Origin of the sequence: Xanthomonas sp. NCPPB 2866 (genome assembly GCF_041475745.2) — a bacterium.
Taxonomy (GTDB): Bacteria; Pseudomonadota; Gammaproteobacteria; order Xanthomonadales; family Xanthomonadaceae; genus Xanthomonas; species Xanthomonas arboricola.
The window spans coordinates 3,547,883-3,605,553 of sequence record NZ_CM192975.1; the positions used below are offsets into that span (position 1 = coordinate 3,547,883).

The following is a 57,671-nucleotide window of genomic DNA, read 5'->3' on the forward strand; positions in this document are numbered from 1 at the left end:
GTTTTGGAATCCGCCACCCAGACGCCAATCGGGGTGGCGGACGGTACGCGGTTGGCGTGCCGGCCAAAAGGACCCGGTGGGCCTTGCGGCCCCCGCGCACCGCCCGCCATAAAACTGGCCGGCATGCGCCCGCGACGATGCGGGCGATAAAAAAGCGCCGTGCATCGGTCGATGGGCGCTGGTGCGCCTTTTGGTTCGGGACGCCAATCCCGGCCGCCGATTGTGCGGCGACGTTGGCATACTCGCGCCGCCGCTTGGCGCCTGTCAATGCAGAACGTGCAACGCGGCGGCTTCGGCCGCGAAGAAACGCGGCGAAAGCACTGCCCGCGTAGCCAGCAAAACCTGAAACTCCAGCACATCCCGCCGGACGATCGGCCCGGGGCGCTGCGGCTGCGCCCATATGCCACAAGCCCTGGCGGGAGTGGACTGGCGCCGCGGCAAATGCGAATTCACATGCCGCGCCACGTTTCCTATCGTTGTTGGCTCAACGACACGCGAGCGCCATGCCATGACCAACATCGAAAAAGCCGGAACGTTTCTGCTTGGAGACCGCAAGCTCACCCGCATCGGCTACGGCGCAATGCAGCTCGCGGGGCCTGGCGTGTTCGGCCCGCCCAAGGACCGCGACGGTGCGTTGGCGGTGCTGCGCGAAGCCATCGCGCTGGGCGTCAACCATATCGACACCAGCGATTTCTACGGGCCGCACATCACCAATCAGCTGATCCGCGAGGCACTGCATCCCTACCCGCAGGAATTGACCATCGTCACCAAGATCGGCGCCGCGCGCGGCACGGATGGTTCCTGGCTACCTGCCTTCTCGCCGCAGCAACTGGTCGAGGCGGTGCACGACAATCTGCGCAACCTGGGGCTTGAAACGCTGGAGGTGGTCAACCTGCGCGTGATGTTCAAGGCGCAGGAGCCGGCAGAAGGCTCGATCGCCGAGCAACTGGCGGCCTTGATCAAGCTGCAGCGCGATGGCCTGGTGCGGCACATCGGCATCAGCAACGTCACCGCAGCGCAGGTGGCCGAAGCACGCGCCATGACCGACATCGTCTGCGTGCAGAACATGTACAACATCGCGCATCGACACGACGACGAAATCGTCGACACGCTCGCGCGCGACGGCATCGCCTACGTGCCGTTCTTCCCGCTCGGTGGCTTTTCGCCATTGCAATCGTCCACGCTTGCCGCTGTTGCCCAGCGCCTGGCCGCAACCCCGATGCAGGTGGCACTGGCGTGGTTGCTGCAGCGCTCGCCCAACATCTTGCTGATTCCGGGGACCTCGTCGGTGGCGCATCTGCGCGCCAATCTGTTCGCGGCGGAACTCAAACTGCCGGCCGATGCCGTCGAAGAATTGAACAGGATCGCCGCGTAAACGCAGGCGGCTGCCTCCTGGCAAGCAGCGCCTTGCGCTCGGGATCAGTGCGAGCAGCTGAGCGTTGCGGCTGATCGTCAGGCGGGAGCGGACGGCATGCCAGCAACCGCAGTGGATGCGTGGTACACGCCGATTGCGGGCAACCGGCCGCGCCAGCCTTTCTTGGGTGAGCGCGGTCGCTCTATCGCTCGGGCTTAGCGCTCGGGCCTAGCGCCCAGGCTCATCGTTCCACAGCAGCTTGTGCAGCTGCATCTGGAAGCGCACCGGCAGACGATCGGCCACGATCCAGTCGGCCAGCTCCCGCGGCGTCACTTCGCTCTTGCTGGGCGAAAACCACACCGTGCAGCGGCGGTCCAGCGCATGCGCGGCGACAATCTCGCGCGACCATTCGTAATCGGCGCGGCTGCAGATCACGAATTTGATCTGGTCGCGTGCGGTCAGCAGCGGCAGATTCTCCCAGCGGTTGCGCTGTTCCTCGCCGGAGGCGGGCGTCTTGATGTCGACCACGCGCGAGACGCGCGGATCCACGCCCGACACGTCCAATGCGCCGGATGTCTCCAGCGAGACGTCGAAGCCGGCATCGCACAGCTTCTGCAGCAGCACCAGGCAGCGCTTCTGCGCCAACGGCTCGCCGCCGGTCACGCAGACATGGCGCACGCCGTGGCTAGCCACCTCGGCGACGATCGCATCGATGTCATGCCATTCCCCGCCGTGGAAGGCGTAGGCGGTATCGCAGTAATGGCAGCGCAGCGGGCAACCGGTCAGACGCACGAACACGGTCGGCCAGCCGGCGGCCTCGGCTTCGCCCTGCAGGGACAGAAAGATTTCGGTGATCTTCAATCGCGGCAGCGGCGACTGGACGATCTCGCTGGGGACGGCGGCGGCGTTCATTGGCAAAGTATGCGTCACGCCCGAAGGCGCGCACGCGCGGGCTCAGCGCAGTTGCTGGCCGAGACGGATGGACTGCAGACGTTCCTGGGCCACGCGCGCTGCGTCGGAGCCGGGATACTGCGATGCGACCTGCTGCAAGGTCTGCTGGGCCTGATCGTTCTTGCCTTCGCCATACTGCGACAGGCCAAGCTTCAACAGGCCGCCAGAGGCCTTGTCATGCGTGGGATAGCGGCTGACGAGATCGCGGAACTGCGCCTCGGCCAGCTGGAAATTTCGGGTGGCGTAGTAACTCTCGCCCAGCCAGTACAAGGCATTGGGGGTGTAGACGCCGTTTGGATACAGCTCCAGAAAACTCAGGAACAACTGCGAGGCATCGTCGTACTTGCCGTTCTTCAAGGCATCGAAAGCGACGTTGTAGGCAGTGCGCTCCTCGTTGCTGACGGCCAGGGTGCCTGGGTCGCCATGCACGCTGGGCGGCTTCTCGGAAGTTGCCGCCGCTGCAGGCCGCGCGGCCGGAGCCGGGGCGGGTGTGACGCTGCCGGTGGGAGATGGCAATGGCGGGGTTGCGCCACCTGCACCTTCCAGCCGATTCAGGCGTCCGTCCAGGTCCAGATACTGATCCTTGGACTGCTGCTTGAGTTGTTCGTTGTCGTGCTGCAGCTGCTCCACGGTCGCTCGCAAGCCCTGCAGGTCCGAACGCGCCTGCTGCAGCTGGTTGAGGAGATCGTTGTTGGCCTGGCTGTTGGCCTGCTGCTGCTCAAGAACGGCAACACGATCAGCGAGACTGGCTCGCTGCGCGTGTGCCGGCGCGGCGACCACAAGGGCCGCCGCGACGAACAGGGATGTCACTCGAAAGCGCATCGCTTCTTACTGAGCCGTGTACACGATTTCGACGCGACGGTTCTGCGACCAGCAGCTTTCGCTGGTTTCGGTGCAGACCGGACGCTCTTCGCCGTAGCTGACGACGGTCAGCTGGCTGGCGGAACCGCCGGCAGCCTGCAGCGACGACGACACGGCATTGCCGCGACGCTCGCCCAGACCCATGTTGTACTCACGCGAACCGCGCTCGTCGGCATTGCCCTGCAGGGTGATGCGCGAGGAAGGACGGTCACGCAGGTACTTGGCGTGGCACGCCATGATGGCCTGGAATTCCGGCTTCAGGGAGTCCTGATCCAGATCGAAGTAGACGACGCGCTGGCGCAGGCAGGCATCGGTATCCAGGTCGCCCGGGCCGTACAGGCCAGAGGTGGACGGGCCGGTGGGAACGGAGGAACCAGCGGTGGTGTCAGTCGCAGGAGGCGGAGTTTCCTTCACCTTCTTCGAACAACCGGCCAGCACGGCAACGGACAACAGGGAGACAAGCAAGACGCGGGTGGACTTGTTCATGGGATACCTATGGAGGCTCTGGGCCAATGAGTGGTTTAACGCAGCGAAATATTAACATTAATGCGCGGTTCGGTAAGGCCCCCACGAAGGTTCTCTCACATCTCCATCCGCCAGGACCAGGCGCTGGCGGACACGAGCGTCGGCGGACACGGCGTAGAGCACGCCACGACCACCTTCACGTGCGGCGTACAGCACCATGCTGGCGTTCGGCGCAAAGCTCGGCGACTCGTCCAGCGACCCCGGCGAGAGCGTGCTCCAGCTCGGCGAACCCAGGCTGCGGTCCATCATGGCGATGCGGTAGCTGTTGCCGCTGCCCTGTGCCACGGCGATCTTCTTGCCGTCGAACGAGACGCTGGCGGTGGCGTTGTAGTTGCCCTGGAAGGTCACGCGGTTGGCGCTGCCGCCGCTTGCGGCCACCTGGTAGATCTGCGGACGACCGCCGCGGTCGGAGGTGAAGTAAATGCTGCCGCCGTCCGGCGCCCAGGTCGGCTCGGTGTCGATGCCGAAGTGATTGGTCAGCTGGGTCAACTGCTTGCTGCCCAGATCCATGACGTAGATTTCCGGGTTGCCGCTGCGCGACAGTGCCAGCGCCAGGCGGCGGCCGTCCGGCGAGAACGACGGCGCACCGTTGATGCCGCGGAAGCTGGACACCAGCTCACGCGCGCCGGTGGCGATGTCCTGCAGATAGATCGAGGAATTGCCGCGCTCGAAGCTCACATAGGCCAGCTTCTTGCCGTCCGGGCTCCAGTTCGGCGACAGCAGTGGCTCGGCCGAGCGCACGATGGTCTGCGGGTTGTAGCCGTCCGAGTCGGCCACCATCAGCGCATAGCGCATGGCGCCGCCCTTGCCGCTGGCGGTCACATAGGCGATCCGGGTCCAGAACGCGCCACGCACGCCGGTGATCTTTTCGTAGATCGCGTCGGCCATTTGGTGCGAGACATCGCGCATCGCATTGGCACGTGCGGTCATGGCCAGGCCGAGCAGACGCTCGCCCTTGGCCACGTCGAACAGCTCGTACTCGACGCGGTAGGCGCCTTCGCCGGCATCCATCACGCGGCCGACCACAATGTAGTTCTGCTTGAGCGTACGCCAAGTCTGGAACTGCACCTCGGTGCCGCGGGTCGGCTTCTCGACGATCTGCGCAACCGGCAGCGTGCGGAACTGACCGGAACGGTCCAGGTCGGCGCCGACGACGGCAGACACATCGGTCTGCGGCGCAGTGCCGGAGCCCTGGTACGGCATGGGCACGACAGTGATCGGCGTCGCCGAAGCGCTACCGCCGACGATATCGATGGTGAGCCCTTGCTGTTGCGCGAGCGCGCTCAGCGGCAACAATAGGGCGGTCAAGGCAGCTAGCCAACGCAGCGGTTTTTTCATGGACGGCTCGGATCGGGCAGGAAAAGTGTGCAAGGGATACCAATCAGCGAGTGAACATACTCGCAATCGTGAACGAGACAGCGTGAAAATGAAGCGAGTGGTCGCCCACTGGGCATTCCGGCGGCCAGCGAGCGAGCCTGCGTGCGGTGGCGCAGCAATACTCACCCGCCGGAACTGCGCCAGGCAGTCGGCCACATCCCGCAAATCTACCTTCCTACGAGGGGCGCAGCGCAGGTCATGCTGCCGCGCCCCGACCATCCAGGATCAGGGGGATGACTAATCCTGGGGGGTGAACACAAATGTCAGGTTGCGCTGGAACACCGACTCGAACCCACGGTACGGCAATGGCTGCGCGCTCAGCACCGCGGCCTCGATCGAGCGCTGGCCGGCCTCGTCGTAAGGGCAACCCGGCGCCACCTTGGCCTCCATCACGGTGCCACCCGGCAACTGGCGGATGTTGATGCTGCATTTCTGGCCCGGCGGCACCGACGGCGGGCGCACCCACTGCGCCAGCACCTTCTGCTGGATCGCCGCGGCGTACTTGGCCGACAGATCGGTGTTGGTACCGCCCTGCCCTGCGGCCGGCTGCGCGGTGGCGGCGGCAGCCGACGAGGCCTGCTGCGCACGCGCGGCGGCGACCTGGCGCAGTTTCTGCTCGGCCAGCGCGGCTTCCTTGGTGGCCTGTTCGCGCTGGCGGCGGATGTCTGCGATCTTCTTTTCGCGTTCGGCATCGGCGGCAGCCTGCTGCGCGGCGGCCTGCTTCTTCTTGGCGTCGGCCTCTTCCTGCTGCTTGGCCAGGCGCAGTTTCTGCTCGGCCTCTTCCTGGCGTTTACGCTCGGTCAGGTCGATCTGCTCCTGACGGCGCTTGGCCTCTTGTTCCTGCTTGGCCTTTTCCGCCGACAGCGCCAGCGCGTCGACGCGGTCCTGGTCGACCTTGTCCGGCTGCGCGACACGTTCCTGCGCCTGCGCCTGTTGCGGCGTGGGCGCATCCTGCGGACGCGGTTCGGGAATCGGCTGCGGCGGCGGCACGGTGTCTTCCGGCGCCGGTTCGGGCAGCGGTGCCGGCGGTGGCGGTGCCTCTACCGGCGTGGCCTTCAGCGCCTGGCGCGCAACGCGCGCTTCGGCGGCGGACACGTCCAGCGAGGCTTCCATGCTGGGGTCGCCCGCGGCCGGCTCGACCGAGCGTTCGGGCGACCACAGCCAGCCCGCGATGAACACCAGCGCGACCAGCACGTGCACGACCAGGGCCAGCACGACCGGCCGCAGCCAGCCATCCTCGCGGGCCGTCTGAGTGGGGAGTGCGTCAGCGTGCATCGCTGCCTGCAGTGCCGCCGGAGTCGGAGATCAGGCCGACCTTCTCGACCTTGGCCTGCTTGAGCACGTCGATGGCGTCCATGATCTTTTGATACGGCGCGGCACGATCGCCGGCCACGACCACGCGTGCGTCCTTGTCCTGCGCCACGATGGCGGCCAGTTGCGCCTGCAGCGCCGCCACGTCCATCGCCTGCGGCTTGCCCTTGGGCAGCTGCAATGCGAGCTGGCCGTCGGCGGCCACCACCACCACGACCGGATCCTGCTTGCTCTCCAGCGCCTTGGCGCGCGAGCTGGGCAGGTTGACGTCGGTGCTCAGGGTCAGCAGCGGCGCGGTCACCATGAAGATGATCAGCAGCACCAGCATCACGTCGATATACGGCACGACGTTGATGTCGGATTTGAGCTTGCGCTTCTTACGGCGGGAAATACCGGAAATCATCGCGGAACGTTCCTATTGATCCCCCGCACATGGATGTGCGGGCTCTTGCGAGGGACTCGCCCATCCAATCCATCGCACATGCGTGTGCGCGCTGTCGCGAGGGGCTTGCCTGTCCAATCCCTGCGCCACGCCAGACGCGCATGTGCGAACGCCGCACCTGCCACGTCCACGCACCGGGATGTGCGTGCCGTGACGGGGCATTCGCCTGGCTGCCGGCTGTCGCAGGGCACGCGCATTACTCGTCCGCGCCGGCCTGGCGCTGCAGGATCGAGCTGAACTCGTCGGCGAAGGTCTCGTAGCGCACCGACAGCCGTTCCACACGGGTGGTGAAGCGGTTGTAGGCCCACACCGCGGGAATCGCCACGAACAGGCCGATGGCGGTGGCGAACAGTGCTTCGGAAATACCCGGTGCGACCGCAGCGATACCGGCCTGCTCGCCGCTGCTGACCATGTCGTGCATGGTCACCATGATGCCGAACACGGTGCCGACCAGGCCGACGTACGGCGCGGTGGAACCGATGTTGGCCAGCAATTCGAGATTGCGCTCGAGCTGGTCGACTTCACGGGTGAAGGCGGTGCGCATGGCGCGCTGTGCGCCTTCCAGTTGCACCCGCCCGTCCAGCCGGCGGCGGTCGCGCAGCCGCGAGAACTCGCGGAAGCCGCTCTCGAACATCGACTCCAGACCGCCGACGGTGCGGTTACGGTCGGTGGCCGACGCGTAGAGCTTGGCCAGATCGGCGCCGGACCAGAAGCGGTTTTCGAACTCGTCCGCCTCGCGGTTGGCCTGCTTGAAGGCGCGCGCCTTGCGGAAAATGATCACCCAGCTGATAAACGAGCCGATCAGCAGCAGCAGCACGATGATCTTGACCGGGATACTCGCCCGCAGGATCAGATCGACATAGTTGATGCTGCTGTTGTGCGCCACGCTGGCGGTCTGTGCCGCAGCGGCGGCAACGTCCTGCGGTAGTGCTTCCACTACCGTGTCCTGCAGGGCCAGGAGCAATGCAATCGACATCCGTTTGTTCCTCAGTAATCGGATTCTGGGGTTTCTAGAGCTTTCAACACGTCATACAGCGCATCGTCCATCCCGCGCGGGCGGAAGTCGCTGGTGCCGAGTGCGGCAATGCGCACCTCGGCGGTCAGCAGCACTTCGCCCTCGCGACGTACCGACTGCGCAAACAGCAGGCTGGCCCGTTTGCATCGCAGCAGTACCGCCGACACTGACAGCGCGTCGTCGAGCCGGGCCGGCTTGAGGAAATCCAGTTGCATCGAGCGGACCGCGAACACCAGATCGTGCTGCTGGCGCATGCGCTCCTGCCCGTAGCCGAGTGCGCGCATCCACTCCGTGCGCGCCCGTTCCATGAAAGCGACGTAGCGCGCATGGTAGACCACGCCCCCGGCGTCGGTATCTTCCCAGTACACGCGTGTCGGCCAACTGAATACAGGCGGGGATTGGGGAATCGGGAGTCGGGAATCGGCGGTCATGGGCACGGAGTGTTGGTCGAGACGGCCTGGGCGCGCGATGAACGGAGCATCATCAGAACAGCTCTCCCGGCTCGCCGAATCCTGGCGCGCGGTCCCGTGGCGGTTTCAGGCCCAGGTGCATGTAGGCCTTGTGGGTGGCCATGCGGCCGCGCGCGGTGCGGATCAAAAAGCCCTGCTGGATCAGGTAGGGCTCGATCACGTCTTCCAGCGTGCCGCGCTCTTCCGACAGCGAGGCGGCCAGCGACTCCACCCCAACCGGGCCGCCGTCGAAATGATCGACGATGGTGCGCAACATGCGGCGGTCGAGCTCGTCGAAGCCTTCCGGGTCGACCTTGAGCATCTGCATCGCCGCCTGCGCCACCGGCAGGTCGATATGCCCCGCCGCCTTGACCTGGGCAAAGTCGCGCACCCGCCGCAGCAGCCGGTTGGCGATACGCGGGGTGCCGCGCGCACGGCGGGCGATCTCGGCCGCACCCTCGGGCGTGCAGTCGATGCCCAGGATCGCCGCGGAGCGGATCACGATGCGGGTCAGTTCCTGCGGCGAATAGAACTCCAGCCGCTGCACGATGCCGAAGCGGTCGCGCAGCGGCGCGGTCAGCAGGCCGGCACGGGTGGTGGCACCGATCAGGGTGAACGGCGGCAGATCGATCTTGATCGAGCGCGCGGCCGGGCCGTCGCCGATCATGATGTCGATCTGGAAATCTTCCATCGCCGGATACAGCACTTCCTCCACCACCGGCGAGAGGCGATGGATCTCGTCGATGAACAGCACATCGTGCGGCTGCAGGTTGGTCAGCAGCGCGGCCAGATCGCCGGCCTTCTCGATCACCGGGCCGGAGGTCGAGCGCAGGTTCACGCCCAGCTCGTTGGCGATGACATGACTGAGCGTGGTCTTGCCCAGACCGGGCGGCCCGAAGATCAGCACATGGTCCATCGCCTCGCCGCGCGCCTTGGCCGCTTCGATGTAGATCTCCATCTGCTCGCGTACCGGCTGCTGGCCCAGATAATCGGCCAGGCGCTTGGGGCGGATGCTCGCATCGGCGGCATCGTCTTCGCGGGTGGCACTGCTGGCGATGATGCGCTGTTCGGTCATCCCGCCATCTTCGCATGCCGCGTGCGGGCGGCGCAGCATCTAGCAATCAAGATCGGCCTGCCGCAGCACACTGAAGAACGCGTCGAAGCTGGGCGCGCGCCAGGTGGGGACCAGCCCCTCCCAGCGATCGAAATACACCACGTCCGGCTCGCACTGCGGCCCGCGCGCGCGATAGTCCAGGCACAACAGACAGTCGATGTTATGGCTTGACAGCACCAGCACCCGATCCAGGCCGGCGTGCAGGCAGGCCGCCGCGCTGAAGTCGTCGGGGTCTTCGAAGGCAGCGGCCAGATCCAGCAGGCTGCCGATCTTCGCCAGCGGCGACAGATACCGATCCACCAGCACGCATTCCCAATCCACGTAAAGATCGGAGGGAAAGCGGGTCCGCGGCACCCAGCACCAGCCGGTGTCGCCGCCGTCCTGGACACTGTAGAGCTGCTTGAACAACGCCGGCAGGCGCACGCCCAGGCGCGCTTCGGTGGCAGCCAACACAGAGGCGTCCGCAGCGGCCCCGCCTTCGTTCCAGTACCCGACGCCGCTCCAGAACGTGGTCAACGCGGGCGGCTGCGGCTGCCAACGCACCACATCCCCATCGTGCTTGGCCTGCAAGGCGGGCGACCAGTAGTGGACATCGACCAACTGCGACAGCAGAGCGTCCACGTTGGCGAACTCCGCCAGCCTGCGATTATTGCCTGCGTCGACATAGACCACGGTGGGCTCAACATCGGATGCGGAGTAGTCCAGGCACAGCGCGCGGCTGGGCGTGCGGTCATCGGCGGCAATGACGATCAGGCGGCCGTCATCGCTACCGGCAGCCAGACCGGCAAATGCGTCATCGCGGTAGTCCTCGCGAGCGCGCACCTGTGCGAAGGAAAACAATTCCGCACTGCCAAGCAGGCGTGCACGCGGGATCAGCCATTCGGCCTTGAGCCAGTTGTCCGGTTCCTCAAGCGACTGGCCACGCGCCATCTGCACAGCGCCGCCGTCATAGCGTGCATACAGGCTGCGCAGCCACGCCGGCAGACGTACACCGAGCCGCGCTTGCGCCGCTGCGATGGCGGCCTCGCTCGCCGGCACGCGCCCGAGGTTGAGCGCTTCGTCCCAGAAGGTGGCCAGGCTCGGCGAACGACCGTAGATCATCCACTTGAGCGCTGCCATGCTCAGATCTCCACTTGCGCGCCCAGCTCGACCAGGCGATTGCCGGGGATGCGGAAGAAGCCGGTGGCCGGGGCGGCGTTGCGATGCATCAGCGCGAACAGCTTGTCGCGCCAGATCGGCATGCCGCGGTTGGCGCTGGCCACGATGGTCTCGCGGCTGGCGAAGAAGGTGGTGTCCATCGGGTCGAAATGGATGCCGCCCTGGTCGCAGGAACGCATCAGTGCCAGCGGCACGTCCGGCGTTTCCATGAAGCCGAAGCGCACATAGACGCGGTAGAACTCGTCGCCGATCGACTCGATCTGCAGGCGCTTGTCCGCCGGCGCGTACGGGATCGGCAAGGTGTCGACGTTGAGGAAGATGTTGCGCTCGTGCAGCACCTTGTTGTGCTTGAGGTTGTGCATCAGCGCATGCGGCACCACCATCGGGTCGGCGGTGAGGAACACCGCCATGCCCGGCACGCGCGCCGGCGGGGCCAGCATCAGGCCCGGCAGGAAGCTGTCGATGCGGATGCCGTCCTTGCGGATTTCCTCGCGCAGCAGCGCGCGGCCGCGGCGCCAGGTGCGCATCAGGGTGAACACCACGATGCCCAGCGCCAGCGGGAACCAGGCACCCTGCAACAGCTTGGCGCCGTTGGCGATGACGAAGGCCAGCTCGATGAAGAAGAACACCACGCACAGCGGCAGCACCCAGTTGCGCCAGCGCGGCCACAACGAGCGCGCCACCAGCGCCAGCAGCAGGGTATCGATCAGCATGGTCATCGACACCGAGATGCCGTAGGCCACCGCCAGATTGGTGGAACTGCGGAAGATCAGCACCAGCGCGATCACCATCACCATCAGCAGCCAGTTGATGCCGGGCACGTAGATCTGGCCGATGGTGGTGCGCGAGGTGTGCTTGATCAGCATGCGCGGGATGTAGCCCAGCTGCATCGCCTGGCGGGCCACCGAATAGGCGCCGGTGATGACCGCCTGCGACGCGATCACGGCCGCCAGCGTGGCCAGGATGATCATCGGATACAGCGCCCAGCCCGGCACCGCTTCGAAGAACGGGTTCTTCAGTGCGGAGGGGTGATTGAGCACCAGCGCGCCCTGCCCCAGGTAGTTGAGCAGCAGCATCGGCAACACGAAGAAATACCAGCCATGGCGGATCGGCTTGGCGCCGAAGTGGCCCATGTCCGCATACAGCGCTTCACCGCCGGTCACCGCCAGCACCACTGCGCCCAGGATGAACACCCCGTGCCAGCCGTGCTCCATGAAGAAGCGGATCGCCCACCAGGGGTTGAAGGCCTTCATCACTTCCGGCGCGTCGACGATGTTCCAGGCGCCGATTGCCCCCAGCGACAGGAACCACAGGCAGGTGATCGGGCCGAACACCTTGCCGACCTTTTCGGTGCCGAAGCGCTGCACCATGAACACCACCAGCAGCACGATCACGGTGATCGGCACGATGAAGGGATGCAGGCTGGGCGCGGCGATTTCCAGGCCTTCGACCGCGCCCATCACCGAGATGGCCGGGGTGATCACGCCATCGCCGAAGAACAGCGAGGCGCCGAAGATGCCGAGGATGCCGACCACGTACGCCGAGCGCGACCCGCTGCGCAGGGTGCGCTGGGTCAGCGCCATCAAGGCCATGATGCCGCCCTCGCCCTCGTTGTCGGCACGCATGATGATGGTGACGTACTTGAGCGTCACCGTGACCATCAGCGCCCAGAACGCCAGCGACAGCACGCCCAGCACGGTGTCGTGGTCGCTGGTCAGCCCGTAGTGCGGCGAGAACGCCTCCTTGAGGGTGTACAGCGGACTGGTACCGATATCGCCGAAGACGACGCCAATGGCGCCGATGACCAAGGCCATATGGCTATTGGCAGGCGCATGGCCGTGGCCAGCTGCGGAAGTGGGGGTCTGGGACATGAAGTGGGCAGGGTATCGCCAAGTGGCGTGAAGGAGAGGAGGACGGCGCGGCCTAACGCAGCGCGGCCTGGAGGGCCTTGCGAATGACCGTGGCGACTTCGTCGCCTTCTGCCCCGGCCTCGCGTGCCATGCGTGCGGCCTCGGCCGGCTTGTAACCCAGTTGCTGCAAGGCCACCGTGGCCTCGGACACCGCATCCGGGCCGAGCTGGCCGGTGATCGGCGCGCCACTGCTGAAGTCGGCGGCGCGGTCGCGCAGCTCCACCACCATACGCTCGGCGGTCTTCTTGCCGATGCCGGGGATGCGGGTCAGCGCGGTGATGTCGCCGCTGGTGATCAGGCGGGCGAACTCGTCCACGCTGACCCCGGACAGCACCGCCAGCGCGATCTTGGCGCCGATGCCGGTGACCTTCTGCACGTCGCGGAACAGCCGGCGCTCGCCTTCGCGCAGGAATCCGTACAGCGACACGCTGTCTTCCTTCTGCGCGTAGTGGGTGAACAGGATCACGTCGCGGCCGACATCGGGCAGGTCGTAGAAGGTGCTCATCGGCGCCTCCAGCTCATACCCCACCCCACCGACATCGATCACCAGCCACGGCGGCTGCTTGTAGGCCAGCAGCCCGCGCAGGCGGCCGATCATTGGGCACCTCCAAGGAGGTGCCGGGATTGGGCATTGGGGATTGGGGATTGGTTAGTTCCCTCGCGGCCGTTGACGACGGCCGCGTACAGCCCGATCAGCTCAGCGCGGACGGACCTGCCGTTGCCAATCCCCAATCCCGATTCCCGAATCCCGATTCTCATTTCTTGCGGCTCCAGGCCTGTTGGGTATTGACGCCCAGGCGCTGCGCGGTGGCGCGCACGTGGGCGTGAGTGATGGCGACCGCCAGTGCGTCGGCGGCGTCGGCCTGCAGCTTGCCTTTCAGGTTGAGCATGATGCCGACCATGTGCTGCACCTGCACCTTGTCCGCCCCGCCCTTGCCGACCAGCGCCAGCTTGATCTCGGTGGCAGCGTACTCGTGCACCGGCAGATCGCGCAGCACCACTGCGCAGATCGCCGCGCCGCGCGCGTGGCCCAGCTTGAGCGCGGAATCGGCGCTCTTGCCCATGAACACCTTCTCGATCGCCACTTCCTGTGGCCGGTAGGTCTCGATCACCTCGCCCAGCCCGTGCAGCAGGCGCTTGAGCCGCTGCGCGAAGTCGCCCTCGCCCAGCAGCACCAGCGGCGCATGATAGACATGCCGGCTGCGACCGCTCTCGTCGACGTCGATGATGCCGAGCCCGGTGCGCTGGGAGCCGGGATCGATGCCGAGGATGCGGGTCATCGAAACGCCGGGATTGGGGATTCGGGATTCGAGATTAGTGACGCACCTGCAGTGCGGCGATCGCATTGCTGTTGCGAATCCCGAATAACGAATCCCGCCATCCCGGCCATCATCAGGCGCCAAGCGCCGCTTGATCGACGTTCGAATAGACGTCCTGGACATCGTCCAGGTCTTCGAGCATGTCGAGCAGCTTGCGGACCTGCACGGCGGTGTCGCCGTCGACGGCGATGTCGTTTTCGGCGCGGAAGGTGATTTCGGCGTGCGCCGGCTCCAGGCCGGCGGCGGTCAGCGCCTGCTTGACCTGGGCAAAGGCGTCCGGGGCGGTCAGCACGTCGATGGCGCCGTCTTCCGGGTAGACCACCACATCGTCGGCGCCGGCCTCGATCGCCGCGTCGGTGAGGGTGTCTTCGTCGGTGCCGGCGGCAAAGCTCAGCACGCCCAGGCGCTTGAACATGAAGGCCACCGAGCCGTCGGTGCCCATGTTGCCGCCGCACTTGCTGAAGGCATGGCGCACATCGGCCACCGCGCGCACGCGGTTGTCGGTCAGGCAGTCCACGATCACCGCCACGCCGCCGGGGGCGTAGCCCTCGTAGCGCACTTCCTCGTATTCCACGCCTTCCAGCTCGCCGGTGGCTTTCTTGATGGCGCGCTCGATGACGTCCTTGGACATGTTCGCCGATAGACCCTTATCCACCGCCACGCGCAGGCGCGGGTTGTTGGACGGATCGCCACCGCCGCCGCGCGCGGCGACGCTGATCTCGCGAATGATCTTGGTGAACATCTTGCCGCGCTTGGCGTCGGAGGCGTTCTTGCGGCCTTCGATGGAGGGGCCTCTACCCATGGGTGGTTCCAGACTGGCTTGGATGACAGGGCGCGGATTTTACCTGATTGCTCGCCCGCACCGGGGCGGCGGCGTTCAGTGGCGGAACCGGCCCTGGCGCAGGAAGCGCAGCACCTGCTGCGCCGCCTCGGGCGAGCGCAACAGGCCGCTGTGGCTGGCCTGCACCACGCAATGGTCGCGCAGCCCGGGCAGGCGGGTTTCGGCCAGCGCCACGGTGCCGTCCGAGCCGCCGTCCAGCGGCGCCAGCCATCGCCCCACCCCGCGCGCGACGGTGCCGGCGATCTGGCCGATCTCCGCCTCGCCCTCCCATCGCACGACACCGTGCTGCAGCAAGGCCGCGCTACGCCCCAGCGCCCAGCGCCCGCCGCGGCGGGCCAGGCCGCGCGCGGCGGCGCTGCCGCACAACGGCGAGCCCAGACAGACCACGCGGCGCACCGGCAATTCGGGCGCAGCGCGCAGGGCCTGCAGCGCGACCAGCCCGCCCAGGCTGTGGCAGACCAGCAATTGCGCGCCGGTCGCCTGCAGGCGTTCGATCAGCCGTGGCACGGCCCGTTCGGGTCCGCCGAGCACGCTGGCGTAGCCGAACAGCGCCGGCGCCAGGCCCTCGGCACGCAGCCGGCGCGCGAGCGGCAACAGCCAGTGCGCGGTGTTCCAGATGCCGTGCACCAGCAGCACGTCGGCGGTCGCGGCGCTCGCCCGCTCACGCAGGATGCGTTGGGAGTGACCCGGGATGAACGAGGATGCGCCGGACACGGAGGTCATGACCGCGACTTGGCGCCGGCTTCAGGTGAGCGCGGATGTGCGGCGGATCTGCCGCAGGTCGCTTGCGCGCGAATCAACGCCACCCGCGCCGGGCCGGCAGACCGACAACCGATGCGCGTGCCGGCCTGCAGGCGACCGAGTTGGGGATGGTGCCGGTGGCACTCAGCGTGGCCCGGCGCCGGCAATCGTAGTCGCACGCCGCGCCAGCCGGGCATCGGCGCGCCGTTCAATCGGCCGCAACGCGCGGGGTGCGGCGCAGGATGAATTCGCGGTCGAGGATCTTGCCGACCGGGAAATCGTATTCGCCGACCTTTTCGAACCCGTAGCGGGCGTAGAAACGCTGCGCGCCGAAATTCTCCGACCACACGCCGATCCACAGCGTGCGCGGGCCGTCGCGCTCCAGCCAGTCCAGCGTGGTCTCGAACAGGCGGCTGCCCCAACCGCTGTTCTGGTAGTCCTTCAACAGATACAGCCGCTTGAGCTCACCGTCGCCGGGACGCACGTCCTGGTGCGGCAGCCCGCAGGGGCCGGCGGCAGCGTGGCCGACCAGCAGGTTGTCCATCTCCAGCAGCCAGATCGCATAGTCCGGATGCGCCAGCACGATGCGCGCGCGCTCGACCGCATAGGTCTCCTGCAGGAAGCCGTGCAGATCCTCCTGCGGGTAGAGATGCCCGAAGGTTTCGGTAAAGGTCTGCGCAGCCAGCAGCGACAAGGCTTCGGCATCGTCCGGTGTGGCGCGGCGGATGCGGGTCATGCGGGCTTCTCTTGCCGGGTGGACGTGGCAGCTTCGCGCATGCGGTGGTGGGGTCGCAAGCGGGGATTCGGGATTCGGGATTCGGGATTCGGGATTCGGGATTCGGGATTCGGGATTCGGGATTCGGGATTCGGGATTCGGGATTCGGGAATCGGGAATCGGGAATCGGGAATCGGAAGAGCATCCGCGATCCGATCCGCGTTTGCGGGCCGGCGCGGGTGTGGACTGCGCGCAGTGCGTTGTTGAGGGCGAGCGCGGAGCAAGGCCCTGCGTCGCGGCTGCGGCAGGCGCCGCCGGTGTGGGTATCGATCGTTGAGCGGGGGCGCGATGCGCCCGCGGCATCTCTGCACGCGACACGCTGCACGGCGCAGCGTGTCGGCTGCACGGCCACGCTGGGGTGGCCGTGTGGGCGGCAGGTCAGACCTGCTTGGGGCGTACCTGCACGTGCACTTCGGCCAGCTGATCGGCGGCGATCGGCGACGGGGCGTCGGTCATCAGGTCCTGTGCGCCGGTGGTCTTGGGGAACGGGATGACGTCGCGGATGGAGTCGGTGCCTGCCATCAGCGCCGCGATGCGGTCGATGCCGAAGGCGATGCCGCCGTGCGGCGGTGCGCCGTAGTTGAGCGCATCCAGCAGGAAGCCGAACTTGGCGCGCGCTTCCTCGGCGCCGATGCCGAGCAGCTCGAACACCGCGCTCTGCATGTCCGGGCGGTGGATACGGATCGAGCCGCCGCCGATTTCGTTGCCGTTGAGCACCATGTCGTAACCGCGCGACACCGCCGTGCGGGCATTGGCGCGCAGGTCGGCGATGTCGTCCACCGCCGGCGCGGTGAAGGGGTGATGCAGGGCCACGTAGCGCTGCGCCTCCTCGTCCCACTCGAACATCGGGAAATCGGTGACCCACAGCGGCGCCCAGCCATCGGCGATCAGGTTGAAATCCTTGCCGGCCTTCAAACGCAGCGCGCCCATGAAGTCGGACACCTTGTTGTAGCCGCCGGCACCGAAGAACACGATGTCGCCGTTGCCGGCCCCGACGTGCTTGAGCAGCGCAGCGAAGGCGTCTTCGCTAAAGAACTTGGCGATCGGCGAGCTGACTTCGCCACTCTCCGACAGTTTGACGTAGGCCAGGCCCTTGGCGCCGTACTTGGCAGCGTGGGCGGCGTATTCGTCGATCTGTTTGCGCGACAGCGTGGCGCCACCAGGGATGCGCAGCGCGGCCACGCGGCCGTCGGCATCGTTGGCGGCGGCGGTGAACACCGGGAACTCGCTGCTCTTGACCAGTTCGGCCACGTCGACCAGTTCCAGCGCGATGCGCAGGTCCGGCTTGTCCGAGCCATAGCGACGCATCGCCTCGGCCCAGGTCATGCGCGGGAACTGCGCGGCCAGTTCGACGTCCACCACTTCGGCGAAGATGGCGCGGATCATGTCTTCGACGAAATCCTGCACGTCGCGCTCGCGCACGAAGGCGAATTCCATGTCGAGCTGGGTGAATTCCAGCTGGCGGTCGGCGCGCAGCGCTTCGTCGCGGAAGCAACGCGCGATCTGGTAATAGCGGTCGAAGCCGGCCACCATCAGGATCTGCTTGAACAGCTGCGGGCTCTGCGGCAAGGCGTAGAACTCGCCCGGATGCATCCGCGCCGGCACCAGGAAGTCGCGCGCGCCTTCCGGGGTGGCCTTGGTCAGGATCGGGGTTTCGATGTCCTGGAAATCGCGTGCGTCCAGGTGCCGGCGCAGCGCCTGCACCAGCTTGATGCGGGTGCGCTGCATGCGCTGCATTTCCGGACGGCGCAGGTCCAGATAGCGGTACTTCAGGCGCGTCTCCTCGCCCGGGTTCTCGTGCGCGTGGAACGGCAGCGGCGCGGCCTTGTTGAGGATGCTGATGCGGGTGGCGATCACTTCCACCTTGCCGGTGCGCAGCTTGTCGTTGACCGCGTGCCGCGCACGCACCACACCTTCGACCTGCAGCACGTCCTCGTAGCCAAGGCTGGCGGCCACCTTGAACAGCTCGGCACTGGCGTCGTCGCCGGCCACCGGTTCGACCGTCACCTGCACGATGCCTTCGTGGTCGCGCAGGTCGATGAAGCACACCCCGCCCAGGTTGCGGGCCACGTCGGTCCAGCCGGCGAGAGTGACGGTTTGGCCGATCAAGGTCTCGTCGACCAGGCCGCAGAAGTGGGTACGCATCGAAAGCTCCGCTGAAAAACCCGACACAGGACAGCGCCGGAGAGCCGGATATTCTGGGGCCGGCGGGCGGCAGGAGCAAATCGGCGGGCGCTCATGGCCGCTTAAGTCAGGGCCCGGCTGAATAGGCGCCAGACCCTTCCGCACCAAGGACGCCACGATGCTGCGCACCGCCCTGCTGCTCTCCGGCTTCGGCCTGATCACCCTGACCGGCCTGCTGACCAGCGCGCCTGCCGCCGCGCAGGACCGCGGCTGGAACGGCCCCAGCATCACCTGCTCCAGCAACGACAACCGTCGCCGCGAGTGCGATACGCCGTTCCGCGGCCGCGCGGTGCTGGTCGAGAACATCTCCGGCACGCGCTGCATCGAAGGCCGCAATTGGGGCAGCGAGCGCGGCCGCGTCTGGGTCGACAACGGCTGCCGCGCGCGCTTTGTCGATGGCCGCAACGGCGGCGGCTGGGGCGGCACCGGTGGCCCCGGCGGCGGCGGGGTGGCCGGCACGGTGCGCTGCGAGAGCAACGACCAGCGCCAGAAGATCTGCGACACCGGCTGGCGCCGCGCCATGCTGGTGCGCCAGCTGTCCAACACGCCCTGCGTGGAAGGCCGCAACTGGCGCCAGGACGGGGGCCGGATCTGGGTGGACGACGGCTGCCGGGGCGAGTTTGCGCAGGCACGCGGCGGCGGCTGGGACCGGGGTGACGGCGGCTACGGTGGCCGCGACGACCGCCCGCGCAACGATTACGCCATCACCTGCGCCAGCGACGACCGCCGCCTGCGTACCTGCGGCTGGGATGGCCGCTATGGCCGCCCGGTGCTGACCCGCCAGCTGTCCGACACCCGTTGCGAAGAAGGCCGCAGCTGGGGGTACGACGAGCGCCGCGCGACGGTGTGGGTCAACGATGGTTGCCGGGCACGCTTCGAGGCGCGTTGAGGCCGCGGATGGGCGCGCCGCGCGCGGCTGGGCCCAGGGGTTGGAACGTCCGCCCTGCCAGTGGCTGCGGCGCGCTGGTCCGGCTCAGGCGGGGTCGGCCGCGGGCTTGGCAGCGGGCTTGCTCTCGGCGGCGGTTGCCGGCTTGGCATCGCCACCGGCGCTGCTGGTTTCGGTGAGGTTTTTCTTCTTCTCGCCCGCCGACTTGAAGTCGGTCTCGTACCAGCCGCTGCCGGACAGACGGAACGAGGGCGCGGTGATCTGGCGCTTGATCGTGGCCGCCGCGCAGGCCGGACAGGTCTGCGGATCGGGGTCGGCCATCTTCTGCAAGCGGTCGAAGGCGTGACCGCAGGTGGTGCACTGGAAACCGTAGATGGGCATGGCAGGATCAGCTGAAGACGATGCGGGGCGCAGATTCTAGACGGATGCGGGCGGGCAGGTGCAGTGGGCCGTCTGCGACCTTGCACGCGCGCGAACATCTTGCGGGTGAGAGACATCGATTGGTGGTGGTTGCGTCGCACTTGCGCGCCAGGTGCGCTCGCTCGACATCGCCGTTCCAATCGGCAGAAGCACGAGGTCGGAGTGTCGCGCGCGTATCGAAGATCGCAGCCTACGCATCGAGCAGTCATCAAATCGGCGTGACCTCGCGAACCGCGCAGAGAGATGAGGCGACCATCCCGCACGCCACAAACTCGCGCTTTGCATCGGCCTGACCTCACACCTGCCGCTATCGAGAGCTACAGAGCCAGGTCGTTTCGATCAAGCCGCACAACCCGGGCTGCTACACTCGAACACGTGATCGACGCGCCTCTCCCCCCACGAGGACCGCATCCATGTTGCGGCTGACTGCCTTATTGCTGGGCGTTGCCCTGTTGCTAACCGGCAGCGGGCTGCTCGGCACCTTGCTTGCCGTGCGCGGTGGCCAGGCCGGTTTCGATGCGCGTGCGCTGGGCCTGATCATGTCCGGGTATTTCGCCGGCTTCTTTCTCGGCACCTTTTTCGCACCGCCGCTGATTCGGCGCATCGGGCATATCCGCGCGTTCGCCTTTTACGCGGCGCTGGCGGCGATTGCCGTGTTGCTGCATCCGATCTGGTTGAACGCCTGGGGCTGGGGCCTGCTGCGCCTGGTCACCGGCGCGGCACTGGTCGGCCTGTACACGGTGATCGAAAGCTGGCTCAACGCCGAGCCGGACGCGCGTCGGCGCAGTCGGGTGTTCTCGGTGTACATGGCGATCAACCTGTCGGCGTTGGCGCTGGGCCAGATCCTGCTCACTGCAGGCGATGCGGGCGCACCGGCGATGTTCACGCTGACGGCAATCCTGATCTGTGCGGCAGTGATGCCGGTGATGACCACGCGCCTGATTCCGCCCGAAGTGCCGCACGTCTCGCGGCTGCGACTGAAAACGCTGTATGCGTTGGCGCCGGTGGCGACCATCGGCGCGGGACTGTCGGGCCTGGCGATGGGGGCGTTCTGGGGCTTGTTGCCGGTGTACGCCAACCGCATCGGGCTGGATGCCGATGGCGTGGCGATGTTCATGCTCACCGCCATCATCGGCGGCGCGGTGTTGCAGTGGCCGATCGGGCGCATCAGCGATGGCCATGACCGGCGCATCGGCCTGGTCACGATCAGCGTGCTGGCGGCCGGCATTGCGATCGCTGCCGCGGTGCCGATGGTGCAGGCACAGACCCAACTGTTGTTCGTGCTGTTCTTCGTCTACGGCGGGCTGGCGTTCTCGCTGTATCCGTTTGCGGTGGCGCACATGCTCGATTACCTGCCGCGCGAAGATCTGCTCTCCGGCTGCAGCAGCCTGCTGCTGGTGCATGGCGTGGGCGCGGCGATCGGTCCGGCCCTGGCCGGTGGCGCAATGCAGAAATTCGGACCAGCGGCACTGCCGGTGTATTTCGCGGTGATGCTGTTGGCGCTGTCCGGATTTACCCTGACCCGCTTGCTGCGCTTCACGCGCCGCCGCACCCATCCGATCTCCTTCCGCCCGATGCTGCGCACCACGCCATCGGCGCTGGAGTTGATGCCGGAAACACAACAGACCGAAGCACCGCCGCACGCCAAGGGCGGCTGACACCCCTATCTCGCTGTCGTCAGTCGCTGCGCTGCTGATCAGGCGATCTGCGGCGTTGCTGCAGAGGCCCCTTTGCCCGCCCACCATTGCGAGGGGCGCCGCAAGGCGAAGCAGCTGGTGGACGACTTTTTGAATGGATCAGTTGTCAAGCGGTTGATCTGCGGCCTGGCTGCAAGGCCCTTGCCCGCCCACCATCGCAGGACACGCCGCAAGTACGTCCTTGTAGGCTCTTACGCGGCATCCATGCCGCGTAAGGTCCCGCGACGGTGAGCGGACAAGGACCAGTCAAGGTGGTCGGCGTGCATGGTTAAGAGCAGTGCGTGATGCGCGTTGCTCGATAGTGGTGTGCCGCTCGAAACCCGACACACGTTTCGACAAGCGGCTTTTCACGCGGCCACCGACCAAATGTCTGGTGCGGTGTCCTTACCGGTTGCGGGACCCTTGGCGGCATGGATGCCGCCAAGGAGCCTCCATGGACGGATTCACGGCGTGTCCCGCAAGTGGTGAGGGCACCGCGCACTCGACTCACCAGGCTTTTGACCTGAGCACTTGAGTGCATCTACAACAACGCGACGACTCGAAACCGCTTGTCTTGGAGTGAAGACAACGCTGCGGCGCGAAACTCCAGGTGTCTTGCAACCAGCGCGGCCCGGAAACATCCAGACAGCGCTGGATCGCCATCGTCCCGACGTTAGGACTTCCCAAGTCCATCTGGTGATCCCGGCCACACCTTTAGCGCGGTCATCATCACGCAATGCAAGCGCGGCAGTCTTTGCGGACCCTCCCCGCTTGTTGGATTGCAATGGATTCGACGTCCTCCTCGCGCGTGCGCCGTCCGGCCACGCTCGCCTTGTTGCTGGTTCCGCTCACCCTGCCCGCTTATGCGCAACAAGTCCCCGATGGCGCAGCGTCTGGCCCGGCTGCGGCCGAACCGGGCAGCGCTGGCGAACAGGTGTCCACGCTGGATCAGGTTCAGGTGGTCGGCCAGGCGATGACGTATTCCAAGACCAACGTCAGCAAGGAAATGCTGGACCGCCAGTTCGTGCTCGGCAGCGTCAACGATGCGCTCAACGAACTGCCCGGCGTGGTGGTCACCGAGGCCGATGCCTTCGGCTCGTCGGATTGGGGCACCCAGATCAGCATGCGCGGCTTTGTCAGCAACCGCGATACCCAGCAGATCGGCACCACCATCGATGGCGTGCCCAATGGCGGTTCGGCGTATGGCGGCGGCTCCAAGGCCAACCGTTTCATCGACATGCCGGATCTGGAAACGGTGGAAGTCAGCCAGGGCACCGCCGATATCGCCTCGCGCTCCAACGAAGCGCTGGGCGGCACCTTGAACTATCTCACCGGCGAGCCGCTGGAAGAGCAGCGCGTGCGCGTGATCGGCGGCATCGGCGACAACCAGGCACGCAAGTATTACGCGCGCTACGACACCGGCCTGCTCGGCGGCAACACACGCGCCTGGGTCAGCGGCTCGTCCGCACGCAACGACGACTGGATCGACGGCAGCGGCCACACCAGCCGCGATCACCTGGCCGGCAAGTTCGTCAGCGTGTTGGACAAGTGGACGCTCAGCGGCTACGCGTCCTACGACGATGCCGACGAATCCGAATACACCAGCGTGACGCCCGAGCAGTTCGCGCGCGACCCCGAGCACGATCTGTTGACCGGCACGCTCACCGGCATTCCGTACCTGGACCAGAACTACCGCTCCGGCTCGCGTGCGCTGCGCAAGAACACCTTTGGCTACCTGCGTGGCGCCTTCGATGGCGGCAACGGCTTCAAGACCACGCTGACCGGCTATGCGCATCGCATGCAGGGCCGCGGCGACTGGATTCCGCCGTATCTGGTGGATGTCACCAACGATGGCGCCGGCGCGCCGGAATCCGAAGCGCGCGGCGGCAACACCGTGTACGCCGGCAGCGACCTGGGCAAGCTGTATTACCTCACGCCCGGCGGCGCGGCCGCGACCATGCTGGCCGGCTGCGCCGGCAGCGATGCGGTGCCGGCCGAATCCAACCCGGCCTGCTATCCGGCCGGCTCGGTGCCGGTGCAGTCGTATCGGCACAGCCACTACGACAACCACCGCGCCGGCGCGATGGCCGATGTGGAATGGCGCGCCGATCTTGGCGCCATCGACAACACCGTGCGCGCCGGCGCCTGGCTGGAGCGCTACGACCGCAGTGTCACCCGCGACTGGCATCGCCTGCTCAACGTCGGCACCAACATCAGCTTCGATCATCAGCCGTACTGGGTGCAGTTCAAGGACAACTACCAGACCGACGAGCAGATGTATTACGTCGAGGACGTGATGCGCTACGGCGCCTTCGCCTGGCGCGTGGGCGTCAAGCAGTTCTTCGTCGACCAGACCCGCGACCGCCGCATCGGCGATGCGCAGCATGTGGAATCGGATTCGCATTCGGACCCGCTGCTGTCGGCCGGCCTGACCTGGACCACCCCGGTGCAGGGCCTGGAAGCCTTTGCCGGTTACTCGCAGAACTTCGCTGCGATTCCCTCCGGCGTGCTCGGCGAAACCGACCCGGTCGCACTGAGCCGCGTGCAACCGGAAACCGCCGACAACGTCGAACTCGGCCTGCGCCTCAGCCGCTGGCCGTTGACCGGCAGCGTGACCCTGTACGACATCCGCTTCGACAACCGCATCGTCTATGTGCCGGCCAACTTCGTCACCGGCATCGATTACCTGGGCGAAACCGACGGCGTGTACGAGAACTTCGGCGGCGTGCATGCGCGCGGCGTGGAAGCGGCACTGGGCTATGGCTGGGACAACGGATGGCGCATCAACGGTGCCTACACCTACAACAAGGCCGATTACCTGGGCAGCGGCGACGCCGCACGCGATACCGCGCTGGAGATCACCCCGGGCGCGCAGGTGATCGGCCAACCGCGCAACACCCTGGTGATGTCGGCGGACTGGCGCGGCCAGGCGTGGCGCTTCGGTGTGTCCGGGCGCTATCTGGGCAAGCGCTACCTGGATGCCTCCAACCGCGCCGCACTCGATGGCGTGACCACCTTCGATGCCAACCTCGGGGTGGAGCTGTCGCAGCTGTCGTCGCAGCTCAAGGGCCTGCAGCTGGCGCTCAACGTCAGCAACCTCACCGACAAACGCTACCTGGAAGGCGTGGACGGCAGCGACAGTGCCTTTATCGCCGCGCCACGCACGGTCGGGCTGACGTTGACGCTGGATCTCTAGCGTCGGCGGCGTAGGGCCGAGCTGCGCGGGATAGGCTTTGCGATGTACTGGAGCGGATCGGGCTGAAGACACGCCACCCGATCCGCCCCCTGCATCGCCTGCCACGCAGGTGCAAACGGAGAGGATCGGCGGTGTTGCAAGCACGCAAGAGAACACACGCGCTGACGCGTCGGGTACGCTCGACCCGCTCCAGCGCTGACCGGATGGGAGCGCCAACCAGGTGACACGATGATCGACCTTCCCCGCCGCCGCGTTCTGCAGACCGGGCTTGCCAGTGCCGCCGCCGCGCTGCTGCCGCCCAGCATCGCGCGGGCCGCCGCCATCGCGCCGGACCGCCGCACCGGCACACTGGAGGATCTGCAGCATGTGGTGATCCTGATGCAGGAAAACCGCGCCTTCGATCATTACTTCGGCAGCCTGCCCGGCGTGCGCGGGTTCGGCGATCGTTTTCCGATTCCCGCACCGCCGCTACCGGGCGCGCCCGCGCGCACGGTGTGGCTGCAGCCCAGCGAGGACGGCCGCCAATGGCTGACGCCGTTTGCGCTGGATACGGCAGCGCAATTCGGCTTCATGCGCGTGCAAGGCACGCCGCATAGTTGGGTGGATGCGCAACACGCCTGGGATCACGGCCGGCTCGGCCACTGGGCCGCCGCCAAGCACAACCATGCGCTGGGCTATTACCGGCGCGCGGATATTCCGTTCCAGTACGCGCTCGCCGACGCCTTCACCATCTGCGATGCGTACCATGCCTCAATCCAGACCGGCACCAATTCCAATCGCGTGTTCCTGTGGAGCGGCGGCAACGATCCGCAGGCGCGTGCCGGTGGCCCGGTGATCGGCAACTCGCACGACAACTTTGCGGAGCTGGGCGGTTTCGCCGACCCCTACCACTGGACGACCTACGTCGAGCAGCTACAGAACGCCGGCGTGTCCTGGCAGATCTATCAGGACATGCGCGACAACTTCACCGACAACCCGCTGGCGGGCTTTGCGCCGTTCCGGCAGGCCTTCACTGCTGCGCCCGGGCACGATGCGCAACTGCGTGCGCGTGGCGTGAGCACGCGCGGTGTCGAGCAGCTGCGCGCCGATGTGCTGGGCGGGCAACTGCCATCGGTGAGTTTCATCATTGCCGATGCGGCCGGCAGCGAACATCCGGATCCGTCCAGTCCAGCGCAAGGCGCGGCCTACACCGCACGCGTGCTGGATGCGCTCACCGCCGACCCGCAGGTGTGGAGCCGCACCGCATTGCTGTTGATGTTCGACGAGAACGACGGCTTTTTCGATCACATGCCGCCGCCGGCGCCGCCGTCGCCGGACCCACGCGAGGCCGGCGGCTTTGCGGGCGCATCCAGCATTGCCACCGACGACGATTACCACCGCCACCCGGCACCGGGCGAACAGAAGGTGGATCTGCCCGAGCTGCGCGGCCGCCCCTATGGCCTGGGTCCGCGCGTGCCGCTGTACGTGATCTCGCCGTGGAGCCGCGGCGGCTGGGTGGATTCGCAGGTGTACGACCACACGTCGGTATTGCGGCTGCTGGAACGCCGCTTCGGCGTGCCCGCACCGGAGATCACACCGTGGCGGCGCGCAGTCTGTGGCGACCTGGTCAATGCGTTCGATTTCCGCACGGCCGATGCGCGCCCGTTCGCCGCGGCGCTGCCCGATGTCAGCGCGACCGCAGCGCGCGCGGCAGCCCTGCGCGAACACGCACTGCCGCCCTTGCCTGCCGCGTTGCAACCGCCGCAGCAGCCCTTCGGTACACGCCGTTCGCGGGCGCTGCCGTATCGCCAAAGCGTGGAACTGGCCGCGTTGCCCGAGCGTGGCCAGGTGAGGCTGCGCATGTCCAACGCGGGTGCTGCGGTGGTCCTGCATGTCTACGACCGCTTCGATCTTGCGGCGATTCCGCGCCGTTACACCGTAGGGAGCGGCGCAGCAGTGGATGCCACGTGGACCACCGACGACGGCCGCTACGATCTGTGGTTGCTCGGCCCCAACGGATTCCATCGCCACTATCGTGGCGACCTGAGTGCACCGTTGCTGATGACCGAGATCACCCAGGACGCGAACGATCCCGCAGCCGTGTTGTTATCGCTGCGCAATGCCGGCAGCACTCTCGCGCAGGTGGAGCTGCAACCGGCCGCATATTCAGCCGCGCAGCCGCGTGAACGCCTGAGCGTTGCACCCGGCACCACCGAGCAGCGCCGTTGGAAGGCGGCGGCGACTGGCGGCTGGTACGACCTGTGGGTACACCACGACGGCGCAGCCCAGCGTCTGGCCGGACGTATCGAAACCGGCACCGACAGCGTCAGCGATCCAGCCATGGGCGGGCCGGCACGGCTGCAGCAAGACCTGCCTTTGCCGTTCGGCGCACCCGGCTGAGCCTTGCAGCCGGGCCTGCGGTGAGAACGCAGGCTGCTGCGTGCTCAGCATGCTTGCGCACGGTGCCGCTCAGTGCGCGTCGGCCGCATCCAGCATGCCAATCGTTCCCACTCACACGCGACATAACGCGGGAGGCAGCGGGTCGTTGCGCTCACCCCACTATGCTGTCGCGCACCGCGGCCGCCACTGCCTTCAACGCCGCGTCGCGCGCATCGCTGTCGACGCTGGCGCCATTCAAGTACGCGGTGAGCAGCAATGGCGCCTTGCCTGCCGGTGGCCAGATGATGGCGATGTCGTTGCGGGTGTCGGTGCCGTTGCTGCCGGTCTTGTCGCCGATCTTCCAGCCGCGCGGCAGGCCGGCGCGCAGGCAGGTATCGCCGGTGCGGTTGTCGATCATCCAGTCGGTCAGCTGCTTGCGCGAGGCCGGTTGCAGCGCGTTGCCGAGCAGCAGGGTGCGCAAGGTGGCGGCCATTGCCGCCGGCGTGGTGGTGTCGCGCGGGTCGCCAGGGGCAAACCGGTTCATCTCCGGCTCGCGGCGGTCGCTGCGGGTGTGCGCATCGCCGATGCCGCGCAGGAAGGCGGTCAGGCCGGCCGTGTTGCCGACCAGCGGAAACAGCACGTTGGCGGCCGGATTGTCGCTGTAGATCATCGTGGCCCGGCAGAGCTCGGCCACGCTCAGCGACCCGCCGACGTGGCGCTCGGTGACCGGGGCATGCTCGAGCATGTCGGAGGCATGGATCTTGACCCGTTGCGCCAATGTCAGCTCGCCCATGTCCACCCGCTGCAGCACCGCCGCAGCCAATACAAATTTGAAGGTGCTGCACATCGGAAAGCGCTCGTCCTCGCGCTGGCCGAGGCGCCTGCCGGTGGCGCTGTCGAGCAGGCTGATGCCCAGGCGGCCGCCAGTGCGGCGTTCGATCTCCGCCCACTGTGCCCGCAGCACATCGTCCACCTTCATCGCCGGGGTGAGTGCCCCTGCAGGTCTGGAGGCCGCAAGCAGAACGCCCGCGCCGGTTGCGTACAAGAATTGTCGACGGTTCAACATGCAGCAGCCTCCCGGTGAGAGCCCGCAGTATCGGCGCATGCCGGCCACCGGACTATTGCGATGTTTCGATCACTGGCATGAATTGAACTAATCTCTGTGCATGCCCCGGCCCCGTCTTCCGCTCAATGCCCTGCGCGCCTTCGAGGCCGCCGCGCGCCACCAGAACCTGACCCGCGCCGCGAGCGAGCTGTGCGTCAGCCAGGCCGCGCTCAGCCACCAGATCAAGGCGCTGGAACAGCAACTGGGCAGCAGCCTGTTCCACCGCCTGCCGCGCGGCGTGGCGCTCACCGACGAGGGCGCGGCACTGGCGCCGGTGCTCGGCGAGGCCTTCGACCGCATCGCGGCCACCCTGGAGCGCTTTGCCGATGGGCGTTATCGCGAGGTGCTCAGCGTCGGCGTGGTCGGCACCTTCGCCACCGGCTGGCTGCTGCCGCGCGTGGACGCCTTTCATGCGGCGCATCCGGAGATCGAATTGCGCCTTTCCACCCACAACAACCGGGTCGATCTGGCTGGCGAAGGGCTGGATCTGGCGATCCGTTTCGGCGACGGCGACTGGCAGGGCCAGATCGCCCATGCGCTGATGGAGGCGCCGTTTGCGCCGGTGTGCGCGCCCAGCATGGCGCGGGGCCTGCGCACACCGGCCGATCTGGCCCAGCTGCCGTTATTGCGCTCGTACCGTCTGGACGAATGGCCGCAGTGGTTTCGCGCGGCGGGCGTGGCCGAAGTCGCCGCACGCGGGGCGATGTTCGATTCGTCGTTGACGCTGGCCAGCGCGGCGGCCGCCGGTGCCGGCGTGGCGTTGTTGCCGTTGCCGATGTTTCGCCAGGATCTGGATGCCGGGCGCCTGGTCTGCCCGTTCCCGATCCAGATCGACGCCGGACGCTATTGGCTCACCCGGCTGCGCTCGCGCCCGGAAGGCGATGCCGATGCGCGATTGCGCGACTGGCTGACAACGGAGCAACAGCGCTCCGGTTGAGCGAGCCCGACGCTGCGCTCAGCGGCGCGCGGATGCTGCGATCCCCTGCACCGCCACGCGGCGAAACGCCTCGTAGTGCGCCCTGTCGGCGAACCAGTGCGGGGCGAACAGCTCGAACAAGCGGTCGTTGTGATACAGCAGCAGCACCCGCTCGTTCTCGCGGTAGCGGATGTAATCGGACCAGGGCCGGCGCAGTCGCCCGTCTGCCCAGGTGATCTCCAGCCCGGTCTCGTCCCACGCAAAGGTGTAGGTATGCCGCAGCGCGGCCTGCTGCGCGTGCAGGCGTTTGATCTTCCGCGGCAAGCCCCAGACGTGCAACACCACCAGGCCGATCAAGCCGCCGCCTCCGGCACCGATCAGCATCGGGCCGATGATTTCGCCGGCCCCGATCAGTTGCAGCAACCCCGCCCCGATCAACAGCAGGACCACCAGGATCACGATCAACAGCTTGGCCGTCTGTCGCGCATGCAGGCGCTGCGCGGCTAGATGGTCTTCCAGACTGATGGTGGCGCTGATCATGTTGCCTACCTCCCTGTGCTTGGCCCCACGCGCATCGTAACGCCTGCGCGTTACGCGCCTTCGATCAACTCCATCCACGCCGCCTCGGCGGCGGCCAGCTGCTGCGCCGTCGCCTCGCGGTCGCGGCCCAGGACCGCCATCTTGTCGGTGTCGGCATAGTTCGCCGGGTTGGCCAGCTGGCGGTCGAGCTCTGCCAACGCGGCTTCCAGCTCGCCGACGCGCTTTTCCGCGCTGGCCAGCTTGTGCGGGTTGACGGCTTTCTTCGGCGGCAGTGGCTTGGTCGGCGGCGGCGGGGTCGGCGCCACTTCGGCCATCTTCTGCTTGGTGCCCTGGGCGGCCGGGCGGCTGCGCAGCCAGGCGGCGTATTCGTCCAGATCGCCAGCGAACGGCTCGACCACGCCATCGGCCACGCGCCAGAAACTGTCGCAGACCAGACCGATCAGATGGCGGTCATGCGAGACCATCACGATGGCGCCTTCGAAGTCGCTCAGCGCTTCGGCCAGGGCCTCGCGCATCTCCAGGTCCAGATGGTTGGTCGGTTCGTCCAGCAGCAGTACGTTCGGCTGCTGCCAGGCGATCAGCGCCAGCGCCAGACGCGCGCGCTCGCCGCCGGAAAACCCGTCCACCACTTCGAAGGCGCGGTCGCCAGCGAAATTCCATTTGCCCAGGAAATCACGGAACGCCTGATTGGAGCCATCCGGCGACAGTTCGCGGAAGTGATCCATCGGCGACTGGCCCTCGTGCAGCGATTCCACCGTGTGCTGGGCGAAGTAGCCGATCCGCAGATCCGGATGCGCACTGCGCTCGCCCGACAGCGGCGCCAACTCACCGACCAGGGTTTTGACCAATGTGGACTTACCCGCACCATTCGGCCCCAGCAACCCGATCCGGTCACCCGCCTCCAATCCGAATCCAACATCGTGCAACACGGTAATCGCATCGCTGGACCCACGCTTTTGCGATTCCCCATTCCCGATTCCCGATTCCCGCGGCGCAGCCGCATACCCGCACGCAGCGTGATTCAGCCGGATCAACGAAAACGGCAAGCGATTGGGCTGGGCGAACTGGATACGGAATTCGCGCTCGGCGCGTACCGCTTCGGTGCCGGCCATCTTGGCCAGGCGCTTCATGCGGCTCTGCGCCTGGGTGGCCTTGCTGGCCTGCGCCTTGAAGCGGTCGATGAAGCTCTGCAGATGCGCGCGCTCGGCCTGTTCCTTGTCGTGGGCGATCTGCTGCTGACGCAGGTGCTCGATGCGCTGGCGCTCGAAATCGGTATAGCCGCCGACATACAGCTTGGCGGTGCCGCCGTGCAGATGCAGCGTATGCGTGGCCACGTTGTCGAGGAACTCGCGGTCATGCGAAATCAGCAGCAAGGTGCCCGGGTACTTGAGCAGCCATTGCTCCAGCCACAGCACCGCATCCATGTCCAGGTGGTTGGTCGGTTCGTCCAGCAGCAGCAGGTCGCTGGGCATCATCAGCGCGCGCGCCAGATTCAGGCGCACCCGCCAGCCGCCGGAGAACGAGGACACCGCGCGGTGATGGGTGTCGGCCGGGAAGCCCAGGCCGTGCAGCAACTTGCCGGCACGCGCCTCGGCGTCGTAGGCGCCCAGCTCGGCCATCTTCTGGTGCGCGTTGGCGACCGCTTCCCAGTCCTCGCGCGCGGTGGCTGCGGCCTCTTCCTGCAGGATCGCGGAGACCTCGATGTCGCCGCCGAGCACGAACGACAGCGCCGGATCGGGCAGCGACGGGGTTTCCTGCGAGACGCTGGCGGTGCGCACCTTGCCGGGCAGGTCGACATCGCCCTTGTCCGCTTCCAGTTCGCCCTTGACCGCGGCGAACAGGCTCGACTTGCCGGTGCCATTGCGGCCCACCACACCGACGCGGTAGCCGGCATGCATGGTCAGGTCGACGTTGGACAACAGCAGACGCTCGCCGCGTCGCATGGAGAAGTTGCGCAGGGAAATCATTGATGGACAGTCCGATAGAACGAAAAGGAATGAGCAGATGAGCAGCACTCCTGCGACGCCATTCTAGCGTTAACGAATAATTAGCGCCTTCGGGCTGGCCGTCGTTCCCTTCGCATCGCCGCGACCAGACCCCGCCCAGCCTTGCTGGTCCTGCCTGGACCCCCGTTCGGAGTTGTCATGAATTACCCGTTGTCCACGCTCGCAACCGCCGTCGTTGCGGCGCTGCTCGCCTCCCCCGCCTTCGCCCAGACCGCCACCCCGGCCAGCGCGCCCGCCAATACGCTCGATACCGTCATCGTCACCGGCACCCGCGTCTCCGACCGTACCGTGGCCGAGTCGCAGTCGCCGATCGACATCATCAGCGCCGAGTCGCTGCAGGCCACCGGCACCTCGGAGCTGGCCACCGCGCTGGCCCGCGCGCTGCCGTCGCTGAACTTCCCGCGCCCGGCCCTGAGCGACGGCACCAGCGCGATCCGTCCCGCGCAGCTGCGCGGCCTGTCGCCGGACCAGGTGCTGGTGCTGGTCAACGGCAAGCGCCGCCACACCTCCTCGCTGCTCAACCTCAACGGCACCATCGGCCGTGGCGCCGCGGCAGTGGACCTGAACACCATTCCGGTGGCGGCGATCGCGCGCGTGGAAGTGCTGCGCGACGGCGCCTCGGCGCAGTACGGCTCCGATGCCATCGCCGGCGTGGTCAACATCGTGCTCAAGGGCGCGGAGAAGGGCGGCAGCCTGCAGGCCGGCTTCGGCCAGTATTCGGCCGGCGACGGCAGCAACTACGAGCTGTCCGGCGACACCGGCGTGGCCTACGGCAACGAGCGCGGCTGGCTGCACGTGGCCGCCCAGCTCAACCAGCAGGACCCCACCGACCGCGCGCGCGGCTATGCCGGCGCACCCAGCGCCTCGCAGCCGGCCGTGGGCCAGAAGGCGTTCAAGATCGGCGACCCGGACGTCAACGCGCAGGCGGTGTCGGCCAATACCGAGTTCGCCTTCAGCGACAGCATCACCGGCTACGCCTTCGCCACCGCCAGTAACCGCGACATCACCTCGTTCGCGTTCTTCCGCGCGCCGGGCAGCAGCCAGAACATCCTGTCGGTGTATCCGCAGGGCTTCCTGCCGGAAATCCAGACCTACGCCAAGGACCGCTCGCTGGTGGCCGGCGTGCGCGGTTCCACCGCCAGTGGCTGGGACTGGGATGCCAGCTACAACTACGGCTACAACAAGATCGATTTCCACACCCGCAACACCCTCAACGTCAGCCTGGGGCCGAGCTCGCCGACCTCCTTCTACGATGGCGCGCTGGAGACCACGCAGAACATCGTCAACCTGGACGTCAAGCGCGGCTTCGACTGGGGCCTGGCGTACCCGGTGACGGTGGCCTTCGGTGCCGAATACCGCAACGAGAAGTGGAACCAGTCGCCAGGCGAAGTGGGCTCGTATTTCCAGGCCGGCACGCTGGCCGGTGGCGCGCAGGGCTTTGGCGGATTCGCGCCCAGCGTGTCCGGACGGTACTCGCGTGACAGCTACGCGCTGTATGCGGACCTGGAAGCCGATTTCACCGACAAGTTCTCCGCCGGCCTGGCCGGGCGCTACGAAGACTTCAACGACTTCGGCAGCCAGGCATCGGGCAAGTTGTCCGGGCGCTATGCGTTCACCGACAAGATCGCGCTGCGCGGCACGGTGGCGTCGGGCTTCCGCGCGCCATCGCTGGCGCAGCAGTATTTCCAGTCCACCAGCACCACCTTCCTGGCCGGCAATCCGAACCCGTTCGAGATCCGCACCTTCCCGGCCGACAGCAACGTGGCGCGCGCGCTGGGCGCAGAGCCGCTGGATGCCGAGACCTCGCTGTCCTACAGCCTGGGCCTGGTGCTGCAGCCGACCGATGCGCTCTACCTCACCGTGGATGCGTACCAGATCGATGTGGACGACCGCATCGTGCTGTCGTCCAACCTCACCGGCACCGGCGTGCGTAACCTGCTCGAAGCGCAGGGCATCTTCGGCATCAACGGCGGGCGCTACTTCACCAATGCGGTGGACACGCGTACGCGCGGCGTGGACGTGGTCGGCAGCTACCGCTGGCAGCTCGCCGCCAGCAGCGTGGACCTGACCGCCGGCTACAACTATTCGGAAACCGAAGTGCGCAGCGTCGCCGCCAACCCGGCTGCGTTGTCGGCCAACGGGCTGAGCCTGGAGCGCATCGACCGCACCGAACGCGGTCGCATCGAGGAAGGCTTCCCGCGCGACAAGTTCCTGGTCAACGGTAGCTGGAACCTGGAGCACTGGACGCTGGCATTGGGTGCCACGCGCTATGGCAAGTACAGCACGCGTCCGGCCGCGGCGACCAACGACCAGACCTTCGGCGCCAAGTGGGTGGTGGATGCCTCGGCCAGCTACAAGATCGATCGCTGGACGCTGACCCTGGGTGCGGACAACCTGCTGGACGAGTACCCGGACGAGAACAACTTCGCCAACTCCACCAGCGGGCAGTTCCCGTACAGCAATCTGTCACCGTTCGGCTTCAACGGTGCCTACGTGTACGGCCGCATCAACTATCGCTGGTAATCAAGACAGCGATCCACACTGCTGCGGTGTTGCCACGCGTTGGTTACTGACGCGCGCGGCACGGTCGCATCCTGACGCCTGACCACACGCCCCGGCCTGCCCGGGGCGTGTGCGTTTTATCCGTTGTCCGTGAGGCGTTTTGATGCAGCCATCCAGGCGCGGGCATCGATGCGCCGTGAAGAGCTGCCCGCGGCCGCGGTGGTATCAACACCGCTTCCACCCTGCCGGAGCACCCACCATGGACGCAGCGCAGCTCTCACGTGGCCGCCTGATCGATCACCTGCATCTGGTCGTCCACGACCTGGCGGCGAGCCGACGTTTCTACCAGGCGGTGCTCGATGTGCTGGGCATTCCGATCGGTGGCGAAGGCGAGGGATTCTTCTGGGCCGACGAGCTGTTCGTGTCCGATCGCGACACGATGGCGCAAGGCCAACTCACCGGCCGCCACCATCTGGCCTTCCAGGCGCACGACGTGGCCATGGTGCATGCATTCCATCAGACCGCCCTCGCCCACGGCGGTCGCGACAACGGCGCGCCGGGCGTGCGCCCGTATCACCCCAGCTACTACGCTGCGTTCGTGCTCGACCCGGATGGCAACAACATCGAAGCGGTGTTCCATGGTCCTGCGCAACGCAGTGCCGATGCGGTGCAGATCACGTTCTGATGCAGAAGTTTCATATCTGGTATCGATGTCCATGATGGTGCAGGCAAGCGGCTGATACCGCAGGTCTGGTGCAAACCACGCATCACTTTGGTGCACGATGACAACGATGGCAGTAGCACGTCATACATGACAGTTACTTGCGCAACGTAACCAAAATTTGACATGCGGTTACACGTGGTTAATGGTTGGGAACGCACCGCAGCTGCCGCAACGGACGCGGCCCGGGAGGGGGCCCCCTGCGATGCATCCGTTCCCCACTCGGAGTTGTCACCGCATGAATTGCAAGACCAGTCCACTCGCAGTTGCCGTTGTTCTTGCACTGTCGTTTTCCGCTTCAAACGCGTCCGCGCAGTCACAGGCTCCCACCCAGAAAACGCTCGATACCTTGATCGTGACCGGCACGCGCGTGGCCGATCGCACCGTGGCCGAATCGGCATCGCCGATCGACATCATCTCGCCACAGGCACTGGAATCGACCGGTACCACCGAGCTGGCTACCGCGCTGTCACGCGCGATCCCCTCGTTGAATTTCCCGCGCCCGGCCATCTCCGACGGCTCGGACGCAGTGCGCCCGGCGCAGCTGCGCGGCCTGTCGCCCGACCAGGTGCTGGTGCTGGTCAACGGCAAGCGCTATCACAGCACCGCGTTGATCAATCTCAACGACACCCAGGGCCGTGGTTCGTCGCCGGCCGATCTCAACACCATTCCGATCGCCGCAGTGGAGCGCATCGAAGTGCTGCGTGACGGTGCATCGGCGCAATACGGTTCGGATGCGATTGCCGGCGTGATCAACATCGTGCTCAAGGGCAGCGGCGAAGGCGGCAGCGTCAATGGCCGCTACGGCAAGTACAGCGCCGGCGACGGCGAGCAGTATCAGCTGTCCGGCGATGCCGGTTTCAGCTTTGCCGGCACCGGCAAGGTGCATCTGGCCGCACAGGCCGGGCATTCGGACCAGACCAACCGCGCACTGCCATTCCAGGGCCGCGTGGAGCAGCGTTACGGCGATCCGGACATCGACCAGGGCGCGATCTCCTTCAACGGCGAATACAGCCCCACCGATTACCTGACCTTCTACTCGTTCGGCATGGTCAGCCGCCGCGAAGTGCTGTCCAACGGCTATTTCCGCTTTGCCGGCGACAACCGCAACCGCCCGGAAATCTATCCGGACGGCTTCCTGCCGCAGATCTACAACGTCAGCAAGGACGTGTCGTGGGTGGGCGGCTTGAAGACCTCCACCGAAGGCGGCTTGAACATCGACCTGAGCTACAACTACGGCCAGAACAATCTCACCTTCGATGTGCGCAACAGCTTGAACAACAGCCTGGGCCTGGCCAGCCCGACCGACTTCCATGCCGGTACGCTGGAAGTGACCCAGAACGTGCTCAATGCCGACTTCACCAAGACGCTCGACTGGGGCCTGGCGTATCCGGTCACACTGGCCTTCGGTGCGGAATGGCGCGGCGAGAAGTTCAACCAGTCGCCCGGCGATGCGGCATCCTCGGCCAATGGCGGCATTCCCTCTGCGGCAGGCACACTGATCCCGGGCGCACAGGTGTTTCCCGGCTTCAAACTCTCCGACGCCGGCTACTACAACCGCAACAGCCATTCGGCATACGTCGACCTGGAAGCGGATTTGACCGAAAAGCTGTCGGCCGGCCTGGCCGGGCGCTACGAGAAGTACAGCGATTTCGGCGATACCGCCACCGGCAAGCTGTCGTTGCGCTATGCGTTCACCGACAAGGTGGCCGTCCGCGCCACCGCCTCCACCGGGTTCCGTGCGCCGTCGTTGCAGCAGCAGAACTTCCAGTCGATCGCCACGCAGTTCCTCAACGTGGCACAGCCCAACGGCACGGTCACTGCGATCCCGTTCGAGATCGGCACCTTCCGTACCGACAACCCGGCCGCGATCGCACTCGGTGCCGAGCCGTTGAAGGCCGAGGAATCCAAGAACTACGGTCTTGGCGTGGTGCTGCAGCCGATCGAAAACCTGTACATCACGGTCGATGCGTACCGCATCGATATCGATGACCGCATCGTGCTGTCGGAAAACCTCACCTCCAATGCAGCGCGCAATTACCTGCAGGCCAATGGCTTCCCGGGCATCGGTGGCGGGCGCTACTTCACCAACGCGGTGGACACCAAGACCCAGGGCGTGGATGCGGTCGGCACCTATCGCTGGAACCTGGACGGCGGCAGCGCGGAGCTGACCTCCGGCTACAACTACAACAAGACCGAAGTGGAACGGGTCGCCGACAACCCGGCAGCGCTGGAAGCGATCGATCCGGGTGCGGTGCGCATCGGCCGCGCCGAACTCGGTCGCATCACCGAAGGCACGCCGCGCGACAAGTTCTTCCTGGGCGGCACCTGGTCGCCGGGCAACTGGTCGTTCACCGGCACCGCCACGCGCTGGGGCGAGTTCAGCACCTTCGGCACCAACGCCGGCAGCGACCAGACCTATGCGGCCAAATGGACGCTGGACCTGGCCGCGTCCTACAAGTTGAACGACTGGAACTTCACCATCGGCGGCGACAACGTGCTCAACGAGTATCCCGACCGCCAGGAAGCCGGCCTGGGCACGCGCACCTACCTGCCCTACAGCAGCGCCTCGCCGTTCGGTTTCAACGGTGCGCTGGTGTACGCCAACGTGAGCTACAAGTGGTAAATCGCCGCGTGCCGGTCGGCAGCGACCGGCATGTCGATCGCCTCGTCCCGCCTCGCTGAGACGAGGCAGCACGCCCGCAGCATCGCTCGCCCTTTCCGATTGTCGCGAAAGGGCGAGTTCCCCCCTCTTTCGCAAGGATGCGCCACGCAGCAGACGCTGCGTCGCAGTCTGCTGTCTTGCTGTGCACGTCGCCTTGCCAGCGCACACGCGCTGCGCGCAGGCAACACGGATCACGCAGTCCGCCGTCGTCTTCCCCCGGCAATGCGCGCAGCGCATCGCTGCGTCCACCATCCCCTTTGAGTCTCCATTCCCATGCACACCTCCAACGCACTCTCGCTTGCGATCTCGGTCGCACTCACCGTCTGTACGTTCGCTGCCAGTGCGCAATCGCAGCCTGCGCAGCCGCAGAAGACCCTGGACACCCTGATCGTCACCGGTACCCGCGTCAGCGACCGCACGGTGGCCGAATCCGAATCGCCGATCGACATCATCACCGAGCAGTCGCTGCAGGCCACCGGCGCCACCGACATCGCCACCGCGCTGGGCAAGCTGCTGCCGTCGCTGAACTTCCCGCGCCCGGCGATCTCCGACGGCAACGATGCCGCGCGCCCGGCCACGCTGCGCGGCCTGTCGCCGGATGCGGTGCTGGTGCTGGTGGACGGCAAGCGCTATCACACCTCCTCGCTGATCAACTACAACCCGTACGTCGGCCGCGGCTCGGCGCCGGCCGACCTGAACTCGCTGCCGATGTCGGCGATCGCGCGCATCGAAGTGCTGCGTGACGGCGCCTCGGCCCAGTACGGCTCCGATGCGATCGCCGGCGTGGTCAATATCGTGCTCAAGCATGGCGCCGATGCCGGCAGCAACAGCGTGTCGGTCAATGGCGGCATCATGGACAAGGGCGATGGCGAGCAGAACGGCATCGACGGCTCGGTCGGCCTGCCGTTCGGCGGCAGCGGCGGCGACACCGCGCCGGGCTGGGTGCGGCTGTCGTGGAACTACCAGAACACCATGAGCACCAATCGCGGCGAGAACACCAACCGCGCCACCACCGTGCCGGGCACGCCCAATCCAGGCGGTGTGCCCTACCAGCGCCACGGCGACCCGGCCTCCACGTTCTACCAGGGTCTGGCTGCATTCGGCTACGCGTTCTCGCCCAACCTGGAACTGTACGGCCATCTCAGCATGAGCCGTCGCGAGGTCACCTCCAACGGCTATTACCGCGCCGCCGACAACACCGCGCGCAATGTGCAGGCGATCTACCCGAACGGCTTCCTGCCGCAGATCTACAACCCCACCAACGACCGCTCGGCCGTGCTGGGTTTGAAAGGCAGCACCGAGAGCGAATGGAACTGGGACGTGTCGGCCACTTACGGCAAGAACGACATGACCTTCAACATCCTCAACAGCATCAACACCAATCTGTACTACACCACCGGCAGCTCGCCGACTAATTTCAATTCCGGCGGCTTCGAAACCGAACAGGGCACGATCAACCTGGACGTCAACAAGTCCTTCGACTGGGGCCTGGCGTATCCGGTCAACGTGGCCTTCGGCGCCGAGCATCGCCAGGACCGCTACCAGATCACCGCCGGCTCGCCGGAGTCGTACTTCTTCGATCCCAATACCATCAATCCCGACGACGGCGCGCCGTATCCGGGCGGCGCGCAGGTGTTCTCCGGCCTGGAGCCGACGGTGGCCGGCAAGTTCGGACGCCACAGCAATGCGGTCTACGCCAACCTGGAAGCGGACATCACCGACAAGCTGTCCGGCGGCATCGCCGGGCGTTATGAAAACTACAGCGATGCCGGCTCCACGCGCTCGGGCAAGCTGTCGGCGCGCTACGCCTTCAGCGACACCTTCTCGCTGCGCGGCACCATCTCCAACGGCTTCCGCGCACCGTCGCTGGCCCAGCAGAACTACGCCTCGGTGGTGACGCTGATCCAGAACGGCGAGCTGGTGCAGGTCGGTACCTACCGCACCTCCGACCCGGTCGCGGTGGCGCTGGGCGCCGGCCCGCTGAGCCCGGAGAAATCCACCAACTACGGCCTGGGCGCTGTGTGGCAGCCGACCGCCAGCTTCACTTCCAGCCTGGACGTCTACCAGATCCGCATCTGGGACCAGATCCTGTATTCGGACCAGCTGCAGCTGGCACAGCCGATCGGTCAGGTGGCCGCGGTGCAGTTCTTCGTCAACGGCGCCACCAGCCGCACCCGTGGCGTGGACTGGATCAACAGCTATCTCGCCGACCTGGGCAGCTACGGCAAGCTCAATCTCAGTGCCAGCGCCAACTACAACAAGACCACGATCCTGGAACTGTCCAACCCCAACTTCGGGCGCGCCAGCCAGGGCCTGCTCACCGACGCCACCCCGCGCACCAAGTACATGGCGGCGGCGGACTGGACGCTGGGCGGCTTTGCGCTGAACTTCAACGCCACCCGCTACGGATCGATCAAGCGCATCAGCGACCCGGCCGATGGCAGCCAGGACCAGACCTACGACGCGCGCTGGCTGTTGAACCTGGCCGCCAGCCAGACCTGGAACGCGTTCACCTTCACCGTGGGCGCGGACAACCTCACCAACCAGTATCCGACCAAGGCGCAGCTGACCACCGCCTACGACGACCGCGCCGGCGGCCTGCAGTATTCGTCACTGTCGCCGTTCGGCTTCAACGGCCGCTACTGGTATGGGCGGGTCACCTACCGGTTCTGACCGGCGGGTTCGAGCGGACCTGCCGATCCGTGCATGCGTCAACGCAAACACCGCCGAGTGATCGGCGGTGTTTGTCGTTGGGGGCTTCGATTCGCCAGCAGCGGCCGTGCGTCATCTGCCACGGTGATTGCCAGCGCCATGACTGCCGCAACACTGCGTGCCGGTCCGGCGCTGCGTCGCCTGGCCGCAGCTCACCAGGAGGCGAGCAGCGCGTCCACACCACGCAGGTTGGCGCGATCGTTCCAGCTCAGCGTGTCCAGCTGCTCCAGCCGAAGCGCCGGCAGACGCGCGAGCAGGCAGGCCAGCGCGGCTTCCATTTCGATCAGCGCCAGCCGATTGCCCAGGCAGTGGTGGATGCCGCCACCGAACGACAGCGCGCGACCCTGCTGGCGGCGGATATCCAGCAGCTGCGGGTCGGTGAACTGCAGCGTGTCGTGATTGGCCGCGCCCAGCATCAGATACAGCATGGCGCCCTGGGGAACCGCCACGCCCTCGATCTCGACATCCTGCAACGCCGTGCGCGTGGCGATCTGCACCGAGCTGTCGTAGCGCATGCATTCGAGCACTGCATTGGGCAGCAGGCTCGGGGTTTCCCGCAGCAGGCGCAATTGCTGCGGATGCCGATGCAGCGCGACCAGCGCATTGCAGATCATGTTGGAAGTGGTTTCGTGGCCGGCAAAGAACAGCAGGATCACGTTGGAGACGATCTCCTCGTCGCTCAGGCGGCGGCCGTTGTCCTCGGCCTGGATGAAACGCGCGATCAGATCGTCGCCGCCAGCGCTGCGCCGTTGCGCGATCACGCCGTGGAAATATGTTGCCAGCTGGTCGTACGCAACGCTGGTGGCCTGCAGTTCTTCCGCCGTCATCATCGGATCGAAGACTTTTGCCAGCGCGCTGGTCGCGTGGCTCAACGCGGTGACATCGGCGGCATCGATATCCAGCATCCGGCAGATGATGGCGATCGGCAGCGGGAACGCGAACTCGGTCAGCAGATCGCAGTGGCCGTTTGCCTGAAAGGCATCGATCAACCCGGCGGCGGTATCGCTGGCCACTTCACGCATGGACTCCATCTGCCGCGCACCAAAGGCCTGTGTCATCAGTCCGCGCAGCTGGGTGTGCAGCGGCGGGTTGAGCAGCAGGAACATGCGGCTCATACCCTGGAACAGCGGCAGGTGCACCGCCGCCTCGCCGTAACGTAGACGAATGCTTTGCAGATAGTCGCGGCCGACCCGGCGATCGCTGAGCAGGCGATCGACCACGGCGTAACGGCCGGACATCAGCCGCCCGTCTGCCACCTGCACCAACGCGCCTTCCTCGCGCAGGCGCGCGTAGGTCGGATAGGGATCGTGCCGGAATTGGGGTGTTGCCAAATCGCTGAGATGCATGGCCTGGCTCGTGTGGCGTCACCCGCAACAGGGGCGATGCATGCGTGGGCCTGCCGAAGGACGCAGGCGCTCTACTGGTAGCCCGGATTGTCGGCCGGCGCCGCGCTGCGACCTTGCGCAGGGGCGAAGCGGTGTCGTCAATGTTGAATCGGCGGGCCGGACTTGCGCCCTGCGTCGCAACTCGCACGCGCAGGCGCGGGCCACAGCGGTTTACGCGCGGCGTCTGACCCATGTATCGGCCTGCGTGCATGCGCTGCGTGTCGCATCGCGTTAATCAAGCGCTGTGTACTATGGGCGTCCGGCCAACCGGACCAGCAACGCGGTCCCGGTTCCCCCGCGCCGGACTCCAGCCATGACCACGCAATGCCCGCAGGCGACGCCCGGCGCAGTGCCGTTGGCTGGTCGCGCCCGCGACGCTCTCTCGGACACTCTCACAACGGATTGGAATGCATCACGACACCAGCCTCATCGACATCATCGCCGTCGGCCTCGCGGTCGCTTTCGTGCTGGGCACGCTCGCACAGAAAGTGAAACTCTCGCCGCTGGTCGGCTATCTGCTGGCCGGCGTCTGCGTCGGGCCGTTTACGCCGGGCTTCGTGGCCGACCAGACAATGGCCAACCAGCTGTCCGAGCTGGGCGTGATGCTGCTGATGTTCGGCGTGGGCCTGCACTTCTCGCTCGACGATCTGATGGAAGTGAAATGGATCGCCATTCCGGGCGCGTTGGCGCAGATCGTGGTCGCCACGCTGCTTGGCTGGGCGCTGGCCTGGAGCATGGGCTGGCCGTTGATGCATGGGCTGGTGTTCGGCCTGGCGCTGTCGGTGGCCAGTACCGTGGTGCTGCTGCGCGCACTGGAAGAACGCCGCCTGCTGGAAACCCAGCGCGGCCGCATCGCGGTGGGCTGGCTGATCGTCGAAGACCTGGTGATGGTGATCGCGCTGGTGATGTTGCCGGCGCTGGCCGAGGTGCTGGGCACCGCCGCGCCAGCGGCGGCGCATGCCGGCGAGTCCACCTCGCTGCTGGCCGCGCTGGGCCTGACGCTGTTCAAGATGGTGGCGTTCGTGGCGGTGATGCTGGTGGTCGGGCGGCGGGTGATTCCGTGGTCGCTGGAAAAGGTCGCCGCCACCGGCTCGCGTGAGCTGTTCACCCTGGCCGTGCTCGGCATCGCGCTGGGCGTGGCGTTCCTGTCGGCCACGCTGTTCGGGGTGTCGTTCGCGCTGGGCGCGTTCTTCGCCGGCATGTTGCTGAAGGAATCCGAGCTCAGCCACAAGGCCGCCAGCGATTCGCTGCCGTTGCGCGATGCGTTCGCGGTGCTGTTCTTCGTCTCGGTGGGCATGCTGTTCGACCCGATGATCCTGGTCGAGCACCCGTGGCAGGTGCTGGCCACGTTCCTGACCGTGACCCTGGGCAAGTCGCTGGCCGCATTCGTGATCGTGCGTGCATTCGGCCACCCCACCGGCACCGCGCTGACCATTTCCACCAGCCTGGCGCAGATCGGCGAGTTCTCCTTCATCCTGGCCGGGCTGGGCGTGCAGCTGGCGATCCTGCCGGAAACCGGGCGCGACCTGATCCTGGCCGGCGCGCTGCTGTCGATCATCGCCAACCCGTTCCTGTTCTCGTGGCTGGACCGCTGGCAGGCCAGGCAGGCGCAGGACGCTCCGGCTGCGGTGGAGCCCGAACTGCCGCCCGGCCCGCCGCTGCCGCTGGATGGCCATGCCATCGTGATCGGCTACGGCCGCGTCGGCAGCGCGCTGGCGCAGTTGCTGCGTAGCCGCGGCGTGCCGGTGCTGGTGATCGACGACAACAGCGATCATGTGGCCAAGGCGCATGCGGCCGGCATTCCCGGTATCCGCGGCAGTGCGGCGGCCGACCGCGTGCTGGCCGAAGCCCGCCCGGAGCACGCCAAGATCGCGATCCTGGCGATCCCGCAGCCGCTGGAAGCCGGCGAGGCGCTGGCCAAGCTGCGCGCGATCAACCCGTCGCTGACGCTGCTGGCGCGCGCGCACAGCGACACCGAGGTCAAGCACCTGCTCGAACACGGCGCCGACGGCGCGGTGCTGGCCGAACGCGAGCTGGCCTATTCGCTGGCCGAGATGGTGATGTCCACCCCGCCGTATCGGGCATTGCGCGTACCGGCGTCGTAACCGCAAGGCGGGGACCCAGCGCTGCAAGAACGAAAAACCCGCCGGCAGCGCCTGCGGGTTTTTTGTTGCCCGCCGGTGCTTCAGTGCAGAACGGCTCGCAACCGCGCATTGATCGAACTGCGACCAGGGCACCGAAAACTGCCCACCAAATCCACTTGATAATCATTCCCATCCGGAGCAGGATGAGCGCCCGTTTCCTTGGCGGCCTCATCCATGACGTTTGCGGTTGGCGTTCTCAACGCAGTGCCAAGCGTGCAGTTGTGCGAGCTGCTGGGCCGCATCGGCTACGGCTTTGTGGTGCTCGACCTGGAACATGTGCTGCGCGCGCCGGACGAACTGGAACACGCCATCCGCGCCTGCGAGCTGTCCGGCTGCGAGGCTTGGGTGCGCGTGCCGGAGGTGGACGAAAAACTGATCGGCAGCGTGCTGGATGCCGGCGCGCGCGGGATCGTGATTCCACGCGCCGAATCGGCCGCGCAACTGGCCGATGCCATCGCCGCGGCACGGTTCCCGCCACTGGGGCGGCGCGGCATCACCGGCGGGCGCGTCACCGGTTTCGGCAATGTCGACCTGCCCACCTACATTGCGCAGGCCAATCGCGATATCCGCATCGTGCCGATGATCGAAAGTGCGGCCGGCATTGCGGCAGTGCCCGAGCTGCTGGCGCTGCCCGGCGTGGCACTGGTGATGGAAGGCGCGCTGGATCTTGCGCTGGATCTGGGCCTGGGCCCGCAACCGACCCATCCACAGGTGTGGGAGCTGCTGCTGCAATTGCATGCGCATTGCGTTGCGGCCAACGTGCCGTTCTGCCCCAATCCGCGCACCGACGCGCAACGCGCGCACTGGCTGCAACAGCCGGACCTGCGCTGGCTGCTGGCGGGCGAAGACCGCGCGCTGATTCAACGCGCACTGCGCGGCCACCTGGCCAGCTTCTCCGCACCCACTCCACCACCCGCCTGCAGGAGCACGCCGTAGATGTCGACGTTCCGTTTCCACGCCCTGACCATCGCCATCGCTGCGGCCACCTGGGCCCTGCCGCCGTTTGCGTTCGCCACCGAGTCGCCGGATGCGGCGGCCACCGATGCGCAAACGCCGATCCGTGCGCTGGACACGATCCAGGTGCAAGGCAGCCTGCTCGGGCGTTCCAGGCCCGACGACGTGCAGCGCTATGCCGGCAGCCGCCAGGTGATCGACCGCGAGCAACTGCGCAATGGCGGCAACCGCTCGCTGGACGATGCATTGCAGCGCGTGCCGGGCATCAAGATCTTCGACGAGACCGGCACCGGCGCGTTGCCGCAGCTGATGCTGCGCGGCCTGTACGAGAGCCGCAGCGGCCGCGTGCAGGTGCTGGAAGACGGCATTCCGCTGGCATTGGCGCCGTACGGGCAGACCAGCCTGTCGTTGTTTCCGGTGGGGCTGAACCAGATCGACCGCATCGATATCGTGCGCGGTGGCGCAGCCGTGCAGTACGGGCCGAACAATGTCGGCGGGGTAATCAATCTGGTCAGCAAGGAGATCCCCAGCGAGTGGAGTACCACGCTTGCGCACAAGGTCACCGCCGGCGGCCAGGGCCAGTTCCTGCAGGACAGCGCGCTCAGCAGCGGCGGCTACCTCACCGACAACCTCGGCCTGCAGGTCGATGCCAATCGCACTTACGGCGAGTACTGGCGCGCGCACAGCGATACCGACATCAGCAATCTGCGCGTGCGTGCGGAGTGGTGGCTGGACGACACCAAGTTGCTCAAGGCCAGCGTGCAACGCTATCTGGTCGACATGGATCTGGCCGGCGCGCTCAGCCCGGACGATTACCGGCGCGACCCGCGCCAGTCCACCCGCCCGCTGGACAGCTTCAATGGGCGTACCACGCGTGCGTCGTTGAGCTACGAGCAGTTGTTCGGAGACTGGGGCCCGCTGAAAGATGTTCGGTTGTCCTGGACCAACTTCAGCGCGCGCAGCAGCCGCAACTTCATCGTCGGCATGCGCCAGGCCGCCACCGAAACCTGGCGTTCGGACCTACCACCGCAACTGCGCCAGACCGCACCGCGCGACTTCCGCGTGGTCGGCAGCGAGCCGCGGCTGAGCTGGAGCATGGGCGATGCCGGTGGCGTGCGTCAGCAGTGGACCGCCGGCGTGCGCGCGGTGCACGAGGACATCGACTTTTTGGTCGGCAATCTGCGCCTGCGCGATGGCCTGTTCACCAGCGTGCGTGACTGGCAGTTCGAAGACCGCGCCCTGGCCGCCTACGTCAGCAATGCGATCACCCTGCCCGACGAACGCCTGACCATCACCCCGGGCCTGCGCTACGAGCGGCTGGATTCGCGCTATTTCAATCGCGCCACCGGCTTGCGCACGCGCAACCAGACCCGCGATGTATTGCCGGGGTTGACAGTGGGTTTCCAGGCCAACGCAGAATGGTTCTTCTATGCGGACGGGCAGCGCTCGCTGCGTGCGCCGCAGGTCACCCAGATCATCTTCGGCAACAACCTGGATGCCGAACTTGCATGGAACTACGAAGCCGGCACGCGCTACCAGCCCAACGACCGCACCCGCATCCAGCTCGGTGCCTATCTGATCGATTTCGATCAGCAGATCCAGCTGGACAACACCACGCGCGTGTTCCGCAACCTCGGCAAGACCCGCCATCAAGGCGGCGAGCTGGAACTGCAATGGAGCCCGGAAAACCTGCGCGCGCTCACCCTCAACGCCGGTTATGCGTATCTGGATGCCAGCCAGGAATCGGGTGCATTCCGCGGGCTGCGCGTGCCCTACACCTCGCGCAACCAGATCACCCTGGGCGGCAACTACACGCTCGGTCACACCACTGTCGCACTGTCGAGCTACTACTTCAGCAAGGCCTACAGCGATGCGGCAAACACCGTGCAGGAGAACGCGATCGCCTCGGTCGGCGAGTTGCCGTCGTACTGGGTGTGGAACACGCAGGTGAGCCATACCCTGTTCGAACGCGATGGACAAAAATTCAGCGCGTCGCTGGCGATCAACAACCTGTTCGATCGGCAGTACTGGTTCCGCGGTGTGGATACCAGCCCGTGGGGCCGCCAGGCCGCACCGTCGCGCACCGTCACCGCCGGGCTGGAGTACACGTTTTAGGCCTTCGACCCGGCACATGCCGTAGCGACCGACGTACAGGGGCGTCGGTCGGCTGACGGCAACGGCGCTCGCGCTGGCGGGCGCCGCAGACAACACGGCGTGCATGACGCACGTCTCCCTGCCGCAGCATGCGGCATGCGATCACCGTATCGCAGGCCACCCAACGCCCCTGCGGCGCCAGGCAGCCCGTTTCAGTACCGGTTTTTCCACCGTCCTGTTGAACGAGAGCTGCCATGACTGCGACATCCGCTGCACCGTTGGTGATCCTCACCCATGTCTGCCATCCGGCCATCACCGAAGGGTTTCTTCCGGCCGCGCATGCGCTCGGCCTGCCGGTGTGGCTGCTGACCGACCACCGACTCGATCACCTCAGCCATTTCCGCGAGCATCCGGCGCATGCACCGCAACGGGTGATCGAATGCGATGTGTTCAATCCGCTCGGCGTGCTGGATGTACTGCACGACGCCGATGTGTCGCCGCGCGCGGTGTTCAGCAACAGCGATCATCTGCAGACCAGCACCGCGCTGGTCGCAGCGGGTCTCGGCCTGCCCGGCAAGGACTGGCAGGTCTGCTACGCGGCCAAGAACAAGGCAGCGATGCGTCAGCGCCTGCGTGCGCGTGAGCTGCCATCGCCGTGGTTCTGCACGCTGGCGCCGGGCGCCGCATTGCCGGCCGACATTCCGTGGCCGGTGGTGGCCAAACCGCGCGAGGGCGTGGCCAGTCTGGACGTTCGCCATTGTGCAGATGCCGCGCAGTTGCAGGCCTATCTGGACGATGTGTGGCAGCGCCATCCGCAGCGCACCGTGCTGCTGGAAGGCATGCTGGAAGGGGCACTGTTTACGCTGGAAACGCTGGGCGACGGCCATACGTTGCAGGCGCTGGGCGGCTTCAAGGTGCGCCTGTCGCCGCCGCCGCACTTCGTGGAATGCGAGGCGCAGTGGGATGCCCGCGTGGACACGCCGGTGATTGCGCAGGCGCTGCAACAGCTGCGCAGCTTCGGGGTCGGCTTCGGGCTGTGCCATAGCGAATTCATCCTCACCAGCGACGGCCCGGTGCTGGTGGAGATCAACTACCGCAGCATCGGCGACCGCCGCGAGTTCCTGCTCGACGACATGTTCGGCAGGCAATGGTTCACCGCCGCGCTGGCGCCGCATCTGGGCCTGCCGCTGCCGCAGCTGCGCTGCGATCGTGCCCATGCCTTGCTGCGTTACTACGTCGCCAAGCAGGACGGCGAGCTGGTGACCGCCAGCGAAGATCGCCGCCACCATGATGCGCACAGCGATGTGCAGTACCGGCGGATGCGCGCGCCCGGTGAACGCATCCGCCTGAGCCATTCCAACAAGGATTACCTGGGTGTGCTGAGCGCGGTGGCCAGCGATGCACAGGCCCTGCAACAGGCGGTGGTGCATGCCGAAGCGGGGCTGCAGTGGCGGATCGATGGCGCGGAGCTGCGCGCATGAGCAGTGCCGCCGACCAACGCTATATCGCCACCCGCATCATCGATGCCTGCCTGCGCGAGGACCTACGCGGCATCGCCACCCGCGGCAGCGCCGCAATGCCCGAGGCAGGCGTGCTGGCGGCATGGACCGACCCCAGCCCGGTGGAGGGCTGGTGGCGCATCGCGCATCTGCCCGACGGCACGCTGTGGTTGCCGATCCATCGGCAGGGCTATCTGCAGGACATCAGTGCCTGCGGTGACAGCTGGATCGTGCAGGGCGCCGATGGCGCGCATGTCGAACGCGGTGCGCAGGCCTGGCTGCAACGCATGAGCGCGCAGCTGGACAGCGAGACGCAACAGCTGCATCGCGCCTACGCCGAAGAAGCCGAGTGCGCTGCCGCCCACCTGGGCCTGGCGCGCCAGGCCTACGACGCGCAGGCACCTGCGCTGCTCAACGCATTGCAGCATGCAGATGCGGCCGAGCGCGCGTATCGCTGCGATCAACTGGCCAGCTATCGCGATCATCCGTTCTATCCCACCGCACGTGCCAAGGCCGGGCTGGATGCCTCGGAACTGCGCGATTACGCACCGGAATTCGCCCCCACCTTCGCGCTGCGCTGGCTGGCGGTTCCGCGTGCGCAGGTCAGCTGCACCACCGCCACGCCGGCCGAGTTGTGGCCGGACTTCGCCACGCTTGGCCTGCCGCCCGCGCTGGCCGACACGCATGTCGCCTGGCCGGTGCATCCGCTGGTGTGGGCGCGGCTGGAGCAGGACGGGTTTGCACTGCCGCCAGGCACACTGCGGGCGCCGCAGGCCTGGCTGGAGGTGCGCCCCACCCTGTCGGTCCGCACGCTAGTGCCGCTGCAGCATCCGCAGCTGCATCTCAAGCTGCCGATTCCGATGCGCACGCTGGGCGCGCTCAATCTGCGCCTGATCAAGCCCTCCACGCTGTACGACGGCCACTGGCTGGAGCGCGCACTGCGGCGCATCGATGCGCTGGATCCGGCCCTGCGCGGCCGCTGCGTGTTCGTGGACGAATCGCATGGCGGGCATGTGGGACAGACCCGTCATCTGGCCTATCTGCTGCGGCGTTATCCACCGCTGGACGACGCCACGCTGGTACCGGTGGCCGCGCTGTGCGCGCGCTTGCCCGACGGCCGGCCGATGGCGATCCATCTGGCCGAGCGCTTTGCGCAGGGCGATCTGCTCGGCTGGTGGCGTGAGTACACCGAGCTGATGCTGGCGGTGCATCTGCGCCTGTGGCTGCGCTACGGCATCGCGCTGGAAGCCAATCAGCAGAACAGCGTGCTGGTCTACGCCGATGGCCGGGCGACGCGGCTGCTGATGAAGGACAACGACGCCGCGCGCATCGCGATGCCGCAGTTGCGCGCGCAGCTGCCGGATCTGGACGCGTTGGGCCCGCTGCACGATGCGCGCATCGCGGTGGACCAGCCGCAGGCCCTGGCGCAGATGTTCTGCACCATCGTGCTGCAGCTGGATCTGCAGGCGGTGCTGGAAGGCCTGGCCGAATGGCAGCCGGCGCTGCGCGCGCCGTTGTACACGCAGTTGCAGACGCAGTTCGCCTTGACGCTGGCGCAGCTGGATGTCGATGGCATCGATACCGCGCCCGCGCGTCGCCTGCTGGCCGCACCGCGGCTGCCGGTGAAGTACCTGCTCAGCGCCGGCAGCCTGCTCAGCAAGCAACTCACCGGTGCGAGCGACATCAACAAGTTCTACGGCGATAGCGCGCCCAACCCTTTCGGCGACGCCTTCGCTGGCGCGCAGCACAGGCCGCGTCGGCAGGCGGGTGCCCAGCGATGAAGCGCATCCTGGGCCCGGTGCTGGCCGCGCATTACCTGGCCGCCTTCACCGCACTGGGCATGCCGTTGTTTCTGCCGCAGGTGCTGACCGAACTGGCGCCCTCGGCGGCGGTTGGCTGGAGCGGCGTGCTGTACGTGTTGCCGACGCTGTGCACCGCGTTGACGGCCGGCACCTGGGGGCGCCTGGCCGACCGCTATGGACGCAAGCGCTCGTTGCTGCGTGCGCAGCTGGGGCTGGCGCTGGGCTTTGCGATCGCCGGCTTTGCGCCGTCGCTGAGCTGGCTGGTGATCGGCCTGATCGTGCAAGGCACCTGCGGCGGCTCGCTGGCGGCAGCCAATGCGTACCTGGCCAGCCAGCCGCAAGCCGGCCCGCTGGCACGTGCGCTCGACTGGACGCAGTATTCGGCGCGCCTGGCGATGGTCAGCGCGCCTGCGTTGCTGGGCCTGGCCGTGGCGCTTGGCCCGGCGCAGTCGCTGTATCGCGCGCTTGCGCTGCTGCCGCTGCTGGCGTTCGCGCTGACCTGGCGTCTGCCCGCCGACCGGCCTGCGCCGCGGCCGACCGTGCCCACTGCGCAGTCCGCGCCCTCCGGGCATGCGGCTGCGTCGGCGCCATCGGCGTCAGCACCGGCCAGCGCACTGTGGCCTGCGTTGCTGATCGCGCAGTTCCTGTTCTGCTTTGCGATGGTGGTGACCTTCCCCTACTTCATCCCGTATGCGCTGGCGCGCGGCGCCGGCCACGACGCGCTGGCCGGCCTGCTCTACAGCCTGCCGCACCTGGTCTATCTGGTGGTGTTGCCGTGGTGGCGGCGCGGCGATGGCGAGGCCTGGCTGGTGCCCGGCCTGGCGCTGTTCGCGCTGGCCTGCCTGTGGCAGGCGCTGCTGCACGACGCCGCCGCATTGGCAGCGGCACGGCTGCTGTTCGGGTTCGGCATGTTGTTCGGCCTGCGTGGGCTCAACCGCAGCCTGGCGCTGGTCGCCAGCGGGCATGGCGCAGGGCGCTTGTTCGGCCGCTTCGATGCCTGCGGCAAATGGGCCGGCGTGTTCGCCGGTGCCGCTGCCGGTGCGCTGGCCCAGGCCGCCGGCCCTGCCACCCCTTTCCTGGCTGCCGCGTTGGCTGCGGCGGCCGCTGCGCTCACCGTTCTGGTGCGCTTCCCTTCGAGGAGATCCGCCGATGTCGCCGCACACGATGCATGACCCCTGGTACGACAGCATGGCCGACGCGCAGGCCTGCAGTTGCTGGTTGAACTGCTACCTGCGCGAGTTCGCGATTCCGCAGCGCGCAGCGGACTTCGATTACCGCGGGCTGGATCGCCCCGGCCCGCGCGTGGCCGAGCAGCGCTGGCTGCGGATCGATCTAGGCGACACCGGCGCGCTGTGCGTGCGCATCGCCTATGCCGATCGCCTGGGCCGCTGCCGCTTTGCCTCCACGCCGTTTCTCAAGAGCGCCGGCCAACCGTGGCAGAGCCTGGACGCGCATGCCTTGGCGCGTTGCCTGCTGCAGGCGCTGGGCAGCACGCAGGCGGTCAACCCGGAACTGCTCGCGCAAAGCGCCAACAGCGTGGCGATCACTGCCGCACTGCTGCGCCAGGCACAGGGCACCGCCGCGACCGGCGAGTCGATGATCGACGCCGAACAATCGATGCTGTGGGGGCATGCCTTGCATCCCACGCCCAAGAGCCGCGAAGGCGTCGATCTGGCGCAGGTGCTGGCCTGCGCGCCGGAAGCGCGCGCCGCGTTCCAGCTGTTCTGGTTCCGCATCGACCCACGGCTGCTGCGCATGCAGGGCCGCGATGTGCGTGCCAGCCTGCGGCAGCTCTCCGGCAGCGACGCGCTGTATCCCTGTCATCCATGGGAAGCGCAGCGCCTGCTCGACGACCCGCTGCTGCGCACCCTGCAGGCGCGCGGGCTGATCGAGCCCGTCGGCATGCTCGGCGAGGCACTGCGGCCCACCTCGTCGGTGCGCACGCTGTACCACCCGGAACTGGATTATTTCCTCAAGTGCTCGGTGCATGTGCGGTTGACCAACTGCGTGCGCAAGAACGCCTGGTACGAGCTGGAAAGTGCGGTCGCGCTCACCGAGCTGCTGGCACCGAGCTGGCGTGCGCTGGCCGTGCAGGTGCCGGGCTTCGATGTGATGCTGGAGCCGGCAGCCACCTCGCTGGAGGTCGCCCAGGTCGATCCCGCCTTGCACGACGCCGATCCGCTGGCGGCGCGTGGCCTGTCGGAGAGCTTCGGCATCCTGTACCGGCAGACCCTGCCCGCCGCGCACCGCGCGCGCTGGCAGCCGCAGGTGGCCGCCGCGTTGTTCACCTGCGATGCGCAGGGCAACAGCGTGTGTGCGTCCATGCTGCAGGCATTGGGCGGCGCGCAGATGGATCGCCACACCGCCACGCTGCTGTGGTTCCGCGCCTATGCCGGCTTGCTGCTGGACGGGGTGTGGAGTGCCCTGTTCCAGCACGGCATCGCGCTGGAACCGCACCTGCAGAACACCGTGATCGGGTTTGCCGATGGCTGGCCGACGCGGGTATGGATCCGCGACCTGGAAGGCACCAAGCTGCTCGCACATCACTGGCCCGCCACGCGCTTGCAGGGCGTGGGCGAACGCGCCCGGCAATCGCTGTACTACACGCCGGAACAGGGCTGGAATCGCGTGGCGTATTGCGCGCTGGTCAACAACCTGGCCGAGGCGATCTTCCATCTGACCGAAGGCGATGCCGTGCTGGAAGGGCGCCTGTGGCAATGCGTGGGCGAGCTCGCCGCACGCTGGCAACAGCGCCATGGCACGCAAGCCGCGCTGCAGGGCCTACTCGACGGCGCGCCGCTGCCCGGCAAGAACAACCTGGGCACGCGGCTGTGGCAACGCGCCGATCGCCAATCCGATTACACCGCGCTGCCCAACCCGATTCCACGCATCGCAGCGGCACGGCGGGTGGCGGCATGAGCCTGCGCATCGATATGGACGCCGTGATGCAGGCATTGCCGGGCATCCGCGGCCAAAGCGATGGCCCGCTGTGCGCCTACGTCTACGACCTGGCCGCACTGGATGCGCACGCGGCCTGGATGCGCGCGCAACTGCCGGCCGACTGCGAGCTGTTCTACGCGGCGAAAGCCAATGCGGAGTCGCCGATCCTGCACACGCTCGCCCCGCACGTGGATGGTTTCGAGGCGGCCTCCGGCGGCGAACTGGCCTGGCTGCACACGCAACAACCCCGGGCTGCGTTGTTGTTCGGCGGCCCTGGCAAGCTCGATGGCGAACTGGCCCAGGCCGTCGCGCTGCCCGACTGCACCGTGCATGTGGAAAGCCTGGGCGAACTGGAACGCCTGGCCGCGATCGCGGCGCAGGCCGGCCGCTGCGTGCCGGTGTTCCTGCGCATGAACATCGCCGTGCCCGGTGCGCAGAGCACGCGCCTGATGATGGGCGGGCAGCCCTCGCCGTTCGGCCTGGACCCGGACGATCTGGACGCGGCGGTCCAGCGGCTGCGGGCCAGCCCTTCGCTGCGGCTGGAAGGCTTCCATTTCCATCTGATGTCGCACCAGCGCGATGCCGGCGCGCAGTTGCATCTGATCGCCGCCTACCTGCGCACCGTGCAGCAGTGGCGGCAGAGCTACGGACTCGGCCCGTTGCGGGTGAATGCAGGCGGCGGCTTCGGCGTGGATTATCTGGCGCCGGAATCGTCGTTCGACTGGGCCGGCTTCTGCGCCGGCTTGCCTGCCTTGCTACGCGAACACGGCCAGGCGCTGCGCCTGCGGCTGGAACCCGGGCGCTATGTCAGCGCCAGCTGCGGCTGGTATCTGATGGACGTGCTGGACCTCAAGCGCAGCCACGGCGCGTGGTTTGCGATCGCCCGCGGCGGCACCCATCACTTCCGCACCCCGGCCGCGCAAGGCCACGATCATCCGTTCCGCGTATTGCGTGGCAGGCATGCGCCGGTGCTGCGTGACACCCCGGTCACCCTGGTCGGGCAGCTGTGCACGCCCAAGGACGTGCTGGCGCGCAACCAACCTATCGCAGCGCTGGCGCCAGGCGACTGCCTGGCCTTCCCGCTGGCCGGCGCGTATGCGTGGAATATCTCGCACCAGCAGTTCCTGATGCATCCGCCGCCGCAGATGGTGTTCCTAACGCAGGGGCATTGACGTACCGATTGCGGACGAACAAAGCTTAGGCCTGGGTCAGCAGGCCCACATGCAGATGTGCTGTTGCCGCAATTTCCTGAGGTGACTCGAAGTAGCTGTGCAGAAATTTCGTAGAAGTTAGCCAAGCGGATTGTTGCCCAGTGACAACTCTCCTAGGGAAGGTCTGAACGACCCACCAAACCTCTCAAATTCCAGCTTCTTGCATGTCAGTGACGAGCAACATGTCGTGTTTAGTGCGATTTCTGCAACTTTCTAGCGTTTTAGCTGCCGCCAGGCAGCATTACCCCCGGGCCGGCAGCAATTGCCGGCGCACCATCCATCAGTTGGCCTATGGCTCGGCTCTTGCCTGTGCCCTCAGACCCCGAAAAAGGATGGGATCGCGGCATGATTGAGTTCGACCCGCACCATCGTATAGATCTGACCGGCCCTCGGACCGGTTCTATTTCCTCGGTGATCGCCTGACCGCTCCCGGAAGGTCGCGAGCTGCTCCCGGAAGATTTGGCGTGGCTATCGCTCACCGCCTGCCAGACGCAGGAATGGTTCCGGATGCTGGAAGCTGCACGCTCGGAACCATTGCTCAACCGCACCGCGCTTGAACTCGGCACTGAACTTCCTATGCTTTGACATGAATACTCATCATGGCCTGGACCTTCTTGTAAGTGTCCGTGAAAACGGGGTAGAACCCCCACTGCAATCCTGGAAGGCTAAGCTATGGCTTGTAGCCGCTTGCATAGGGTCACGACAAGAATTGCACGAAACCGTATGTCAAAGACCAACGAATGGAGAACGATTTTAGATGAAGAATTGGCTGATCGGCTTAGTAGTCACCATGGCATGGACTAGCCCCTGCGTTGCTCAAATCGCCCCTGAGTTGCTCGGGGGCGCGGATCCGGATAAGCCGATGTTTAGCGAATCCTTCTACAAGGGGATCGAGGGCAATTGGGTGCTGGTACGCGAACCCGTCAACACCGGGTACCACTGCTCGGTTAATTTCATCACGCCAGATTCCACCTTGTCGTTTCGCGGTCCCGCCGACGCTGGGATGGCGAGAAAGGGTCATGGCAGTCTTTGGTTCATCAGCGAGGCAATCCCCCCGGTGACAAAGCCCGAGATCGCTCCGATCACGTTGTCATCTACCAACCACCCTACGCAGAATGTTCAGGCCGCCCATGTGAGCATGCCTGGCCAGAGCAGTGGGGCGTTGTTGCTGACCATCGACGTGCAGAAATCGGTACAGGAAAAGCCGGACAGTAATGAGCTCGCCATCCAGCTTCAGGGGAAAGAGGTGTTCCGGTCAAAAGTTGTCCAGTTGCAGCTGGCGTATCGCCAGCTTTCGGCTTGCATGAGCGCGGCTCGAAAATAGACCATGATTTCAGCCGTTTGGCACGTTCAAGATGTCGGCGCAGGCGCGACCCATCCCGCTTGTGTCGCCACTTGAATCAACGAAGATATTCACATCGGCAACCCTCAGCATCCCGGCGCTGTCCGGGATCAGCGCGTAGCGAACGTTGCAACTTTTATAGCCGCCGCCAGTGTAAGTCGCGCCGGTCACGAGATTCTGCCACATGACGCGATTGTCAAAGGCCTGCCCATAAGAGAGCGTCCGCGCGATCCCGGCCTGACGGACAGCGGGGTTGCCGTTCGCGGCGACGACCTCTTGCTCAGTCTTACCCAGCCACACCTGGATCAGGAGCGATTCACTGCGCGATAAACGCCTTTTCCCACGGTATTCAGCGGCGATCTGAGTAAAGTCCATATCGGCCTTCATTGCCGCCAGGTTGCCCTGTACCCTCCCCTGCGCTTCGGTTACTTGTTGCTGCATTTGGGCCAATTTTGCCGTGAGCGCTGCCGATTCTGCTGGCGTCAGCTTGCGGCCGCGATTGATCGCAGGCTTCGGCACGTCAGACCACAGCGTTTCCCAGGTAAAATCGGCAAGCGAACTCATCGACAGTCCGGCGGGGACCAGTTCCAGTCCATTCAAGCCGATGGCTGCCAGTTTCGCTCGCAATGTATCGGACTTAACCACACGATCGACCGCCGCAGCTTGTTTGGCATCGCCAATGCTGGCACTGTTGCAGGCTACATTCCATGCCTGTCGCATCGTGTAGCTGGTCGTGCTTTGCCAATCGGTGGGCTGGAGATCAATGATCGCCGGATCCTGTTTCATGGTCTTTGCGCCGCTGGCCACCCGGAATTCTACGGAATCCGGCGTGTCTAATATGCCGGTTGAATCAGCCTTGTGCTTGGGTGCGCCACGGCCGCGCCGAATCGACTTGGGGCATTTGAACTGAAGTTGATATTCCAACCATAGGGGTTGGTCGACCGCTTCATAGACCATCGTCAAATCAATCTGAATGACACGGTTTGAGTCAGGATTTGCGAGATCATCATTGATCGGCGTGTGGTCCATAATTGCGTCACTGGCGTAGACGTTGACACGCTTTCCGGCTGCACCTTGCATATCGATCAGAAACTCGCTGGCCCCGACTTGCGTTGCGATGGCCATAATGCCCGCGCCGATTACGAGTTTTGTGATTTGTCGTGTCATGAGCGCTTCCGTACCCGTTATGTCAACTCGCGCTCTACCGCGCACGTATATTACTGATATCAAGACGTTCTCAAAATTTGAGTACGCAATTTTGAAGCTTCTGCCGGAACCTGGCGTTTCCAGGTCGATTGTGCTGCAGCGACGTCGGAAATGCTAAGCCTTGTTGCGGAACGCTCTCGTTAGCCTTGTAGACCAAGCGAGGGACTTCTCTGAGTGCCGGGAAGCCACGAGCGACGCTGGCGTTGCACCTGCACCGGAGAACTCAGCAGATGACGCACGCTGACGGATGCCGTTGGTCGCAGCGCCCACGGCCGCTACGCAGGCGCAGACGATGCGCGGGCTGGGGCATCAGTCGTGAGGACGATTACGTCAGCTGCAGCGCCTGCCTGTTCAAGCCGACCACAGCGCCAGCGTCACCAGCAAGGCCGTTTCGGTCAGTTCTACCAATGCGCCGCAGGTATCGCCGGTCATGCCGCCAAGGCGCTGCAGGCAGCCGCGGCGCCAGAGTGCGAACACCAGTGCGGTGATACCAACGCACAACGCCGCGGTGGCCAGCCCGGCAACGATGCACACCGCGGTGCCGGCGCTCAGCGCCAGCCACAGGCCTGCACGTGGGGCGCCCGACAGTGCGCTGCCCAGCCCGCCGGCGCGCACATACGGCGTACTTAGGAACGCGGCAACCAGCGCGCTGCGCGCCAGTAGCGGCGCCAGCCATAGCGTGGTGGGCGCCTGCGCCAGCAGGCTGGCCAATGCGGCGCATTTGAGCAGCAACACCAGCACCAGCGCAGTCACCGCCATCGGGCCGCTGGTGGGGTCCTTCATGATCGCCAGCGTGCGTGCGCGGTCGCCCATGCCGCCGACCCAGGCGTCGGTCGTGTCGGCCAACCCGTCCCGGTGCAGGGCGCCGGTCAGCCAAGTCCATGCACTCAACAACACTGCCGCGCCCAGCAGTGGCGCCACATCGCGCAGGCACCCTGTCAGGCCTCACAGCAGCGCACCGAGCAGCAGGCCGACCGCCGGATACCACGGCAACGAACGCGCCTGCGCGCCCGGCCGAGCGAACACCGCGCCGGGCACCGGAATGCGGGTCAGGAAGCCGATCG

Annotated in this window: 42 protein-coding genes and 1 pseudogene (1 of these 43 cut by a window edge); 19 read left to right on the forward strand and 24 right to left on the reverse strand. The window is 66.5% G+C overall.

The features are described from left to right. Nucleotides 1-508: 508 nt before the first annotated feature. Entirely contained in the window at nt 509-1,375 is an 867-nt protein-coding gene (locus tag ACCQ04_RS15160; RefSeq protein ID WP_104589598.1) for an aldo/keto reductase family oxidoreductase, read from the forward strand. A gap of 207 nt (nt 1,376-1,582) precedes the next feature. On the opposite strand, the gene queE is transcribed toward ACCQ04_RS15160, so the two are convergent. The 17 genes from queE to aspS all read right to left on the reverse strand — a co-directional run bounded on the left by queE (nt 1,583) and on the right by aspS (nt 18,288). Next, a complete protein-coding gene (gene queE, locus ACCQ04_RS15165) occupies nt 1,583-2,266 on the reverse strand; it encodes a 7-carboxy-7-deazaguanine synthase QueE (RefSeq protein WP_226427310.1) in 684 nt (227 codons plus the stop codon). 42 nt (nt 2,267-2,308) lie between these two features. After that, entirely contained in the window at nt 2,309-3,127 is an 819-nt protein-coding gene (gene ybgF, locus ACCQ04_RS15170; RefSeq protein WP_024939947.1) for a tol-pal system protein YbgF, read from the reverse strand. Nucleotides 3,128-3,133: 6 nt separating this feature from the next. Then, a complete protein-coding gene (gene pal, locus ACCQ04_RS15175) occupies nt 3,134-3,652 on the reverse strand; it encodes a peptidoglycan-associated lipoprotein Pal (protein WP_016904129.1) in 519 nt (172 codons plus the stop codon). 57 nt (nt 3,653-3,709) lie between these two features. Further along, nucleotides 3,710-5,029 (reverse strand): Tol-Pal system beta propeller repeat protein TolB, encoded by a 1,320-nt coding sequence (gene tolB / locus ACCQ04_RS15180; RefSeq protein ID WP_024939948.1) that lies wholly within the window; start codon nt 5,027-5,029, stop codon nt 3,710-3,712. Nucleotides 5,030-5,305: 276 nt separating this feature from the next. Beyond that, nucleotides 5,306-6,343: a cell envelope integrity protein TolA gene (gene tolA, locus ACCQ04_RS15185; protein ID WP_226427312.1), complete on the reverse strand. Its 1,038-nt coding sequence runs from the start codon at nt 6,341-6,343 to the stop codon at nt 5,306-5,308. Continuing rightward, on the reverse strand, nt 6,333-6,782 hold the full coding sequence (gene tolR / locus ACCQ04_RS15190) for a protein TolR (protein WP_016904126.1): 450 nt from the start codon (nt 6,780-6,782) through the stop codon (nt 6,333-6,335). The genes tolA and tolR overlap by 11 nt, the downstream gene beginning before the upstream one ends. A gap of 235 nt (nt 6,783-7,017) precedes the next feature. Further along, on the reverse strand, nt 7,018-7,797 hold the full coding sequence (tolQ, locus tag ACCQ04_RS15195; RefSeq protein ID WP_016904125.1) for a protein TolQ: 780 nt from the start codon (nt 7,795-7,797) through the stop codon (nt 7,018-7,020). Between the two features lie 11 nt (nt 7,798-7,808). Then, nucleotides 7,809-8,267, reverse strand: a complete 459-nt coding sequence (gene ybgC / locus ACCQ04_RS15200) for a tol-pal system-associated acyl-CoA thioesterase (protein ID WP_024939950.1) — start codon at nt 8,265-8,267, stop codon at nt 7,809-7,811. Nucleotides 8,268-8,319: 52 nt separating this feature from the next. Then, entirely contained in the window at nt 8,320-9,360 is a 1,041-nt protein-coding gene (ruvB, locus tag ACCQ04_RS15205; protein ID WP_046346028.1) for a Holliday junction branch migration DNA helicase RuvB, read from the reverse strand. A gap of 39 nt (nt 9,361-9,399) precedes the next feature. Further along, on the reverse strand, nt 9,400-10,518 hold the full coding sequence (locus tag ACCQ04_RS15210; protein WP_226427313.1) for an SMI1/KNR4 family protein: 1,119 nt from the start codon (nt 10,516-10,518) through the stop codon (nt 9,400-9,402). 2 nt (nt 10,519-10,520) lie between these two features. Next, a complete protein-coding gene (locus tag ACCQ04_RS15215; protein ID WP_026064726.1) occupies nt 10,521-12,428 on the reverse strand; it encodes a potassium transporter Kup in 1,908 nt (635 codons plus the stop codon). Between the two features lie 52 nt (nt 12,429-12,480). Next, on the reverse strand, nt 12,481-13,065 hold the full coding sequence (ruvA, locus tag ACCQ04_RS15220) for a Holliday junction branch migration protein RuvA (RefSeq protein WP_016904121.1): 585 nt from the start codon (nt 13,063-13,065) through the stop codon (nt 12,481-12,483). Nucleotides 13,066-13,222: 157 nt separating this feature from the next. Next, on the reverse strand, nt 13,223-13,747 hold the full coding sequence (gene ruvC / locus ACCQ04_RS15225) for a crossover junction endodeoxyribonuclease RuvC (RefSeq protein ID WP_016904120.1): 525 nt from the start codon (nt 13,745-13,747) through the stop codon (nt 13,223-13,225). A gap of 112 nt (nt 13,748-13,859) precedes the next feature. Beyond that, nucleotides 13,860-14,588 carry a YebC/PmpR family DNA-binding transcriptional regulator gene (locus ACCQ04_RS15230; protein ID WP_024940614.1) on the reverse strand — a complete coding sequence of 243 codons (729 nt, stop codon included), beginning with the start codon at nt 14,586-14,588 and terminating at the stop codon, nt 13,860-13,862. A gap of 75 nt (nt 14,589-14,663) precedes the next feature. Next, entirely contained in the window at nt 14,664-15,341 is a 678-nt protein-coding gene (locus ACCQ04_RS15235; RefSeq protein WP_372358787.1) for an alpha/beta fold hydrolase, read from the reverse strand. 235 nt (nt 15,342-15,576) lie between these two features. Next, the gene (locus tag ACCQ04_RS15240; RefSeq protein WP_054591029.1) at nt 15,577-16,104 is read right to left on the reverse strand and encodes a GNAT family N-acetyltransferase; all 528 of its coding nucleotides are present in this window, start codon (nt 16,102-16,104) and stop codon (nt 15,577-15,579) included. A 417-nt stretch (nt 16,105-16,521) separates the two neighbouring features. Then, nucleotides 16,522-18,288 carry an aspartate--tRNA ligase gene (aspS, locus tag ACCQ04_RS15245; protein WP_039525940.1) on the reverse strand — a complete coding sequence of 589 codons (1,767 nt, stop codon included), beginning with the start codon at nt 18,286-18,288 and terminating at the stop codon, nt 16,522-16,524. A 157-nt stretch (nt 18,289-18,445) separates the two neighbouring features. Here aspS and ACCQ04_RS15250 point away from each other — a divergent pair, with 157 nt between their 5' ends. Next, nucleotides 18,446-19,216: a DUF3011 domain-containing protein gene (locus ACCQ04_RS15250; protein ID WP_184456765.1), complete on the forward strand. Its 771-nt coding sequence runs from the start codon at nt 18,446-18,448 to the stop codon at nt 19,214-19,216. A gap of 84 nt (nt 19,217-19,300) precedes the next feature. Here ACCQ04_RS15250 and ACCQ04_RS15255 read toward each other — a convergent pair whose 3' ends face one another. Then, nucleotides 19,301-19,594: an FmdB family zinc ribbon protein gene (locus ACCQ04_RS15255; RefSeq protein ID WP_104646164.1), complete on the reverse strand. Its 294-nt coding sequence runs from the start codon at nt 19,592-19,594 to the stop codon at nt 19,301-19,303. 452 nt (nt 19,595-20,046) lie between these two features. Between ACCQ04_RS15255 and ACCQ04_RS15260 the strand changes: the two genes are divergently transcribed. From ACCQ04_RS15260 to ACCQ04_RS15270, 3 genes are all read left to right on the forward strand, one after another. Beyond that, a complete protein-coding gene (locus tag ACCQ04_RS15260; RefSeq protein WP_039525935.1) occupies nt 20,047-21,291 on the forward strand; it encodes an MFS transporter in 1,245 nt (414 codons plus the stop codon). An 802-nt stretch (nt 21,292-22,093) separates the two neighbouring features. Continuing rightward, nucleotides 22,094-24,505, forward strand: a complete 2,412-nt coding sequence (locus ACCQ04_RS15265; protein ID WP_226427315.1) for a TonB-dependent receptor domain-containing protein — start codon at nt 22,094-22,096, stop codon at nt 24,503-24,505. 228 nt (nt 24,506-24,733) lie between these two features. After that, nucleotides 24,734-26,884 carry a phosphocholine-specific phospholipase C gene (locus tag ACCQ04_RS15270; RefSeq protein WP_226427316.1) on the forward strand — a complete coding sequence of 717 codons (2,151 nt, stop codon included), beginning with the start codon at nt 24,734-24,736 and terminating at the stop codon, nt 26,882-26,884. A 151-nt stretch (nt 26,885-27,035) separates the two neighbouring features. On the opposite strand, the gene bla is transcribed toward ACCQ04_RS15270, so the two are convergent. Next, a complete protein-coding gene (bla, locus tag ACCQ04_RS15275; protein ID WP_226427317.1) occupies nt 27,036-27,929 on the reverse strand; it encodes a class A beta-lactamase in 894 nt (297 codons plus the stop codon). 100 nt (nt 27,930-28,029) lie between these two features. On the opposite strand from bla, the gene ampR reads away from it, so the two are divergent. Next, complete coding sequence (gene ampR, locus ACCQ04_RS15280; protein WP_054591037.1) at nt 28,030-28,905, forward strand: LysR family transcriptional regulator AmpR; 876 nt, start codon at nt 28,030-28,032, stop codon at nt 28,903-28,905. 18 nt (nt 28,906-28,923) lie between these two features. Here ampR and ACCQ04_RS15285 read toward each other — a convergent pair whose 3' ends face one another. Continuing rightward, entirely contained in the window at nt 28,924-29,424 is a 501-nt protein-coding gene (locus tag ACCQ04_RS15285; RefSeq protein ID WP_046343867.1) for a YcxB family protein, read from the reverse strand. Between the two features lie 50 nt (nt 29,425-29,474). Then, the gene (locus ACCQ04_RS15290; protein WP_226427318.1) at nt 29,475-31,391 is read right to left on the reverse strand and encodes an ABC-F family ATP-binding cassette domain-containing protein; all 1,917 of its coding nucleotides are present in this window, start codon (nt 31,389-31,391) and stop codon (nt 29,475-29,477) included. 177 nt (nt 31,392-31,568) lie between these two features. Here ACCQ04_RS15290 and ACCQ04_RS15295 point away from each other — a divergent pair, with 177 nt between their 5' ends. The 4 genes from ACCQ04_RS15295 (at nt 31,569) to ACCQ04_RS15310 (ending at nt 39,991) form a co-directional block, all read left to right on the forward strand. Continuing rightward, on the forward strand, nt 31,569-33,953 hold the full coding sequence (locus ACCQ04_RS15295; protein WP_102256035.1) for a TonB-dependent receptor plug domain-containing protein: 2,385 nt from the start codon (nt 31,569-31,571) through the stop codon (nt 33,951-33,953). Between the two features lie 238 nt (nt 33,954-34,191). Then, entirely contained in the window at nt 34,192-34,617 is a 426-nt protein-coding gene (locus ACCQ04_RS15300) for a VOC family protein (protein WP_160954771.1), read from the forward strand. Nucleotides 34,618-34,891: 274 nt separating this feature from the next. Beyond that, a complete protein-coding gene (locus tag ACCQ04_RS15305; protein WP_024940250.1) occupies nt 34,892-37,279 on the forward strand; it encodes a TonB-dependent receptor plug domain-containing protein in 2,388 nt (795 codons plus the stop codon). 312 nt (nt 37,280-37,591) lie between these two features. Further along, nucleotides 37,592-39,991 (forward strand): TonB-dependent receptor plug domain-containing protein, encoded by a 2,400-nt coding sequence (locus ACCQ04_RS15310; protein WP_065049427.1) that lies wholly within the window; start codon nt 37,592-37,594, stop codon nt 39,989-39,991. A 191-nt stretch (nt 39,992-40,182) separates the two neighbouring features. On the opposite strand, the gene ACCQ04_RS15315 is transcribed toward ACCQ04_RS15310, so the two are convergent. Then, entirely contained in the window at nt 40,183-41,376 is a 1,194-nt protein-coding gene (locus ACCQ04_RS15315) for a cytochrome P450 (RefSeq protein WP_226427319.1), read from the reverse strand. A gap of 446 nt (nt 41,377-41,822) precedes the next feature. On the opposite strand from ACCQ04_RS15315, the gene ybaL reads away from it, so the two are divergent. From ybaL to ACCQ04_RS15360, 9 genes are all read left to right on the forward strand, one after another. Beyond that, complete coding sequence (ybaL, locus tag ACCQ04_RS15320) at nt 41,823-43,520, forward strand: YbaL family putative K(+) efflux transporter (protein ID WP_046343878.1); 1,698 nt, start codon at nt 41,823-41,825, stop codon at nt 43,518-43,520. Between the two features lie 213 nt (nt 43,521-43,733). After that, nucleotides 43,734-44,495, forward strand: a complete 762-nt coding sequence (locus ACCQ04_RS15325; protein ID WP_226427320.1) for an HpcH/HpaI aldolase family protein — start codon at nt 43,734-43,736, stop codon at nt 44,493-44,495. Continuing rightward, a complete protein-coding gene (locus tag ACCQ04_RS15330) occupies nt 44,496-46,628 on the forward strand; it encodes a TonB-dependent receptor family protein (protein ID WP_226427321.1) in 2,133 nt (710 codons plus the stop codon). 233 nt (nt 46,629-46,861) lie between these two features. Beyond that, the gene (locus ACCQ04_RS15335; protein WP_226427322.1) at nt 46,862-48,088 is read left to right on the forward strand and encodes an ATP-grasp domain-containing protein; all 1,227 of its coding nucleotides are present in this window, start codon (nt 46,862-46,864) and stop codon (nt 48,086-48,088) included. Then, on the forward strand, nt 48,085-49,887 hold the full coding sequence (locus ACCQ04_RS15340; RefSeq protein ID WP_226427323.1) for an IucA/IucC family protein: 1,803 nt from the start codon (nt 48,085-48,087) through the stop codon (nt 49,885-49,887). Before ACCQ04_RS15335 ends, ACCQ04_RS15340 begins: the two co-directional genes overlap by 4 nt. Then, on the forward strand, nt 49,884-51,080 hold the full coding sequence (locus ACCQ04_RS15345; protein ID WP_226427324.1) for an MFS transporter: 1,197 nt from the start codon (nt 49,884-49,886) through the stop codon (nt 51,078-51,080). The genes ACCQ04_RS15340 and ACCQ04_RS15345 overlap by 4 nt, the downstream gene beginning before the upstream one ends. Next, on the forward strand, nt 51,058-52,827 hold the full coding sequence (locus tag ACCQ04_RS15350; protein ID WP_226427325.1) for an IucA/IucC family protein: 1,770 nt from the start codon (nt 51,058-51,060) through the stop codon (nt 52,825-52,827). Before ACCQ04_RS15345 ends, ACCQ04_RS15350 begins: the two co-directional genes overlap by 23 nt. Next, nucleotides 52,824-54,020 carry a type III PLP-dependent enzyme gene (locus tag ACCQ04_RS15355; RefSeq protein WP_226427326.1) on the forward strand — a complete coding sequence of 399 codons (1,197 nt, stop codon included), beginning with the start codon at nt 52,824-52,826 and terminating at the stop codon, nt 54,018-54,020. Before ACCQ04_RS15350 ends, ACCQ04_RS15355 begins: the two co-directional genes overlap by 4 nt. Before the next feature lie 796 nt (nt 54,021-54,816). Then, nucleotides 54,817-55,383 carry a hypothetical protein gene (locus tag ACCQ04_RS15360; protein ID WP_046343892.1) on the forward strand — a complete coding sequence of 189 codons (567 nt, stop codon included), beginning with the start codon at nt 54,817-54,819 and terminating at the stop codon, nt 55,381-55,383. Nucleotides 55,384-55,392: 9 nt separating this feature from the next. On the opposite strand, the gene ACCQ04_RS15365 is transcribed toward ACCQ04_RS15360, so the two are convergent. Together ACCQ04_RS15365 and ACCQ04_RS15370 are read right to left on the reverse strand one after the other, a co-directional pair. After that, nucleotides 55,393-56,529 carry a hypothetical protein gene (locus ACCQ04_RS15365; protein WP_166770968.1) on the reverse strand — a complete coding sequence of 379 codons (1,137 nt, stop codon included), beginning with the start codon at nt 56,527-56,529 and terminating at the stop codon, nt 55,393-55,395. A gap of 429 nt (nt 56,530-56,958) precedes the next feature. Further along, nucleotides 56,959-57,671, reverse strand: a pseudogene (locus ACCQ04_RS15370) (adenosylcobinamide-GDP ribazoletransferase) (it continues 22 nt past the right edge of the window).

What these genes read in the sequence shown, in the direction of transcription:
- tolR (WP_016904126.1), bottom strand. Translation starts at nt 6,782, where the DNA reads ATGATTTCCGGTATTTCCCGCCGTAAGAAGCGCAAGCTCAAATCCGAC.
- ACCQ04_RS15355 (WP_226427326.1), top strand. Translation starts at nt 52,824, where the DNA reads ATGAGCCTGCGCATCGATATGGACGCCGTGATGCAGGCATTGCCGGGC.
- ACCQ04_RS15295 (WP_102256035.1), top strand. Translation starts at nt 31,569, where the DNA reads ATGAATTACCCGTTGTCCACGCTCGCAACCGCCGTCGTTGCGGCGCTG.
- ACCQ04_RS15215 (WP_026064726.1), bottom strand. Translation starts at nt 12,428, where the DNA reads ATGTCCCAGACCCCCACTTCCGCAGCTGGCCACGGCCATGCGCCTGCC.
- ACCQ04_RS15255 (WP_104646164.1), bottom strand. Translation starts at nt 19,594, where the DNA reads ATGCCCATCTACGGTTTCCAGTGCACCACCTGCGGTCACGCCTTCGAC.
- ACCQ04_RS15310 (WP_065049427.1), top strand. Translation starts at nt 37,592, where the DNA reads ATGCACACCTCCAACGCACTCTCGCTTGCGATCTCGGTCGCACTCACC.
- ACCQ04_RS15315 (WP_226427319.1), bottom strand. Translation starts at nt 41,376, where the DNA reads ATGCATCTCAGCGATTTGGCAACACCCCAATTCCGGCACGATCCCTAT.
- ruvA (WP_016904121.1), bottom strand. Translation starts at nt 13,065, where the DNA reads ATGATCGGCCGCCTGCGCGGGCTGCTGGCCTACAAGCAGCCGCCGTGG.
- ybgC (WP_024939950.1), bottom strand. Translation starts at nt 8,267, where the DNA reads ATGACCGCCGATTCCCGACTCCCGATTCCCCAATCCCCGCCTGTATTC.
- ACCQ04_RS15335 (WP_226427322.1), top strand. Translation starts at nt 46,862, where the DNA reads ATGACTGCGACATCCGCTGCACCGTTGGTGATCCTCACCCATGTCTGC.
- ruvC (WP_016904120.1), bottom strand. Translation starts at nt 13,747, where the DNA reads ATGACCCGCATCCTCGGCATCGATCCCGGCTCCCAGCGCACCGGGCTC.
- ACCQ04_RS15325 (WP_226427320.1), top strand. Translation starts at nt 43,734, where the DNA reads ATGACGTTTGCGGTTGGCGTTCTCAACGCAGTGCCAAGCGTGCAGTTG.
- ampR (WP_054591037.1), top strand. Translation starts at nt 28,030, where the DNA reads ATGCCCCGGCCCCGTCTTCCGCTCAATGCCCTGCGCGCCTTCGAGGCC.
- ACCQ04_RS15265 (WP_226427315.1), top strand. Translation starts at nt 22,094, where the DNA reads ATGGATTCGACGTCCTCCTCGCGCGTGCGCCGTCCGGCCACGCTCGCC.
- ACCQ04_RS15240 (WP_054591029.1), bottom strand. Translation starts at nt 16,104, where the DNA reads ATGACCCGCATCCGCCGCGCCACACCGGACGATGCCGAAGCCTTGTCG.
- ACCQ04_RS15250 (WP_184456765.1), top strand. Translation starts at nt 18,446, where the DNA reads ATGCTGCGCACCGCCCTGCTGCTCTCCGGCTTCGGCCTGATCACCCTG.
- ybaL (WP_046343878.1), top strand. Translation starts at nt 41,823, where the DNA reads ATGCATCACGACACCAGCCTCATCGACATCATCGCCGTCGGCCTCGCG.
- pal (WP_016904129.1), bottom strand. Translation starts at nt 3,652, where the DNA reads ATGAACAAGTCCACCCGCGTCTTGCTTGTCTCCCTGTTGTCCGTTGCC.
- ACCQ04_RS15340 (WP_226427323.1), top strand. Translation starts at nt 48,085, where the DNA reads ATGAGCAGTGCCGCCGACCAACGCTATATCGCCACCCGCATCATCGAT.
- ACCQ04_RS15210 (WP_226427313.1), bottom strand. Translation starts at nt 10,518, where the DNA reads ATGGCAGCGCTCAAGTGGATGATCTACGGTCGTTCGCCGAGCCTGGCC.
- ruvB (WP_046346028.1), bottom strand. Translation starts at nt 9,360, where the DNA reads ATGACCGAACAGCGCATCATCGCCAGCAGTGCCACCCGCGAAGACGAT.
- ACCQ04_RS15270 (WP_226427316.1), top strand. Translation starts at nt 24,734, where the DNA reads ATGATCGACCTTCCCCGCCGCCGCGTTCTGCAGACCGGGCTTGCCAGT.
- ACCQ04_RS15350 (WP_226427325.1), top strand. Translation starts at nt 51,058, where the DNA reads ATGTCGCCGCACACGATGCATGACCCCTGGTACGACAGCATGGCCGAC.
- ACCQ04_RS15260 (WP_039525935.1), top strand. Translation starts at nt 20,047, where the DNA reads ATGTTGCGGCTGACTGCCTTATTGCTGGGCGTTGCCCTGTTGCTAACC.
- ACCQ04_RS15285 (WP_046343867.1), bottom strand. Translation starts at nt 29,424, where the DNA reads ATGATCAGCGCCACCATCAGTCTGGAAGACCATCTAGCCGCGCAGCGC.
- tolB (WP_024939948.1), bottom strand. Translation starts at nt 5,029, where the DNA reads ATGAAAAAACCGCTGCGTTGGCTAGCTGCCTTGACCGCCCTATTGTTG.
- ybgF (WP_024939947.1), bottom strand. Translation starts at nt 3,127, where the DNA reads ATGCGCTTTCGAGTGACATCCCTGTTCGTCGCGGCGGCCCTTGTGGTC.
- queE (WP_226427310.1), bottom strand. Translation starts at nt 2,266, where the DNA reads ATGAACGCCGCCGCCGTCCCCAGCGAGATCGTCCAGTCGCCGCTGCCG.
- ACCQ04_RS15160 (WP_104589598.1), top strand. Translation starts at nt 509, where the DNA reads ATGACCAACATCGAAAAAGCCGGAACGTTTCTGCTTGGAGACCGCAAG.
- ACCQ04_RS15230 (WP_024940614.1), bottom strand. Translation starts at nt 14,588, where the DNA reads ATGGGTAGAGGCCCCTCCATCGAAGGCCGCAAGAACGCCTCCGACGCC.
- ACCQ04_RS15360 (WP_046343892.1), top strand. Translation starts at nt 54,817, where the DNA reads ATGAAGAATTGGCTGATCGGCTTAGTAGTCACCATGGCATGGACTAGC.
- ACCQ04_RS15300 (WP_160954771.1), top strand. Translation starts at nt 34,192, where the DNA reads ATGGACGCAGCGCAGCTCTCACGTGGCCGCCTGATCGATCACCTGCAT.
- ACCQ04_RS15305 (WP_024940250.1), top strand. Translation starts at nt 34,892, where the DNA reads ATGAATTGCAAGACCAGTCCACTCGCAGTTGCCGTTGTTCTTGCACTG.
- tolA (WP_226427312.1), bottom strand. Translation starts at nt 6,343, where the DNA reads ATGCACGCTGACGCACTCCCCACTCAGACGGCCCGCGAGGATGGCTGG.
- ACCQ04_RS15290 (WP_226427318.1), bottom strand. Translation starts at nt 31,391, where the DNA reads ATGATTTCCCTGCGCAACTTCTCCATGCGACGCGGCGAGCGTCTGCTG.
- ACCQ04_RS15345 (WP_226427324.1), top strand. Translation starts at nt 49,884, where the DNA reads ATGAAGCGCATCCTGGGCCCGGTGCTGGCCGCGCATTACCTGGCCGCC.
- aspS (WP_039525940.1), bottom strand. Translation starts at nt 18,288, where the DNA reads ATGCGTACCCACTTCTGCGGCCTGGTCGACGAGACCTTGATCGGCCAA.
- bla (WP_226427317.1), bottom strand. Translation starts at nt 27,929, where the DNA reads ATGTTGAACCGTCGACAATTCTTGTACGCAACCGGCGCGGGCGTTCTG.
- tolQ (WP_016904125.1), bottom strand. Translation starts at nt 7,797, where the DNA reads ATGTCGATTGCATTGCTCCTGGCCCTGCAGGACACGGTAGTGGAAGCA.
- ACCQ04_RS15330 (WP_226427321.1), top strand. Translation starts at nt 44,496, where the DNA reads ATGTCGACGTTCCGTTTCCACGCCCTGACCATCGCCATCGCTGCGGCC.